The sequence below is a fragment of the Candidatus Rokuibacteriota bacterium genome (genome assembly GCA_030647435.1).
GTDB lineage: Bacteria > Methylomirabilota > Methylomirabilia > Rokubacteriales > CSP1-6 > AR37.
In genome coordinates this window covers 1-56,631 of the sequence record JAUSJX010000078.1, presented here as the reverse complement: position 1 = coordinate 56,631, position 56,631 = coordinate 1, and the positions used below count along the sequence as shown (strand labels likewise).

The window sequence follows — 56,631 nt, the reverse complement described above, 5'->3', positions numbered from 1 at the left end:
TTGGTCGAAGTCGAGCGGCCGGAGCAGCATCGGCGCCGACGGTGTCAAGAGCTGCACGTCCACGTTGGGAGCGCGAAGGCGAGCCAGCTCCGTATCGCGGCGGATCTGGTGGACCATGACCAGTTCGAAGCTCGCCTCGAGCGCCCGGCGCATCGTCGTGGGCTCGGGGCTCCGCTCGGCCTGCGCGTAGCTCAGCACGACGACGACCCGGCCCAGCGTCGGGTCCGCCTCGAGCGCCTCGAGCACGGGCGCGCGGCCGGTCAGCCCACCGTCCACCAGCAGCGCCCCATCCACCTCGACCGGAGGAAATAGGCCGGGCACGGCAGAGGCCGCCATGAGCGCGTCCACCGTCACCGTTCGGTTGTCGAAGATACGCTTCTCGCCACGAGCGAGATCGGTGGCGGTAACGACGAGGCGGATGGGAGAGTCGCGAAGACGGTCGAGATCGACCGAGGCGGCGATCAGATCCCGCAAGGGCGCCGGATCGAAGAGCGCGCTGGTCTCGTTCAGGACGAGCAGGGTGAGCCAGCCGGGCAGAAAGCCCGCGAAGATTACCGGCCCGCGCAGCGTGTAGACCTGCTCCCGCGTCACCGTGCGCCACATCGCCTCGAGCCGATCGGTTTGACCGCTGGCGATCATGGCTGCATTGAGAGCGCCGGCGGAAGAGCCAGCGACGAGCCGGATCGGCAGCCCGCGCTCGACCAGGGCAGCGGCGACGCCGGCCTCGTAGGCGCCCTTGGCGCCGCCGCCCGAGAGCACCAGGGCCATGGGCGCGTCAGGCGGCACGCCGGACGCTCTGCATGACGCGCGGGCCGGCGCGGGCGCCAGCATTATCGCGAGCGCGACGAGGCTGGCGACCGCCCGCGCGCCGTCGTAGAAGAGCACGGCCGTTACGTTCCAGGTCTCGCCGCCGGCCTCGATCCTGTCGCCCGGCGCGACGCGAGCGAGCGCTTTGGGGTCGCCCGCCGGCTTGCGCCCGGGGAAGCGGTCGAGCCAGCCCACTCTATACCCTCCTATGTGATGGAAGCACCGCTGCGCCAAGTATAGACGGCGCGCCGCCTCCTACCAAGAAGCGCGTCTCGCGGCACGGGGTACTCATGACCGTGCACGGCCGCCATTGCCCCAGGGTCTCTCACATGCCATAGTCCGTTGCCGAGGGAGGGTTGTGGCGGGGAGGCTTCGGTGCCCTGGCCGAGGCGAGGGGAGCGGCGGTCGATCGAGCGTCCTGTGATTCCGACGCGCTCGAAGGCCTTGGCTGTCGGGAACGTGGTCAAGGCCCAGCAGAGGCGCTTGGAAGGAGACCCATGCACAAGGGGAATCCAGGAGGGATGTTCCGACGGCTAGCGGGTTGGGCAGTCGTCTGAAGCTCAATCGTACTTGTCGGATGTGGCTCGATGCAGAACACGCCCCAGCAAGATGCAACGATGGACGCCATGCGAGCGTGCGATCACTTTCCCGGAGTGTGGATTGATCGTGTGGAGGCTGATGGCAGGTACTGGGTCAAGCAGAACAACGACGGGAACTACAGATTGTTTCAAGACTGCGTGGCGAAGTACCGGGCGGATAGCTCTAAGGCCCAGTACGCGACCGCTCAGCCGAAGGATCTTGTGGTTCGGGCGTACGTCATTAAAGTGACGCCGCCGACCGGCACTCTCCAGACATTCCCCGAACCCGTGTCCCAATTCAAGGCGGATCAGCCTGCAACGTTCTTCTTGAATCTGTACAAGTCGGGGCGCACCCCGATGGGGAAATTCAAGTGGTACAAGCCTGACGGGACTCTGGCAGCGCAGCAGGATCGCGTGTTGCGTGATTCTACTGCCACCTCGACTCGGACATGGTTCACGCAAGTGCTACCATCCGTCAACGTCCAGGTGCCCGGTGAATGGCCCCTTGAGTTGACTATCGACGATCAGATCATCGCACGGTATCCATTCACAGTGACACCCTGACAAGGGGCAGGGGCGGCTACGCCGTAGTATCGTTGGTTTCGGGCGGGGTCCTCTAAGCTCAGCCGAGCCGACGGCTTACCATTCCCTTCTGCGACCACAGACCAGTAGTTCTTCAGCGTTGTGGCGCTAGCAGGCCCGCTCTGACCGAGAACTTGAGCCGGTCCACCTCAGCCCCGTCGATAGTGAGCCGGATTACATAGCGCCGCCCCGGCGTCCATGGGAGCGCCACGATCGGGACGGCGACAGGCATGTTGAACGAACTGCCGCGAACGCTGCCAGGCGGGCGGCCAAGCTCGAATGCTGAAGCTATCTTGACGGGTTGGTCTCCCGCGGGCGTTGGGACGACCAATGGCGCACCGTCTTCATCCTCCAGCGTGAATTCGATAGAGTGGCGTGCGTTGGTCTCCTCCCAATCAACCTCGACGAGCCCGGCGATCGCGAACGGCTGCGGTGCCGGGCCCGTCTCCGCCCACCCGCCGCCAAGAAGGAAGAGGAGGCCCTCGCGGACCTCAGCGCTATCGGCTAGGAGAATCTTAGCCTTCATGTACGGTGGCGACAGAGCTCCCGATCTGGATCTTCGGGCTTGGGTGAGGGAGAGTGTATGACGGAATTCTCGTGATGCTGCCGATGGACGCAGCCGTGGCCGTGCTCTTGGCGATGAATGGCGACTCCTCGAACGTGATACCGCCTATGAGTGTTTTCCCCTGGCGATACTGCTCGAAATACTTCCCCCGCACACCGCCCCGGATGTCGTACTCAGGACGCATATCCTGCCTGTCGTCACTGCCCTGACTCATATGTCCTCCGCTCATTGGGTGTGGCTAGGCGCGCGCCGAAAATGCGGATCACTTCTTCGCGATTCGTATGCAAAACTCCCACTAGGCGATTTTGGCTCGACAGCCCCGTAGTAAGCTCGCGCTCCTCATCGAAGGAATGGTCCGGATCAGGCACGGTTGTAGCCAGAGGGTCCCCGAATACTGAGCTGGCCTCTTCAAACGAAACCCCGTGCTTTGCGAGGTTTGAGGCTGCCTTCTCGGGATCCCAATCAAACCCCACGCGCCTCGCCGTCTCTGGTGCCCAGCAGATTCACAGCAGATCCGCCTACTTCAGTTCACCTTGAGGCCACACAATACTCCAGCATCTACGGCGCTCAGTCAATGCCCCTGCAGGGTGCACCTCAGACTGGTGGCGAACCCAAGCGGTTGTGACCGTCCTGCTCCTTGATCGCCACGCTATGCTCTCCGCGCGCCGTACCAGAACCGCCCCGCCGGCTGACCGGGGCGGCGCCCGGCGCTGCGCTTGACGACCTTCCGACGAGGCATCCAGGTCTGAGGCGAGGCGAGTCCGGCAGGGGCCCGCGCTACGCCTTCGGCTTCCAGTTCTTGAAGCGCTCGCGCAGGACCTTCTTGTCGAACTTGCCGACGGAGGTCTTGGGCACGGCGTCGATGAAGACGACCTCGTCGGGCAGCCACCACTTGGCGACACGCGGCGTGAGGTGGTCGAGGATCTCCTTCTCGGTCAGCTTGTCCTTGAACTCCGGCTTGGGCACGACGCAGGCGAGCGGCCGCTCCTGCCAGCGCTCGTGGGGCACCGCGATGACGGCCGCCTCGAGGACCTTCGGGTGGTCCATGATCGCGGTCTCCATGTCCACGCTCGAGATCCACTCGCCGCCCGACTTGATCAGGTCCTTGGTCCGGTCGGTGATCTGGACGTAGCCCTCGGAGTCGATGCTGGCCACGTCGCCGGTGCGGAACCAGCCGTCTTCGGTGAACTGCGCGGCGCCGGCCGGGTTGTTGTAGTAGCCACTGGTGATCCAGGGCCCGCGCACCTGGATCTCGCCCACGCTCTTGCCGTCCCATGGCTGGAGTCTGCCGCCCTCGTCGACGATCCGCATGTCCACGCCCGCCACCATCGCGCCCTGCTTGGCGCGGATGTTGTAGCGCTCCTCCTCGGGCAGGCTGTCCGTGTAGGAGCGGGGGCGGCACACGGTCCCGAGCGGCGACATCTCGGTCATGCCCCAGGCGTGGAGCATGTAGGCGCCGTACTTCTTGTCGAACAGCTCGATGAGGCTCTTGGGCGCCGCTGAGCCGCCGATGGGGATGCAGCGGATGGACGAGATGTCCCACTGCGGCTCTTTCTCGAGGATGGCCTGGATGGCGATCCACACCGTGGGGACGGCGCCGACCACGGTGACGCGCTCGTTGTGGACGATCTCGATGATGTCGCGCGGCTGGGGGTTGGGGCCGCCGAAGATCTGCGTGGAGCCGTTCATGACGCCGGCGAAGGGCACGCACCAGGCGTTGGCGTGGAACATCGGCACGATGTGCAGGATGACGTCGCGCTCGCAGATGCCGAGCACGTCCACCGTGGACGAGCCGAAGCAGTGCAGATAGATCCCGCGGTGGGTGTAGAGCACGCCCTTGGGGTGCCCGGTCGTGCCGGACGTGTAGCACATGCCCGCGGCGTCGGTCTCGTCCAGCTTCGGCCAGGCCTCAATCGGGTTCGCGTCAGCCACCAGCGCCTCGTAGTCGAGCGCGCCCGCGGGGATCTCGGCGGTCGGCGAGTCCTTCATGACGATCACGTGCTTGACGCTCTTGAGGTCCTTGCGGATGGGCTCGAGGAGGTGCCAGAGGCTCGCGTCCACGATCAGGACCTGGTCCTCGGCGTGGTTGATGATGTAGGTCAGGTCCTGGGCCGAGAGACGGATGTTGACGGTGTGCAGGACCATGCCCATCAAGGGCGCGGCGAAGTAGATCTCCATGTGCCGGTGCGAGTTCCACGCGAACGTCCCGACCCGGTCGCCCTTCTTGAGCCCGAGGCCCGCGAGCGCCGCCGAGAGCCGGCAGACGCGGTCCGCGTAGTCGCGGTAGGTGTAGCGCTGGAGCCCGAGCCCTGGCACGCGGGTGGCCATCGTCTTCCGGTGGAAGATCTTGCGCGCCCGCTCGAAGAACTGCGTGAGCGTCAGCGGGTAGTCCATGATCAGACCCTTCATTTGGCCATTTCCCCCAAGTCCTCCGACGTGGCACAGCGGAACCCGATGAAGTGGTGGCCGCGGGCGACGCCGCGATGCTCGTGGTAGCGGCGGAACGTCACGCGCAGTGTTTCGAGCGGATCGTCGTGGCTCGCTCCGCGCACCACGCGGCGGGCGAAGCGCCCGGCGGCCTCGCGCCCGTCACCCGCCACGTACGGGTAGGGGCGGTACTCGCTCGCCGTCCACTCTCTCACGTTGCCCAGCATGTCCTGGACGCGGTCGGGGCTCTCGCCTCCGGGCGTCGTCGCGCCCACGGGCGCCGTGGCGTTGTACGCGCGGCCGTAGATCGCGCGAGCGGGCGTCGGCGCCGCGTCGCCCCACGGGTAGCGGCGCTTGTCCGGGCCGCGCGCCGCCTTCTCCCACTCCGCTTCCGTCGGCAGGCGGCGGCCCTTCCAGAGGCAGTAGTCCCGCGCGCCGAACCAGCTCACTTCCACCGCCGGGTGATTCTCGAAGCCCGGATCGACCGCGTAGGGGCCCGCCGGTCCGCGCCCCGGCCCCCCGCGAACCGGCCCGTGGATTCGCACGTCCGCATCGTCCCAGTCGAAGTAGTCCTCGCCTTCGGAGCTCCTGGCGCCCCGGGCGTTGAGGAACCGGACGAATTCGGCGTTGGTCACTTTGTGACGATCGATCCAGAAGTCCCGGACGTACACCCGGTGGAGCGGCACCTCGTTCGGGTCATCGCTGTCGCTGCCCATCCAGAAGGCGCCGGCCTGGATGAGCATGATGCCGTCGGCGGCGGCGGCGCCCGGCAGGAAGGCCAGCGCCACGCCCAGCGCCACTCCCCGCGTCAACGCCGGCCGGCGTCGAACTCCTCGGCGACCTTCGCGTCGTTGTCGAGGAGCGCCTCCGCGTCGATCGTGGCGAAGTCCAGCACGCCCATGTCGGCGTAGGCCTTCTGGACGCGCTGGCCCCAGAGGCCGATGTCCTTCACGGTCGGCACGATGCGGGTGAAGAGGCGCGTCCGGAACTGGCGCATCTGGTCGGACTGCATGGTCGCCTGGACGCACTCTTCCACCGGAAGCCCGAGCGTCTCCCACACCTCGCGCTGGTTGAAGCGGTCGCGCATGTGGTAGCAGGCCTCGACCACGAACTCCTCGCGCTCGTCGCGCTCCCCGTCCGAGAGGTTCGGGTAGTAGTCGCGCAGCGCCAGGCGCCCGAAGGCGACGTGGCGGGCCTCGTCCTGCATGACGTAGGCGTTGACGGCCGCCGCGAGGGGGTTCTTCGCCGTGTCGCGGATGCGCTGGAAGGCCGCGAGCGCCAGGCCCTCGATCAGGATCTGCATGCCGAGGTAGGTCATGTCCCAGCGGCGGTCGCTGATCGTCTGCTCGAGGAGGGTCTTGAGACCGTGCGTGATCGGGTACGCCAGCTCGAACTTCTCGTGGAGGAGGCGCGCGTAGGCTTCGACGTGGCGCGCCTCGTCCATGACCTGGGTCGCTGCGTAGAACTTGGCGTCGACGCCGGGCACCGTCTGGACGATCTTGGCCGTGGCGATGAGCGCGCCCTGCTCGCCGTGCATGAACTGCGAGAGCGTCTGGGCCTGGAGGTTATGGCGGACGCGGACCCGCTCCTTCTCGGTGAGCCGCTCCCAGACTGGCGAGCCCCAGATCGGCACGGCCCGGTCGTCCAGCATCATCGGGTTCTCGGGGTCGAGGTCCTGGGACCAGTCGATGCGCGTGGCGGCGTCCCACTGCTGCTTCTTGCCCTTGTCGTAGAGGGCCAGGAGTTTCGCGTGCCCGTCCTCGTATTCCCAGTTGAGGATGGTCTCGTTCTGCCCCTCGAACTTCCACTGCGTCTGCTCGACCGGGATCTGGTAGCGATAGGTGCTCGACATGTCCTGGGGGAACCTCCGTGCCCTTGAATCCGGACGTTAAGCGGCCCGAGCCCGCGTGTCAACCCGGATTTGAGGTCGGGCGGCGCGCCACGGCGAGCAGGTGCGGGTGGATGCCAAGGAGCGCGGGCTCGCTTTCGACGGCCCAGGCGGCGGAGGGAGGTGGCGCAGGATGATCTCCTGGGTGCGCGCGAGCTCGATCAGCCCGTGGGTCCGGAAGAGACGCCGGGCCTCTCCCCCTCGGGCATAGTAGGCCTGCACCTCGCGCGCAATCGGTTCACTCATTCTGGGATTCCTTTCCTGGTCCCGCCAGTCTAAAGCATAGAGCCCATGCCTCACACGCTGGCCCAGCGCGTCCTCGTGCCTGCCGCATTCATCTTCCTCTGGAGCTCGGCCTATATCGTCGTCAGGCTGAGCCTGCCCGACATGTCGCCCATCGCCTCGCTGGCGCTCCGTTTCACGATCGCGACGGTCGTGCTCCTGGCGCTGGCGCGGGCTGTGGGTCAGCCGCCGGCCGTGCTCGGCCGCCGCTGGCCCCACTTTGTTGTGGCGGGGGCGCTCATGAACGGCATCTATCTCGCCACCGCCTACGTCACCCTCCAGTATCTCGCCGCGGGCACCATGGGGCTCCTCGCGGCGCTCAACCCTATGCTGACGGCCCTGCTCGGCTGGATCATCCTGGGCGAACGCATGCGGCTCGTCCAGTGGCTTGGGCTGACGCTGGGCGTGACGGGTGTCGTCCTCGTCGTGGGGGTCGCGCCGGTGCCCGGCCGGAGCGTCGCCGCGGCGCTCCTGGCCGTCGGCGGCATCGTCTGCTTCGCCGTCGGCAGCATCTACTTCCGCCGCTACTGCGGCGGTGGCGCGCTCGTGCCGGGCAACGCGGTCCAGATGGGCTCAGCCGCCGTCCTCTGCGCTGTCCTCGCGGCGACGGTGGAGTCGTTCCACGTCGCGTGGACCTGGCGGCTCATCGGCAGCACCCTCTACCTCGCGCTGGCCGTTTCGGTTGGGGCCATGGGGCTTTTCGGGCTCATGCTGCGCTCGCGCACCGCGGGCGTAGTGTCGAGCAATTTCTACGTCATCCCGGGGCTCACGGCCGTCCTCGCCTGGGTGGTTCTCGGCGAGACATTGACGGCGACGGCCATGCTGGGATTCCTCGTCTCCTCCGTCGGCGTGTGGCTGGCTCAGCGGGACGTCGCGTCTTGAGGCGCCCCTCCCTTTCAGGTATGGTGTCGCCATGAAGTCGCGCTGGCCATGAAGTCGCGCTGGGATGACGCCGCGGCGAAAAATCTCGACGCCCTCGACCTCCTCGTCTACGCCTCGCGGCTGATCGGCGCCGAGACCTCGCTCGTCGTGTGGGGCGGGGGAAACACGTCGATCAAGCGCGCCGAGCGTGACTATCGGGGGCGGGACGTCCGCGTGCTGCGCGTCAAGGGCTCGGGATCGGACCTCAAGAGCATCGAGAAGAAGCACTTCCCCGGCGTGCGCATGGACGACATCCTGGCGCTCCTCGAGCGCCGAGACATGGGCGACCAGGAGATGGTGGACTACCTGGCGCACGCCCTCCAGGAGCCGGCGAGCCCGCGGCCGTCCATCGAGACGCTGCTGCACGGCTTCCTGCCCGCCGAGGCGGTCATCCACACCCATGCCGACGCCATCGTCTCGCTCACGAACAACGATCGCGCGGCCGATGTCTTGCGCGAGGTCTACGGCGGCGACGTCATCGCGCTCCCGTACCGGCGCCCGGGCTTCCTGATCTCGCGCGAGGTCGCCGAGACGTTCGAGCGCCATCCCAAGGTCAAGGCGCTCCTGCTCGAGAAGCACGGGACGATTTGCTGGGGCGCCACGGTCAAGGAAGCGTATCTCTCGACGATGGAGCTGATCAGCCGGGCCGAGGAGGCCATCGCGCACCGGGCGAAAGGGCGCGCGCGCTTCGGCGGCGCCGCCGTGGCCGCCGCATCGCCCGAGGAGAGGCGGCGCGTCGCGCTGGCCGTGGCTCCCGCGCTGCGGGGGCTCCTCGGCAGAGACCGCCGTGGTGTCATGGCCTTCGACGACGCCCCCGACGTCCTCGAGTTCGCGTGTTCGAAAGAGGCGGCGCCGCTCTCGACGATCGGCCCCGCGACCCCTGACCACACCATTTACACCAAGCGGCTGCCCTGCTTCGCCCCGGTGGACGATCCGCGGGATCCCGCGGCGGTGACCGCCGCCATCAAGGCGTCCGTGGAACGTTTCGTCGCCGACTACACGTCGTACTTCAACGCCCACAACGCGGGCGGCGCGGCGCTGACCGACGCCTTCCCGCGGGTGATCACGGTGGCGGGGCTGGGGATGTTCACCACCGGCAAGGATCGCCGCACCGCCGGCATCGTCAACGACATCTACCACCACACGATCTCCGTCCTGGGCGCGGCGACGTCCTTCGGTAGCTACGTCTCGCTGACCGCCAAAGACGCGTTCGATGTCGAGTACTGGCCGCTCGAGCTCTACAAGCTCAGCCAGGCGCCTCCCGAAAAGGAGCTGGCGCGGCGCATCGCGCTCGTCACCGGCGGAGCCTCGGGCATCGGCCGGGCCGCGGCGCTCCGCCTTGCCGCCGAGGGGGCGCACGTCGTCGTAACCGACCTCGACGCCGCCGGGGCGCGCAAAGTGGCCGACGAAGTCGTCGCGGGCTCGGGAGCGGGACGGGCGATCGGCGTGGGGATGGACGTTTCGAATGAAGCGTCGGTGATTTCGGGCTTCGAGGAAGCCGTGCTGGCCTACGGCGGCCTCGACATCATCGTCTCGAACGCGGGCATCGCGCATTCCTCCCCCGTGGACCAGATGAGCCTCGCGGACTGGGAGCGCTCCTTCGCCGTCAACTCGACGGGCCACTTCCTCGTGGCGCGCGAGGGGATGCGCGTCCTCAAGGCGCAGGGGCTGGGCGGCGCCTTCGTCTTCGTCGCCACCAAGAACGTCATGTCGCCGGGCAAGGACTTCGCCGCGTACTCTGCCGCCAAGGCCGCCGAGGCGCAGCTGGCCAAGGTGCTGGCGTTGGAAGGCGGACCGCACGGCATCCGTTCCAACATCGTCAACCCGGACGCCGTCTTCCGCGACTCCAAGCTCTGGTCGGAGGACGTCCGGCGCGAGCGCGCCCGCGCCCAGGGCATCACGGTCGAGCAGCTCGAGGACTTCTACCGCAAGCGCAACATCCTGGCCGCGCCCATCCTGCCCGAGGATGTGGCGGAGGCCGTGCTCTTCCTCGCCTCCGACCGCTCGGCCAAGACCACGGGCTGCACCATCACGGTGGACGGCGGGGTCAAGGACGCCTTCCCGAGGTAACCCATGCCGCCCATCCGCTTCGGCGCCTTTCTCTCGCTGCACCCGCCCCAGGAGCAGTTCGCCATCGCGCGCCGCGTGGACGCGCTCGGCTTCGATTCGCTGTGGACCGGGGATCACGTCTCCTTTCACACCCCGCTCTACGAGTCGCTGACGCTCCTGGCCTCGTACGCCGGCATCACGAGCCGGGTCAAGCTCGGCGCGGGCGTCTACTTGCTCGCGCTCCGCCAGCCGACGGTGGCAGCCAAGATCACCTCGACCCTCGACGCCCTGTCGGGGGGGCGCCTCATCTTCGGCGTCGGTGTCGGCGGGGAGAACCCGAAGGAGTTCGAGGCCTGCGGCATTCCCCACAAGGAACGCGGCGCGCGCGTCACGGAAGGCATCGACGTCGTGCGCACGCTCTGGCGCGACTCGCCGGCCAGCTTCACGGGGCGCTTCACCCAATTCGAGGGCGTGAGCATAGATCCCAAGCCCGTCCAGAGGCCCGCGCCGCCCATCTGGATCGGTGGCCGCTCGGACGCGGCGCTCGCCCGCGCGGGGCGGCAGGGCGACGGCTGGATCTCCTACGTCGTCCAGGCGGAGCGCTACAAGCAGAGCCTCGCCAAGATCGAGGCGGCCGCGGCGATGGCGGGCCGCTCGCTCGAGGGCTTCACGAAGGCGCACCTGACCTTCATCACCGTCGGCAAGGACTACGAGAGCGCCGAGCGGGCGTGGGTCGAGCGGCTCTCGACGCGCTACGCCCAGGACTTCGCGCCGCTGGCGAAGAGGTACGGCATCATCGGCACGCCGGAGCAGTGCGCGGAGCAGCTCCAGCGCTTCATCGAGGCCGGCTGCTCCTACTTCGTCCTCAACGCGATCTGCGCCGCCGCCGCCGAGGCCGAGCAGATCGAGACGTACGCCGCCGAACTCTTCCCGAAGTTCCGGGGGCGGTAGTTGGCTGCCAAGCCACGGGAGTGCCGGGCGGAGGTTGCCGGCATCCGCTGGCCGCGCCCCGAAGTGATCGAAGTGGATCTCCGCATGGTCGAGCCGGACGCGCTCGACTTCGATGCGGGGCAGTGGATCTCAGTGCCCTTCGGCCCCAAGACCGTGCGCGCCTGGACTATCCTGTCGTCGCCCACGCGCAAGCGGACGATCACGCTGGCCGTGGACGTCGCGCCCGGGGGCATGGGGTCCCAGTGGCTGCGGGCGCTCAAGCCCGGCGATCCGGTGGAGTTCAAGGGGCCGACGGGAGGCTTCACCTTCAACCGCGCCGACCCGCGCCGCGCCGTCTTCGTCGCCGAGGAGATCGGCATCGTGCCGGTGCGGTCGATCCTTGCCAATCTCTACGAGACGGGCTACGGCCGCCAGACCATCCTGATTTACTGGGCGCGCGACCCCTCGTGGCTCCTCTACGACGCCGAGTTCCGCTCCCTCGCGCGGCGCTACCCCGGCTTCACTTACGTGGCGGCGGTGCGCGCGGCGCCCGCGGGCTGGCGCGGCGAGTCGGGCGAGGCCGCCGCCGTCGTGGACCGGCTCGTCCACAGCGTGGACAAGCTCGTGGTCTATGTCTGCGGCGGCGGCGACACGGTCAACGCCGTCCGCGACGCCCTCGTCACGAAAGGCATGGACCGCAAGAGCGTCAAGTGGGAGAAGTTCTGGTAGGAGGCGAGGAATACCCATGGCGGATCTGAACGGCGGGCACTTGGTGGCGCGGACGCTCAAGCAGGCGGGCGTCGGCCACATCTTCACGCTCTGCGGCGGGCACATCCTGCCGATCTATGACGGCTGCATTACCGAGGGTGTCGAGGTGGTGGACGTGCGCCACGAGCAGGCGGCGGCGCACGCGGGCGACGCCTACGCGCGGCTGACGCGCAACATCGGCGTGGCCGCCGTGACGGCGGGGCCCGGCGTGACCGACGCGGTGACGGGAGTCGCCAACGCGTACTCGGCGCGGAGCCCTCTGCTCCTGATCGGCGGCGCGGCGCCGCTCGGGCTGCGCGGGCTCGGCTCGCTCCAGGAAGTCGAGCAGGTTGATCTCCTCAAGCCGATCACCAAGGGCTCGTGGACGGTCTCCGAGACCCGCCAGATACCGGAAGTCTTGACGACGGCCATCCGCACCGCGCTGACCGGCAGGCCGGGTCCGGTCTTCGTCGAGATCCCCGTGGATCTCCTGATGACCATGGTCGAGGATCGTTTTGCGCCCATCCCGACGGGGTATGTCCATCGCCGGCCGCTCGCGCCCGATGCGGAGTCGGTCCAGAAGCTCGCCGATCTCTTGTCGAAGGCCGAGCGGCCCATCGTCATGGCGGGGAGTGGTGTCTACTGGGATGACGCGGCGGCGGATCTCGCGGCTTTCGCGGAGGCCGCCGGCGTACCCGTCTTCATGAACGGCGCCGGACGCGGGTCCCTTCCCGCGGGACATCCGCTCGGCTTCTCACAGGCGCGCGGCTTCGCGCTGGGGCAGGCGGACTTCGTCCTCGTCCTCGGCACACCGCTCGATTTCCGTCTGGGCTATGGCCGGCCGCCGTCCTTCGCTGAACACGTCAAGGTGGTGATGGTGGACTGTGATCCTGTCGAGCTGGGGCGCAACCGGCCTCTCGAGCTTGGGCTCGCGTCTCACATCGGGCTCACGCTGCGAGGAGCGAAGGAGGCGCTTTCGAAGAACGTGGCAGGGCGCTTCGAGGCGTGGCGGCAGGCCGTCAAGAAGAAAGAGACTGAGAGCCAGGAGCGGCTCATGGCGGAGCGGCTCTCCGACAGCGTGCCCATCAGCCACTACCGCCTCGGCCACGAGCTGGCCGCCGTCGTCGATGCGCAGACCACGGTCGTCGGCGACGGGGGCGACGTGGTCGGCTGCGCGTCGAAGATCGTCTCGCTCCAGCGCCCGGGGCAGTGGCTCGACCCGGGGCCGTTCGGGTGCCTGGGTGTGGGGCCGTCCTTCGCCATCGCCGCCAAACTGCTGCGCCCGGCGGAGCGCGTGCTGCTGATCGCGGGCGACGGCGCGTTCGGGCTGAACGGCATGGAGATGGAGACGGCCGTGCGCTTCAAGCTGCCGATGACGGTGGTGATCGGCAACGACGGTGGCTGGGGGCAGATCCGCAACCCGCAGCTCTCCTTCTTCGGCGCCGAACGCCAGGTGGCGACCTCGCTGCCCTTCACGCGCTTCGACCAGATGGTGGAAGCGCTCGGCGGCAAGGGCGTGCAGGTGACCGAGCCGAAGCAGCTCCGCCCCGCGCTCGATCGCGCCATGGGCTCGGGCGAGGTCTTCTGCATCAACGTGGTGCTGGACCCCGGCGCCTACCGCCGCGGCGGCCAGGTCTCGATGGCCATCTGATGCCGCGGACCGCCTCCCCCTCACCCTGGCCCTCTCCCCCCTCGAAGGTGGAGAGGGGACCTGTTTGATTCCCTCTCCCTCTTGGGAGGGAGAGGGAAGGGTGAGGGTGGGGCGTTCTTGAAGATCACCTTTCTCGCGCCGCATATCCGCATCGCCGGCGGCGTGCGCGCCATCCTGACCTACGCGGATCGCCTCACCGGGCGCGGCCACGACGTCACCGTGGTGGTGCCCGCCAAGCAGCCCTGGCTCGTCTGGTGGCGCAATGTCCGCGGGCAGGGGCCGGACTGGATCCCGGGCTTCCGCGCCCGCGTGCGCTGGGTGGCGGAGTGGGATCCCGCGCGTCTACCGCATGCCGACGCGCTCATCGCCACGGCGTGGCAGTCGGCCGATGCCGTCGCGCGGGCGTCCGCGAGCGCCGGCGCCAAGTTCTACTTCGTCCAGCACTACGAAAGCCTCTACCACGGGGACCCCGCTCGGGTGGACGCGACCTACGCGCTGCCGCTCAAGAAGATCGTCATCTCCACGTGGCTCAAGGACATCATGCGGGAGCGCTTCGCGAGCGCGGCCGACGTCCTGGTTACTCCCGTGGACCGCGAGCTCTTCCGTCCGGTCGAAGGCGCACGGTCGGACGACGCCCTCCGCGTGCTCATGCTCCACCACGACTACGCGTGGAAGGGCGTGCGCGAAGGGCTCGAGGCTGTCGCGGCGGTCAAGGTGCGGCACTCTTCCGTCCTGCTGGTGGGCTTCGGTGTCAAGCGCCCGCGCGAGGCGCTGCCGTACGACGAGTTCCACGAGAACCTGCCTCAGGAACGCCTCGCGTGGCTCTACAGCCGGTGTCCCATCTATCTCTGCCCGTCCTGGGACGAGGGGCTCGGCATGCCGCCTATGGAGGCCATGGCCTGCGGCGCCGCGCTCGTCACCTTCGACAACGGCGGCTGCCGCGACTATGCGAAGGACGGCGAGACCGCGCTGGTGGCGCCGCGGTGCGATGTGGCCGCGCTGGCCCAGGTGCTCGAGCGCATGGTGACCGACGCCGCGCTCCGCGAGCGCCTCGCCCGCCAGGGCCGAGCCTTCGTCACGTCACGCTTCGACTGGGACCGCGCCGCGGAGCGGCTCGAGGGCATCCTCCGCTCCAGAGGCAGCCATGAGGCCCCTTGAAAGCCACCCTCGTGCCGAATATCGTCAGCACACGAGCTTACCCAACGACGAGGAGGACGCTGCCATGACCGCCGCCGACCGTTACACGAAAGCCGTGCTTCCCGTCATCGCCTTTGCCTTGATCGCCATCGCCGGCCATCTCTGGATGGGGCAGCTCCGGCCGCGCGATGCCCATGCGCAGACGGCCGCCCCCAAGTACGAGATGAGCGTGCCTAAGGGCTGGGGCAAGCTGGTGTCCTTCTCCAACAACAACTTGCTGGTCGAAGCCCCTGATGGGACCTACCGGCGGCCGGCGGGGTCAGGTCTTGCAATCCGACATCAGGTCCCGGCGAACCATCGCTTACCCCGGTGGCGTCCCGAGGCAAATGTAGGAATGCAAGACCTGACCCCGATCTAAGCTAGCCCTTGAACCAGTCGCGCAGCGGCTTGACGACCGCGCCCGCCTTGACGAGCCCTTCGCGCACCGCCGCAACGATCTTGTCCGCGCCCGGGCTGTCGCCGTGGATGCAGATGGTGTCCACCTTGGCGCTGATGGTCTTGCCCGTGATCGTCTTGACCTTCTGCTCCATCACCATCCGCACCGCCTGTTCGGCGGCCTTTGACGGATCGGAGACGAGCGCGTCCTTACCGAGCTTGCGCGAGACGAGCTGGCCGTCGTCGGCGTAGACGCGGTCCGCGAAGCCCTCGGCGGCGACGCGCACCTTGGTCTTGCGCGCTTCGGCGTCGTACTTGGTCATCGCCATGACCATGAGGATCAGGTTCGGGTCGAGCTCCAGCACCTGCTCGGCCGAGGCGCGGCCCAGCTCCAGGTTCTCCTCGAACATGTGGTACTGGATGCCGTGGGCCTTGACGTGCTGGAGCGTGGTGCCCGCCGCCTTGACGAAGGCGCCGAGCGCGCCGACTTGATACCGGTGGATGTCCTTGATCTCCTGCGGCGACACTTCCATCCGCCTGCGGCCGAAGCCCATGAGGTCGGGCAGGCCGGGGTGGGCGCCGATCGCCACGCCGTGCTTGAGCGCCAGCTCGACCGTCTTCCGCATCACGTGGGGGTCGCCCCCGTGGAAGCCGCAGGCGATGTTGGCGGACGTGATGTGGGGCATGACGCCCTCGTCGTTGCCGAGGGTCCAGCGGCCGTAGCTCTCGCCCATGTCGCAGTTGATGTCGATGTACGTGGTCATAGCTTTGGCAAGACCTCCTTGGCGATTCGCTCCACCTGCTCGGGTTCGTATCGGTACGGGATGAGGATAATCCGGTTCACGCCGGTTTGCACGTGGGCGCGCAGCTGCGCGACGCACTCCTCCGGCGAGCCGTGGATGGCGTGTTCGATGGTGGACTCGCTCCAGGCCGCCGTGTCCCACTCTGTCGAGAGCCAGTGGCGCATGTCCTTCTCGGTCTCGGCGCGATTCTTGCCGATGTAGATCGCGAGCTGGTTGGTCGCCGTGAGCTTCGACGGATCGCGGCCGGCTTCTCTCGCGAAGGCCTGGACCTTCTGCCAGGACTTGGTGAAGCTCTCGGGCGTGTAGAAATAGGTCAGCCAGCCGTCGCCCACCGTGCCCGCGCGCTTGAGCACGGCGTCCACGTAGCCGCCGATGAGGACGGGCGGCCGCGGGCGCTGGGCGGTGCGGGGCACCAGGACCACCTCGCGCAGGTTGAACTCGTCGACCTTGAGCGTGACGCGTTCGTCGGTCCAGAGACGGAGGAGGATGTCCAGGTTGCGCTCGAAGATTCTGCCGCGCTGCTTGAAGGGCACGCCGACCGCGTCGAACTCGCGCGCGTACCAGCCCGCGGCCACGCCCAGGATCAGCCTGCCCCCTGAGATGACGTCGAGGCTGCCGAGCGCCTTCGCGGCGACCACGGGGTTGCGGAGCGGCAGGACCAGCACGCCCGTGCCGAGCTTGATCGTGCTGGTGCGCGCGGCGATGGCGCCGAGCGTGGTGATGGCGTCGATGATGGGGAATGAAGGCTCGACGCCGAGGAGGACGTGGTCCCACGCCCAGAGCGACTCGAAGCCGAGCGCCTCGGCGCGCTCGGCGTAGGCGTAGAGCGCCTTGACGTCCGGCACTTCACCGGGGCCGACGAAGTTCCTGATGGCAAGACCGAATTGGGTCACGTCGCTCCTGTCTTTTCCCACCCTCACCCTAGCCCTCTCCCTCCCAGGAGGGAGAGGGGATCAGAGTTCCCTCTCCCCTCAGGGGAGAGGGCAGGGTGAGGGGTGGTGTGAGGGGTGGGCTCACAGAAACTGCCGCGCGGGGTCGAGCATGCGGAGGATGCCGAACTCTTCGTCGCTCGGCGGCTTGGTCGTGGTGAGCTGATCGGCGACCAGCACCTCGAAGCCGGTGGCGGCCTTGACGTCGTCCACGCTGACGCCGGGGTGCAGCGCCTCGAGCCTCATCCGGCGGCTCTCCGGCTCGAAGCCGAAGAGGCCGAGCGTTGTCACCACGCGCGAGACGCCGCCGAAGAGGAGCCCGCTCGCCCGACGGCTGTCGCCGCCGGTGAGCCAGCCCGGGCTCGTGATGAAGTCCACGGTTTCCGAGAAGCGGCGCTTCTCGTGGACGGTCAGGATGATGACCGCGCGGCAGAGCGAGATGATGTCGTTGGCGCCGCCGGTGCCGGGGAGGCGCACCTTCGGGCGGTCGTAGCTTCCGCCGATGGCGCTGGTGTTCAAGTTGCCGTAGCGGTCGATCTGGGCGCCGCCGATGAAGCCCACGTCGAGGAAGCCGCGCTGGGCCAGCAGGAAAGCATCGGTGATGCCCGGCAGCATCTGGGCGCGGTAGGCCGCGCGCATCTCGTTGGTCGAGATGGGCAGAGAGCCCGGCTTCCACTTGGGCCCGACGATGCCGCCCTCGATGACCATGGTCAGCCCAGGAGCATGCATGCGCTGGGCGAGCCCCGAGGCCATCATGGGCGCGCCGACCCCGGCGAAGACCGTGGTGTTGTCCTTGAGCTCGCGGGCGCCCATCACCGCGAGCAGCTCGTTGGCCGTGACGCCGTTCAGGGCGCTGCTCACGTCACCAGCTCCCTGCCGCGCCGGCTCGCGTCCGCCAGCGCGGCCTCGGCGAAGAGCGCGAGGTAGTCGGCGTGGGTCCGGGGCCGGTAGACGTAGCGCTCGAGGTAGTCCTGGACCCCCGCCGCGCCGCGCTGGTTGATGCCGTCCACGTAAACGCTGAAGTGCTCGGGCTCGGCGTCGTAGAGGCCGTAGCACTCATGCGGGTAGGACCCGTACGGCACGTGGACGAGCGCGTCCACGATGAAGCCGGGGATGACGGTCCGGTCCGGGTGAAGGCGGATCTCTTCCTCGGGCACGATCTCCTCGGCCGTGACGAGCACTGTTGCCGCGGCTTTCGCGATGTCGGCGTCCATGTGCGGATAGCCGTCGATCTGGCAGTTGCCGAAGCGGTCGGCCCGGTGCACGTGGAGCATCGCGACATCCGGGAACAGGGCCGGGACCGCGAGGAGCTTCTGCCCTGTGTACGGGCAGTCGATGGTCTTGGAGCCGCCTACGTCCACGAGCCCGGAGCCGAGCATCGTGAGCGAGGGGAGGAAGGGCACCCCCATCGCCGCCGCGCGGAAGCGGAGCCCCAGCGCCAGGTGGCTCCACTCTTCCATCGGCACGCGCCCCGACTCGACGTACTCGCGGACGATCTTCGAGAGCCCCCACGGCAGCCCGATGCCCATCCACGACGTCACGACCTTGTCCACGGCGCCCGCGACAATGCACCACTCGCCCTCGTAGCACATGAGGTTGCGCGAGATGGTGAGCCCCGTGGGGCGCCGGCGAAGGAGCGCACGGATGAGCGCGAGCGGCGTGCGGGAGAAGAGACAGCCGCCGAACGCCAGGGAGTCGCCGTCCTTCACCCGCGCGACGGCCTCGTCGAGGGTGGTCAGCTTCTCCCCGGCGGACTTGGGCTTCGCTTCAAGGCGCAGGCGGGCCGCCTGGAAGTCGTACTCGCGCCGGGAGATCGTCACCCGATGATCTCCCAGGTCTTCTGGTAGCGGTCGAGCTGCTCCACCGTGTACGGGTCGAGCGGGTGCTCCCGCTCGGGGATGTCCACGTGTTTGTCCTCGCCGCAGAGCGGCGTCGTGAAGTAGCGTTGGCCGGTGTCGTTGATGATGGTCACGATGGACGGAAGCTCTGAGTGCTTGCGCGCGAGCTTAAGCGCTGCGGCCACGTTGCAGCCGCTCGAGATGCCGCAGAAGATGCCTTCTTCCCTGGCGAGGCGGCGGGCGATGGCGACGCTCTCGTCGGTCGTGGTGGTGATGACGCCGGTCAGGAGCGAGACGTCGAGGTTCTTCGGCACGAAGCCGTCGCCGATTCCTTCGATGCCGTGGTGCCCCCACGCGCGCGTCGAGAGCAGCGCGCACTCGGCCGGCTCGACTGCGTACAGACGCACCGCCGGGTCATGCCGGCGCAGATATCGGCCGACGCCCGTGAGGAGCCCGCCGGAGCCCTGCGAATCCACGAAGGCGCCGATCCGGCCGTCCATCTGCTCGCGGATCTCCGGCCCTGTCGTGAGGATGTGCGCTTCGACGTTGTCGGCGTTGTCGAACTGGCCCGGCACCCAGTAGCGCGCGGGGTCTGCGGCGCGGATCTCCTGGAGGCGCCGGAGGGAGAGGTCCACGTCGCTCTCGCCGCCCTTGGTGAAGATCAGCTCGGCGCCGTAGGCGCGCATGATCTTCTTGCGCTCTTCGCTCATGCCCTCGGGCATCACGATGGTGCAGGCGTAGCCCTTGACGGCGGCGACCCAGGAGCAGGCGATGCCCGCGTTCCCCGTCGAGCACTCGAGCACGCTCATGCCGGATCGGAGATCTCCTCGCGCCTCGGCCCGCTCGAACATGTGGAGATAGATCCGGTCCTTGAGGCTGCCCGTCGCGCCGTACCACTCGACCTTGACGTAGATCGCGGGCTTGACGTCCAGGGTGATGCGGTTCAGCCGGACGAGAGGCGTGCGCCCCACGGCGTGCGCGATCGAGGGCAAGGCGCGCGCGTAGCGGGACCACTCTGGCGACGTCATAGGGTCGGGCGACGTCATAGGGGCAGAAGTCTAGCACTTCTCCCGGAAGGCGCGGTATCGTAATCACATGCTGAACCGCAAGTTCGCCGACCTGCGTCACTCGCCCAGGCTCGATCCCCGCGTCCTCAGCTACGACGCGAAGTCCTTCGTCCCTCGGGGTCAGGTCTTGAATTACGACATCGGGCCCCGGCCATCGCCGGCCCGCCGGGTGGAATCGGTGCGGGAATGCATGAATGCAAGACCTGACCCCAGGAGAGAAGGAGGGCGGCGATGAGTAGAGGGCGGCTGAACGGGATCGAGATCGACTTTGCGGTATCCGGGAGCGGGCCGGCCGTGCTGCTGAGCCACGGCTACTCCGCCACGCGCCGCATGTGGGACGGCCAGCACCGCGCTCTCGAGGATGGCTACCAGGTCATCAGCTGGAGCATGCGCGGGCACGGGCAGACCGAGAGCCCTGCCGATCCTTCGAGGTATTCGGCTGACCTGACTATTGCCGACATGGAGGCGCTCCTCCGGCACCTGAACGTCCAACGAGCGGTGATCGGCGGTCTCTCGCTGGGCGGCTACGCCTCGCTCGGCTTCTACCTCGCCCATCCGGAGATGGTCCGCGCGCTCGCCATCTGCGATTCAGGCCCCGGCTACCGGAACGCGGAGGCGCGCGCCGCCTGGAACCAGCGGGCCCATGAGCGCGCGGCCGAGCTCGAGGCGCGCGGGCTGGACGCTCTCAGCGGGTGCAGTCGGGAGATGCGCGAAGCGATGGGCGAGCACCGCTCGGCGCAAGGCCTGGCCCACGCGGCCCGCGGCATGCTGGCCCAGGAGGGCTCACACGTGATCGACGCGCTCGCGGCCATCCGGGTGCCGACGCTGATCATCGTGGGCGACCAGGACCAGCCCTTCCTCACCCCCTGCGAGTACATGGCGAAGAAGATCCCCGGCGCGAGGCTCGAGGTGATCGCCGGCGCGGGACACTCGTCGAATCTCGATCAGCCGGAAGCGTTCAACCGGGTGCTGCGCGACTTCCTCGACAATCTCCCGGCCGCGTAGGTCAGACGCCCGTTCCGAAGCCTCCCGCCGTCCGCACGGTGGCGCCTTCGCCCATGTGCATGGCGGAGTGCATGACGATGATGCCGCTCAGTACGGCGCGGCGCGGGCGGCCGGTGAAGGCCTTGACGAGCGCCTCGGTGCGATCACCGAAGCACCCAAGCGTTCCGGCCCGCTCGACCGCGGCGGCCTCGATATTGCCCTCCCAATCCTTCGGACCGTAGGCGCTCACGATCTCGCGGGTGCGCCGCCCCACGGCGTCGCGGTAGTCCCGCAGCGCGGCGATGTCTACCTTCGCGGTCAGCTCCGACACCTGCGGCTTGGTCATGCCGATGCCGAAATCGCGGTTCGGGATCTTCAGGCGCGGCAGCCACCCCTCGTCGAGCACCTGGCTGCGGCCATTGATCACGATGTTGGCCATGATGTCCTCGGCACGGCTGATATGCCACATGAGCCATGCCAGCGAGTTCAGGTCCTCGCGCGGGCGCACCCGCATCTGGTCGTCGGTCAGGCCGCTGAAGGTCCGCTCGGCCATCGACGTCTTGTTGCCCCCGACGGCGGCCGAATGCACTCCGCTGTGCTCTTCGAGGAGAAGATCGCGCGCATCCATTCTGGTCAGTCCCTCCTGATCGGGTTCTACTGCCTCACGGCGGGATCGCCGAGTGGGGCAGAGCGTACCACCGCGGTCAATGTGGCGCTCTCGTCTTCACGCGGTGGAACGGGCGGCGCGGATCTTGTCGAGGACGGGCAGGATGTATTCGCGGAAACGCGCCGGATCTTCGCTCATCGGGAAATGCCCGAGTCCTTCCATGATCGCCGCCTCGGTGCCCTTGATCTTGGCGGCCGTGCGCAGCGTGTCTTCTGGCGTGCAGGAGAAATCGTAGCTGCCCGTGAGGAGATGGACGGGGCAGGCGCGGGTGTCGATTCCGGCGACCCGATCGCGGAAGTCCGAGTCCACGCGGTAGAAGTAGAGGTCGCCCTTGAAGACGCCGGGGCCGCTCTGCATGTAGCCCCAGAGCGTCTCCCAGCGGTGCTCGTGGGGAGCCGGCGCGCCGACGAGGCCTGAGACCAGCGCGGCGCAGACCTCGCCCCCGTGGACATCGGGGCGGTGGAGCCACTCCGTGTCGTACCAGGGCGTCTGGTGGTCGGCCGCCTCGAGACCGATGACCGCGCCCAGGTCGGCCGCGTGGTCCAGGGCCAGCTGGAGGACGATGCGGCCGCCCATCGAGCAGCCCATGACCACGGGCCGGTCGAGGTCGAGCGCGCGGCTGAACGCCATGACGGCCTCGACGTAGGCCGCCGTCGTCAGCCTGTACTCTTCGTTTTCCCAGCCGACGGGCGGCGTGGACTTGCCGTGCCACGGCAGGTCGAACGCGATGACGCGGAAGTGATCCGTCACCGCCGCATCGTTCATCAGGTGGCGGAATTGCCTGCCGTCCGAGCCGGCGGTGTGGAGACAGAGCAGGGGAATGCCGCCGCCGGCCTCCTCGAAATAGACGCGGCAGTGGCGGCCGCCGAGCGTCAAGTGCACGTACCGTCCGGCTATCGGTTCGATCCGCGCGGCCATCTCAGGCGCTCCTCGCGAGGCGTCGCGGCGTCTCGAGGACTTCCTTCACGTAGCGGAGGTTGGCCATGAGGGGCAGGAGGTCGCCCTCGATGCGCGCGTGGCCGAAGCGCGTCAGGGCGAAGAGGTCGTGGTACCCCGGACGAGGCACGGGCTGCCAGAACTCTCGCCACGCCTCCGCGCTCGCGCGTATGGCGAAGCGCCACGGGCGCGCGGCCGCCGGGCCGCGCGTCACCGAGGCGATGCGGCCGTCCTGCACGGAGATGTGGAAGGGCTCGTCCCCTACCTCGACCAGGAAGTCCGTCGTGAGGAACCGGCCGCGGCGCACGAGCGCCGCGTCGGCGTTCACCAGCTCGAATAGCCGCTCGATCATCGTAGGCTCCTCTCTCGTTGAACCTGTCCCCCGGCGACTGCTATCATACGGCGGCTCACCAAGGAGGGAGTCGCGCTCATGCTCAAGCAGCCCTCACCCGAGTACCGCGGGTTCCGCGCCGGCGGCATCAGGCTCCGCGAAGAGATGCTCCCGCAGCTCGGCAAGCTGGCCGCCGGCCGCTCGCGCCTCATGTTCCACGCGCTCCACGCCTTTGACAAGGCGCAGGCCGTCATGCTGACCGAGGAGGGCCTGCTCCGGCGCGAGCACGGCAAGGCCATCCTCGAAGCGCTCCGCCGCATGGAAAAGGACGGTGTCGAGGAGGCGCGGACGAAGTCGGGCGGCGGGCTTCACTCGGGCGAGCAGTACCTGATCCGCGCGCTCGGCGAGGAGATCGGCGGACGGCTCCACCTCGGGCGCAGCTCGGGCGATCTCTCCTCGGTCGGCATCAACACCCTCCAGCGGGAGAAGGTGCTGCGGATCCTCGAAGGCGTCAACACGCTGCGCCGCGTGCTGATCGGGCTCGCTCGGCAGCACACGGACACGATCCTCCCCGGGTACAGCTTCGGCCAGCACGCCCAGCCCATGACGCTCGCGCATCTCCTCTTGTCCTGGGCGGCCAACCTCGGGCGCGACTTCGAGCGCCTCCACGGCGTGTACGGGCGCGTCAACACGAGCCCGGCCGGCGCCGCCATCATGGTCGGCTCGGACTTCCCGCTCAATCGCGAGCGGACGGCCGAGCTTCTGGGCTTCGACTCGATCCACGAGAACATGGCCGACGCGATCCTGGAGCTGAACGCGGACGACAGCCTGGACGTGCCGATGGCCGTGGCCCTCCTCTATCACACACTGGCGAAGTGGGCCGACGACCTGATTCTCTGGAGCACGAGCGAGTTCGGCTTCGTGGACATTCCCGACCGCTTCTGCAACACGTCCAGCATCATGACGCAGAAGAAAAACGTCATCGGCCCCGCCGAGGTCAAGGGCGCCTCTGCCGAGGCGATAGGCTGCGTCGTCACCGCCTATCACGCGCTCAAGGGGCCGACCGGCCTGCCCATCACGGAGCGCTACTACGCCCTCGAGGCGCTCTGGCGCGTCTCCGACAATTGCGCGAGGGACCTCGACTGGTTCTGCGAGCTGCTGCCGGCGCTCGGGATCCGTACTGAGCACATGCGCGAGCAGGCATGGCGCCACTGGGCGACGGCGACCGATCTCGCCGGCGCGCTCTGCCGCGAGCGGGACCTGCCCTGGCGCACGGCGCACCAGATCGTCGGCATCCTCGTCCGTCTCTGCGAAGACAGGGGAGTCGGGCCCGACGGCGTGACGCCCGCCCTCCTGGACGAGGCGGCCGTCGCCTACCACGGCAAGCCGGCAGGCCTCGACGCCGCGCAGATCAAGACGGCCCTCGACCCGGGCCGCTTCGTCGCCGCGCGCACGATGCGGGGCGGGCCCGCGCCCGCCGAATCGCTGCGCCAGGCGGCCTTCTTCGAGGACGGCCTCAAGGCCGACGAGGCGACCGTGGCCTCTATCAATGCGCGGCTGGCCGCGGCCGCGCGCACGCTCGAGGCCGCCATTGACGCGATCATCGGAGGCTAAGTCCATGCTCAAGCTCGTCTTGTCGTTGCTGCTGGCAGCGCTGCCTGGCGCCGCGCAGGCGCAGACGCCGGTCCGCGGCGGCACGGTCGTGCAGGCTATCGGCGCGGACCCGCCGACGATGAACCCGGGCACCACGACGGACACCCAGGCGTGGGCGCTCATGGGCAAGCTCTTCAATGGGCTGACGCATCTCGACAACGAGTACCGGAACCATCCGGACCTCGCCGAGTCGTGGACGGTCAGCGTCGACGGGCTCACGTATACCTTCAAGCTCCGTCGCGACGTCAAGTGGCACGACGGCAAGCCTTTTACGTCGGAGGACGTCAAGTTCACCTATACCGAGGTGCTGCCGAAATACCATCCGGTCGGCCGCCTGTCCTATTCGCTGGTCGCGGCAGTCGAGACCCCCGACCCGTACACGGCGGTGGTCAAGCTCAAGGCGCCCTTCGGCCCCTTCGTCTTCATGACCGCGCTGAATACCGGGGCCATCGTGCCCAAGCATCTCCTCGCGGGCCAGGACTTCACGACGGCGGAATTCAACCGCAAGCCCGTCGGCACCGGGCCGTTCAAGATCGCGGAGGCGGTCAAGGGCAGCCACTACGTCCTCGAGCGCAACCCCGACTACTTCAAGAAGGGCCAGCCCTATCTCGATCGCGTCGTGCTGCGCGTGATGCCGAACCCGGCCTCCCGTGTGCTCGCCTTCGAGAAGGGCGAGGTGGACGTGCTCTACTCCTTCTGGCTTCCGGTGGAGCAGGCGGGGCGGTTGAAAGCGATGCCTGGCGTGGTCGTGAAGGAGTACATGCTCTTCCCCGAAGTGGTCACACTCTTCTTCAACCAAAAGGAGTCGAAGCCGCTCGAGGACCTCCGCGTGCGCCAGGCCATCGCGCATGCGATCGACAAGAAGTTTCTCGTGGAGAAGGGCTACTTCGGCCAGGGCCGCCCGGCGATCAGCCCGATCCCGTCAACCCTCGCCTGGGCGCACAACCCCAAGGTGCCGATCTACGCCTATGACCCGGCCAAGGCCGCCGCGATCCTCGACGAGGCGGGCTATCCCAAGGGGGCGAACGGTGAGCGCTTGACGCTCCGCTTCGTCTACGACCCCGCCAACTCGGCCGCGAACAAGGCCTCCGAGGTGGTTGCCCAGCAGCTCCGCTCCGTCGGCATCAACGTTAAGCAAATGCCCATGGAGCGCTCCCTGATGCTCGACAGGGTTTATAAGAACTACGACTTCGACATCCACATCCACAACTACACGACGTACGGCGACCCGGGGATCGGCGTCGCGCGCATGTATGTCTGCGACAATATCAGGCCGGCCCCGTTCGCCAATGTCTCGCGGTACTGCAATCCTAAGCTGGACGAGATCTTCCGCCAGGCAGCCTCCGCGACGACCCAGGCGGAGCGCGCGAAATACTACTTTGCGGCGCAGGAGATTCTCATGCGCGACCTGCCCGTCATTCCGCTCTTCGAGTACGGCGATACGAACGTCGCGCGGGGGCGGGTCCAGAGCATCTTCAAGAGCCATTCGGCCCACGAGCGCTGGGACCAGGTGTGGGTGAGTGACGGGAAGTAGCCCGACGTTGCCCACGGTCTCGGAATCGCTGGCTCGCTGGGTCGCCGCGCTCGCATTCGAGCGCCTGCCGGCGGACGTGGTCAGGATGGCGCGCCGCTGCCTGCTCGATACGCTCGGCTGCGCGCTCCAGGGGTCGACCACTCCCGAAGCGGTGTTGCTCCGCCAGGTCCGTGACGACCTCGGCGGCACTGGTCCCTGCACGGTGTGGGGTATGCCGGGCTGCGCGGCGCCGCAGGCCGCGGCGCTTCTGAACGGCACCCACGCCCACCTCCGCGAGCTCGACGATATCGGCGGCGGCGGACACGCGGGCGCCTGCCAGGTGTCGGCGGCCATGGGCGCCGCTGAGCTGACGGGCGCCGACGGGAAAGCCGTGCTGCTCGGCTTGGTCGCCGGCCACGAGATCGCGTCGCGCCTTACGGATGCCGCGAGCTACGACACCATGACGCTCCATGGCTGGCATACCACCGGAGTCTACGGCGCGCTCGGCGCCGCCGCCGCTGCCGCGCGCGTGATGGGACTCGATGCCGCAGGCACGGCGCATGCCCTCGGCCTCGCGGGCTCCTATGTCGGCGGCACGTGGGCCTTCATGGCGGACGGCGCCATGAGCAAGCGCGTGCATCCCGGCAGATCAGCCGAGACGGGACTGACGGCGGCGGTGCTCGCGCGCCGCGGTGTCACGGGCCCGCGCGAGGTTCTCGACGCCGCCTGGGGTGGGCTCTTCGAGACGTATGTGCCGGGACAGGCCGATGCGCAGGCGGCGCTCAAGGACCTGGGGGAAGGCTTCCGCATTCTGAAGAAAGGGATCAAGCCCTATCCGGTCTGCTGGGGCATCAACAGCGCCGCCGATTCCATGCTCAAGCTCCGGGCCGATCATGCGCTCACCGCCGGGAACATTCGCCGCGTGCGGGTCGTCCTCTCCGAGATGAGCCGTCGGATGATCGGCACGAAGCGCGTGGACACCGTGCTCGACGCCCAGATGAGCGTGGCCTACGCGCTCGCCTGGATCATCCTCCGCGGCCGTCTCACCCTCGACGAGTTCACGCCCGAGGCCCTCCGGGACCACGCCGCCCGCTCGCTGATGACCCGCATCGACCTCGAGGTGGACCCGGCTGCGCACGGCGAGCGTCAAACAGTCGAGGTCGAGACCCTGGACGGCCGCCGCTTGTCTTCCCGAGTCGAGATCCCGCGCGGCCACTGGGACGCTCCGCTCACCGACGCCGAACTCCGCGAGAAATTCCTCGCGCTCGCCGGCGCCGTCTTGGGCTCTCGTACCCAGGCGGCCGCGGACCTCGTGGACAGGATCGAGTCGCCGGGAGCCCTCTCGGAGCTCGTGGCGCTGCTCCGCGGCTAGCCGTGCTCCCGTTCATCGGCCGGCGGCTCGTGAGCCTCGGCCCGCTCCTCCTCGGCATGCTGGTGCTGGGCTTCGCCATCATCCAGCTCGCGCCGGGCGATCCTGTGCAGGTCCTCGTCGGCGACTACCCCGCACCTCCCGAGTACGTCAAGCAGGTCCGCGAGCGCTTCGGTCTCGACCAGCCGCGCTGGGTCCAATTCGCCCGCTATGCCGGGCAGGTGCTGCGCGGCAACCTCGGCTACTCCTTCTTCTACAACGAGCCTGTGCTCGACCTGATCGCGGGCCGGCTCGGGGCCACGCTCCTCCTCATGACCGCAGCACTCCTGATCTCGACCGTGGCCGGCATCGGCCTCGGCGTCGCGTGCGGCCGGCGGCCGGGCAGCACGGCCGACCACGCGCTCATGGTCGTCGGCCTCGTGGGCTACTCGCTGCCGGTCTTCTGGCTCGGTCAGCTCCTCCTCATGGGGCTCGCGCTCAAGCTCGATCTCTTCCCGACCCAGGGCATGCGCGGGGTGCTCTTCGGAGTGGGCCCCGCCGGCCGCGCCCTCGACGTGCTCCACCACCTGGCGCTGCCGGCGCTCACGCTGGCGACACGCTATCTCGCGCTCAACGTCCGGCTCATGCGCGCGAGCCTGGTCGAGGTCGGGGCCCAGGACTATCTCCGCACCGCTCGGGCCAAGGGGCTTTCCGAGCGCGTGGTCATCTACAAACACGCGCTCCGGAACGCGCTGGTGCCGGTCGTCACGATGATCGGGCTCAACGTGGGGCACCTCATGGCGGGCGCGGTGCTCACGGAGACGGTCTTCGCCTGGCCGGGGCTCGGGCGCCTCATCTTCGACTCGATCCTTCACCGAGACTACCCGGTGATGCTGGGCGGGCTCCTCGTCGTGTCGGTCTGCGTGGTCGTGGGCAACCTGCTCGCGGACCTGGCCTATGCCGTGATCGATCCGCGCATCAGGCTGGAGCGAATCTAACCGTGGCGGCGCGGGGCACGCTCGGCGACCTTCTCCGGACGTTGCGCGGCCGCCCCCTCGGCCTCGCGGGGCTCGTCGGCGCCGGGCTCTTCATGTGCATCGCGGTCATCGGGCCGTGGGTCGCTCCCGCCGATCCCTTCGCGCTGAGCGCCGGCGCCCTGATGCCGCCGGGGCGGGGGCACTGGCTCGGCACCGACGACCTCGGCCGCGACCTCCTCTCGGGCGTGCTCTATGGCGCGCGCGTCTCGCTTCTCGTCGGGCTCGCCGCCGCGGGAGGCGCCGTGCTGATCGGCGTCACCGTGGGCGCCGCGGCGGGCTACTGGCGCGGACGTCTCGACGAGGTGCTGATGCGCGTGACAGAGTGGGTGCTCGTGGTGCCGCAGTTCCTCATCGTGCTGGTCGTGGCGGCGATCTTCGGCGCCGACCTGCGCCTAGTCGTCATCGTGCTGGCGCTGGTCGGCTGGCCGACGGCCGCGAGGCTCACGCGCGCGCAGTTCCTGACGCTGGGGGACCGCGAGTTCGTCGTGGCGGCGCGCGGCCTCGGGGCCTCGGACGCGCGTATCATCGGCCGCCAGATCCTCCCAAACGCGCTGCCGCCCATCGTGGTAGCGGGGTCGCTCCAGATCCCGGCCGCCATCCTGGCCGAGGCCTCGCTGCGCTTTCTCGGGCTCAGTGACCCGCACGTGCTCTCCTGGGGCGGCATGCTCAACCAGGCGCAGAATTTCCTCCAGCAGGCCTGGTGGATGCCGTTGTTTCCGGGCGCGGCGATCTTCTTCACGGTGCTGTCGTTCAACCTTGCGGGCGAGGCGCTCAACGAGATGCTCGATCCGCGCGCCCGCACGGCGGGGGTTTGAGCTTGGGAAGGCCGGGAGGGGACTCGGTGCTGGCGGCGCTGCGCCGGGTTGCTTACTTTCGCTCCGTCCCGGCGGCTGAGCTCGCGCGGCTCGCTCAGCGCTGCCGCCAGCGCGCTCTCAGGCAGGGCGAGCGGGCTTTCGAAGCGGGGGATGCGTGCCGCGGGCTCCTTGTCGTCGCCGAGGGCGCGGTGGAGATGCGCCAGGTCTCGCCGCGCGGCCGGGAGCAGGTGCTCCACGCCGAGGGCGCGGGCGCCACGCTCGGTGAGGCGCCCCTCTTCGACGGCCAGGGCTATATCGCCTCGGCCGTTGCCGTCGAGCCCACGCGGCTCGTGCTCGTTCCCCGGCAGGCCGTGCTCGACCTCTGCCGGCGCCATCCGGCCGTCGCGCTGTCCATGCTCGAAGCCATGGCGAGACGGGTGCGGCGTTTTGCCGAGCTCGTCGAGGACCTGTCCTTCCGCCAGGTCACCGAGCGCCTGGCGCGCCACCTCGAGGCGAGCGCCGCCGCGTCGGGCGTGCCGGTGTCGCCGGGGACCATCGTCGATCTCAGACTCACGCAGGAACAGCTGTCCGCGCGGCTCGGCACTGTGCGAGAGCTCGTCTCACGTGCCCTCGCCCAGCTCGAGCGCGCCGGCGCGATCAAGCGCAGCCGCTCAGGGATAGTGATCCGCGACCCCGGGCGCCTCGCCGAGGCGGCGCGGGGCGGCGCTCCCGCGTGACCTAGGTCACAGACTTCGCGCGCCCCTGCCGGCATACTGGCTTTGATGACTCGACCCGACAGGAGGAAGCCATGGAAAGATCCCTCGTGATCGCTCTCGGATCTGCGGCGCTCGGGGCCGCCCTCGTCGTCGGCAGCGTCTTGGCCCAGGGGCCGCCGGCGACCCCCCCCGGTGGCCAGATGCCGTCCGGCCAGATGCCCCACGGCCAAATGCCACAGGGCGCCATGCCACACGGCGCCATGCCGCATGGCATGCACCAGCAGCATCACCCGGCAGGCGGCGGGCAGAGCATGCCGGGGCAGGACGCTTTCGGCGCGATGGCCGAGGTCGTGCGGATCCTCGAGGCCGATCCCGCCACCGACTGGTCCAAGGTGGACATGGAGCGCCTGCGCCAGCACCTGATCGACATGAACGAGGTGGTGCTGCGCGCATCGGTCAAGGCGACCCAGGTGCCGGGCGGGCTCGCGATGAATGTCACGGGCGAGGGGAGGACGGCGCGCTCGATTCGCGACATGGTCATCCCGCATTCGGCTGAGCTCGACCTCATGCCCGCGTGGTCGGCCAAGGCCGAGCCCATCCCCGACGGCGTCCGGCTGATCGTGGTCGTCCGTGATCCAAGCGACGCCAAGACGGTGGCCCGGATCCGCGGCCTCGGCTTCGCGGGCCTGCTCGTCCAGGGCGGGCACCACGGCCCGCACCACCTCGCCATGGCCAAGGGAGAGATGCCGGCGTCGCACAAGCACTAGCAGGCCGCCGATAAGAGCCCATCTGCTTCGTTGGCGAGCTCGCGGCACCCCTCAACGTACGTGGCCGTTCGAGCTGAGGGGCGTAGCCCCGAGGCGAGGGCTGAGTGATGACTACGCCTCGGGGTGCCGCGGCGCTCGCCGCCTCGCATCTGGACCCTTCTCGACGGCCTGCGGGAATTCAGCCGACTGCCGCGGTCGCTGGACAGTAGCGCAGGGTGTTGGTATTGTCGAGCGGTTCCATGGGCGCCAAATACTTCGGAGCCTCCGTCCGCAGGAAAGAAGACCAGCGCTATCTCCGCGGCGAAGGCCGCTACGTGGACGACATCAAGCTGCCGGGGCTGCTCCACGCGGCCTTCGTCCGGAGCCCCCACGGCCACGCCAAGGTCCTCTCGGTGAAGACGGAGGCCGCCCGCCGACTGGCAGGCGTCACCCACGTCTTCGCCTTCGCCGACCTCGAGCGCTGGATGAAGCCCCTGCCGCTCTTCGGCGCCATCCCGCCGGGGCTCGGCGCGCGGGTGGACGTCACGATGAAGCAGGTGGGCCAGCTCGCCATGGTGCGGGACCGCGTCCGCTTCGTCGGTGAGATCGTGGCGATGGTCTTGGCCGGCAGTCGCGCGCTTGCCGAGGACGGCTGCGAGCTGGTCGAGGTCGAGTACGAGCCGCTGCCCGTCGTCGCCGACATGATCGCTGGCGCCGAGCCGGGCGCGCAGGTCCTCCATCCGGAGTGGGGCGACAACGTCGCCGTCTTCTTCGAGACCGGTTTCGGTGATCCGGCCGCGGCGTTCGCCCAGGCTGATGTCACAGTCCGCGAGCGCTTCGAGATCCAGCGCTACGTGGGCATGCCCATCGAGACGCGAGGCGTGGTCGCCCAGTGGGACGCCCGCGACGGCTCACTCACGACGTGGAACTCGACCCAGGTCGTCCACTTCGTCCAGCAGGGGCTCGTCGCGGCGCTCGGTCTGCCGCCCCACAAGATCCGCGTCATCGCCCCCGACGTCGGGGGCGGCTTCGGCACCAAGGCGACCGGCTACCCCGAAGACCTGCTGATCCCCGCCGCCGCCATCGCCGCGCGCCGGCCGGTCAAGTGGACCGAGGACCGCCGCGAGCACATGATGGCGGCCGGGCACGCGCGCCACCAGATGCACGACATTGAGATCGCCGCGCGGCGTGACGGCACCATGCTCGGCGTGCGCGACAGGATCTGGCTCGACCTCGGCGCCTACAACTCCTGGGGCATCGTGCTGCCCTACAACACCGTGGCGCATCTGCTCGGACCGCATCGCGTTCCGAGTCTCCACGTCGAGTGCCGTGGCGTCGTGACCAACAAGACGCCGAACGCGCCGTACCGCGGCGCGGGGCGCCCGGAGACCGTCTTCGCCATGGACAGGGTCGTGGACTGCCTGGCTCGCGAGCTGCGCATGGATCCCGCCGACCTGCGCCGGAAGAACTACCTTACCCAGGCCGACATGCCCTACGAGCTTGGCATCCCGTACCGCGACGGCAACCCGCTGGTCTATGACAGCGGCGACTTCAAGGCGGGGCTCGAGGCCGCGCTCTCCGCCGTCGGCTACGACGCGCTGAGGCAGGAGCAGGCTTCACTCCGCGCCCAAGGTGTCCACCGCGGCATCGGCATCTCGGGCTACGTCGAGGGGACGGCGATCGGGCCGTACGAGGGCGCGACGGTGAGGCTCGACGCCTCGGGGCACGCCGTCGTCTCCACCGGCGCGTGCAGCCAGGGGCAGGGGCACGAGACATCGTTCGCCCAGATCGCCGCCGACGCGCTCGGCATCCCGTTCGACTGGGTGACGATCGTCGGCGGGGACACCGCGGCCATCCCCTTCGGCGTCGGCACCTTCGCCTCGCGGAGCGCGGTGAACGCCGGCAGCTCCATCCACGTCGCCGCCGGCAAGGTGCGCGACAAGATCGTCGAGGCCGCCGCCGCGCTGCTCGAGGCCGCGCCGGCCGACATCGAGATCGCCGACGGCGTGGTCTCGGTGCGCGGAGCGCCTACCTCCTCGCTGCCCGTGAGCCGCGTGATCCAGGCGGCGATCCCGACCTTCGCCAAGCCGGGCATCGTCTCGCCTGATTTCGAGGCGACGGTGTACCAGCACCAGCCGACCGTGACCTACGCGAGCGCCGTCCACGTCGCGTACGTGGAAGTGGATGTCGGCACAGGCGCCGTGAGGCTCTTGCGCTATCTCGTCGCCCACGACTGCGGCAAGGTCATCAATCCCGTGATCGTGGAAGGGCAGGTTCACGGCGGAGTCGCCCAGGGAGTCGGCGGCGCGCTCCTCGAGGAGATGGTCTACGACGAGCAGGCGCAGCTCCTGACCGGCACCTTCATGGACTATCTCGTGCCCACGGCCATGGAAGTGCCGCCGATCGAGACCGTCCACCTCGAGTACCCGTCGCCGAGAAACACCCTTGGTATGAAAGGGGTCGGCGAGGGCGGCGCGATCTCGCCGCCCGCCGCCATCGCCAACGCCGTCGAGGACGCACTCGCCCCCTTCGGCGTGCGCGTTACGCGGACTCCCCTCGGGCCTTCCGTGGTCTTGGACCTCCTCGGGTCGGCGGCGGGGAAATGAAGCCCCCGGCCTTCGAGTACGTTGCCGCGTCGAGCGCGGCCGACGCCGTCGAGGCGCTCAGGCGCTACGGTGACGAAGCCAAGATCCTGGCCGGCGGCCAGAGCCTCATGCCCATGCTTGCCCTGCGCCTGGCCCGCCCGTCGGCGCTCGTGGACATCAACCGCTGCGACGACCTCGAAGGCCTCGCCGAGTCTGGAGGAGTCCTGACCGTCGGCGCGCTTGCCCGCCAGCGCGATCTCGAGCGCTGGGCGCGGACGGGCTCGCCGCTCCTCTCGGAGGCGCTCGGCTGGGTCGCTCACGCGCCCATCAGGAACCGCGGCACCGTCGTGGGGAGCCTCGTCCACGCTGACCCCGCTTCCGAACTCCCCGCGTTGCTCCTCTGCCTCGACGGCTCCGTCCTCGTGCGCCGCAAGGGCGGCGAGCGCGTGATCCCGGCCGACAAGCTCTACTTGGCCCCGCTGACCACCTCGCTCGAATCCGACGAGCTGGCGACTTCCGCGCGCTTCCAGCTGCCTCCCGAGGGCGCCGGCTGGGGCTTTGCCGAGGTGGCGCGGCGGCACGGCGACTTCGCGCTGGTCGGCTGCGCGGCGGTGCTGGCCCTGGATAGCGCCGGGGCCGTGTCGCACGCGCGGCTGGGATTCTTCGGCGTGGGCGGGACACCGGTCAGGGGCGCGCCGGGAGAGGCCGCCCTCATGGGCCGGGAGCCGACGCCCGCCCGCGTCGTCGAGGCCGCGAAAGCCGCCGCGGCGGCGCTCTCGCCTGACGGCGACCTGCATGCCTCAGCGGACTACCGGAAGAAGGTCGCCGCCACTCTCGCCGAGCGCGTGCTCGTGGCGGCGCTTTCGCGCTGTGGGAAGTCGCGATGAAGCGGGCCGTCCGCGTGAAGGTGAACGGCACGGACTGCGAGCAAGCCGTGGACGTGCGCTCGACCCTTGCCGACCTCTTACGTGAAAATCTCGACCTGACTGGCACTCACGTCGGCTGTGAGCCCGGCGTCTGCGGCGCCTGCACCGTGCTCTTTGACGGCCTACCCGTGCGCGCCTGCCTCATGCTGGCGGCGCAGGCCGACGGCCACGAGGTGACGACCATCGAGGGAGTCGCGCCGCCCGGCGAAGCGCTTCATCCCATCCAGGAGGCCTTCGCGGCCAAGCACGGGCTCCAGTGCGGCTACTGCACGCCGGGCATCATCATGAGCGCCTGCGCGTTCCTGAAGGAGCATCCCGCGCCGACGGACGGTGAGATCAGGGAGATGCTGGCGGGCCACCTCTGCCGCTGCACCGGGTATCACTTCATCGTCGAGGCCATCGCCGAAGCCGCGCGCGCCCTCGCCGGCGCCGGGCCGCGGCCTTGACGGACAGGGATGAGGTCGGGCAGACTGCGGTTCCCGGGCCCCGGGCCCAGAGCTCTCACCAGGAGGCAATGACATGCGCGCACGCGTCCTCACCGGCACCCTCGTAGCGCTCCTCACCGTCCCGCTGCTGGTCTCCGCGGCCTCGGCGCAGAATGCGCTCGTGGTGAGCATCTGGGGCGGCAACTGGAAGGACACCGTCGAGAAGGTCGTGGCCAAGCCCTTCACCGCCAAGACCGGCATCCCCGTCGAGTTCGAAGTCGGCGGGACCATCGACCGCCTGGCCAAGGCCCGCGTCGCCAAGGGCAGCCCGCTGGTGGACCTGAACTTCACCACCACCCATGTCGCGCGGCTCTACATCTCCGACGGGCTCTACGAGAAGCTCGACATGGCGAAGATCCCCAACTCGAAGGAGATCGCCCGCGAGGCCTTCCGGAGCGAGTACCACCTGGGTTCCTGGGCGTACGTCTACACCGTCGTCTACCGCCCCGACCTCGTGAAGGAAGAGATCACGAAGTGGTCGGATCTCTGGAACCCGGCGCTCAAGGGCAAGATCGCGATGCCGGACTTCGACCCCTCGCACATCATCACGATCGCCGCGCTGATGGAAGGCGGCAACGAGGTGACCTGGCAGAAGGGCGAGGAGAAGCTCAAGCAGCTCAAGCCGAGCATCGCCGCCTTCTACTCGACGGACGCCCAGAGCCAGGACCTGATGAAGACCGGCCAGGCGCCCGTGCAGGTCATGCTCTCGGTCAACGCTTACCACCTCCAGGAGCAGGGCATCGCCGTCAAGATCGTCCAGCCGAGGGACTACCCCGGCATCGTCGGCATCGACACCATGGCCGTGATGGCCGGCACGAAGAAGGCGGATGCCGCGCTCCAGTTCATCAACTTCACCCTCTCCAAGGAGATCCAGTCGGAACTCGTCAAGGCGCTCAGGGCCGGTCCCGTCAACACGGGCGCCTCCGTGTCCCCGAGCCTCGCCGGGCAGCCCGGCATCTTCGTCACGCCGGCCCAGTGGAAGGAGCGCGGCTACATCATGAACGACGAGGTGCGGGCCAAGAACCTGCCGGCCTGGCGCGAGTGGTTCACGGCGAACATCGTCAAGAAGTGAAGCTCCTGCTCGCGCCGGCCGTCGTCGTGCTCGCCGTGTTCGCGGCGGCGCTCGGGGCGCTGTTCCGGTGGAGCTTCCTCGAGTTCATCCCGGGGTCGCTCCGGCCCGGCGGGCTCACGCTCGCCAACTTCCGGAGCGTGCTGGCCCCGCAGTACCTGGACACCGTGTGGGACACGGTGCTCCTGAGCGCGGCGACGACGCTCCTGACCCTCGTGCTGTCCTACCCGGTCGCTTACGCGCTGGCGCGGACGCCGTCGCGCCGGGCTCGCTCGGCGCTGCTCATCCTCACGCTCGCCCCATTCTTCACGGGCGCCATCGTGCGGACGTACGCCTGGGTGCTCGTGCTCGGCAATGCCGTCGTCACCTGGCCGGTGCCGATGCTCTTCACCGAGCGCGGTGTCCTCGTCGGCCTCGTCCACTTCTCCATGCCGTCCATGATCCTCGTCCTGGCCGCCGCGTTGAGCCACATCGACCCGGCGTACGAGCGCGCGGCGGCAAGCCTGGGGGCGGGCCCCGCGCGCGTCTTCTGGCGGGTGACGCTGCCGCTGTCCATGCCCGGCATCGTCTCCGGCGGGCTCATCGTTTTCGCGTGGACGCTCAGCGCTTTCGCCACGCCCGAGCTCTTGGGCGGCGGCAAGGTCAAGATGATCGCCAACGTCGTGAAAGACCTCGGGCTCGACTCCTTCAACTGGCCCGGCGCCGCGGCGTTCGCCATGCTCTCGCTGGCGCTGACGCTGGCGCTGCTGGTCGGGCTGGGCCGGCTGACGGCGGGGCGCGCGGCGTGAGCCTGCGCCTGGTCGTCCTGGCTCTCGCCGCCTTCCTGACCCTGCCCACGGCGGTCGTGATTGCGGTGTCGTTCAACCCGACCGCCATCCTGTCCTTCCCGCCCGCCGGCTTCTCGCTCCGGTGGTACGTGAACGTCCTGACGTACCCGCAGTTTCAGCGTGCCGCGCTCAACACCGTGCTCGTCACAGCCTGGGCGGTGGCGCTCGCGCTGCCGATCGGAACGCTGGCGGCGCTGGCGCTTGAGCGGGCGCGGCTGCGCGGGCGGAACCTCTGGGCGGCGGCGCTGCTCTCGCCACTGGTCGTGCCCGGGGTGGCGGCGGGGCTCGGCTTCCTCATCCTCGCCGCCTCGCTCGGGCTGCTCCGGAGCCGGAGCGTCCTGATCGCCGCCCATGTCGCCCTCGTGCTGCCCTTCGTGGTGCGCTCGGTGTGGGTCAGCGTACGCAACCTCGACCCCGCCCTCGAGCGCGCGGCGGCGAGCCTGGGCGCGACGCCCTGGCGGGTCTTCCGCCGCGTCACCCTGCCGCTGCTCCGCCCCGGCCTCTTCGCCGGTGCGCTCTTCGCCGTCGTCGTCTCGGTGAACGAATTCGTCGTGTCGCTGTTCATCTCGAACCGGGTCACGGAGATCCTGCCCGTCGCGATGTTCACCTACGTCGTCAACTACACCGATCCGACGATCGCGGCCCTCTCGTCCCTCTTCATCCTCGCCACCTTCCTCGCGGTCTGGGTTGCCGATCGCTACCTGGGGCTCGGGCGAGTGTTCCTCCAGCACTGACGGGCATGGCCCGGCCCGTCGTCGAGCTCCAGGGCTGCACCAAGGATTACGGCGGCGTCCGCGCCGTGGACGCGCTGGACCTCGCGATCTTCGAGGGCGAGTTCCTCGCCTTGCTCGGGCCTTCGGGCTGCGGCAAGACCACGACGCTCAGCCTGATCGCGGGTTTCGTCGAGCCGACCGCGGGGCGGATCCTCATCGATGGCGAGGACGTGACGGGCCGGCCGGCTCACCTCCGTGGCCTCGGCGTCGTCTTCCAGTCCTACGCTCTCTTCCCGCACCTGTCCGTGTTCGAGAACGTGGCGTTCGGCCTCCGCGAGCGGCGCGTGCCCGCGGCCGAGATCGGGCGCCGTGTGAACGATGCCCTCGAGCTGGTCCGCCTGGACAGGCTCGGGCGGCAGCGGCCCGCCGAGCTCTCGGGCGGGATGCAGCAGCGCGTGGCTCTCGCCCGGGCCCTCGTGTACCGCCCGCGGGTGGTGCTCCTCGACGAGCCGCTCGCGGCGCTGGACAAGAAGCTGCGCGAGGGGATGCGCGACGAGCTCAGGGCCATCCAGCGCTCGGTCGGGATCACCACGGTCTTCGTCACCCACGACCAGGCCGAGGCCCTCGGGCTCTCGGACCGCATCGCCGTCATGAGCCGCGGGCGGATCGAGCAGCTCGGCGCGCCGCGCGAGATCTACGAGCGGCCGGCGAACCGCTTCGTCGCCGACTTCATCGGCGCCTCCACGGTCCTGCGCGGCCGCGCCGTCGCGCGGGACCTGGTGGCGCTCGCTCCCGGCCTGACCATCCGCGTGGCGGCCGGCGAGGCGCTCCGGGCGGGCGAAGAGGTCGAGCTTGCCATCCGGCCCGAGCGCGTGCGGCTGGCGGGCGGGCCCGGGGAGGGCACGGCCGAGGCGCGGATCGAGGGGCTCGTCTATCAGGGCTCCCTGACCGAGGTGACGGCGCGGCTCGGCGACGGCCAGCGCGTTCTCGTGTTCGTGACCGAGCCCGCCCCGATGCGGCTCGCTCCAGGGCAGATCGTGCATCTGCAGCTGCCGCCCGATGCGTTCATGGTGCTCGCGTGAGCGGGGCGGACCGCATCCGCGCCGGGCTCGAGGCCGCCGGCGTGACGCTGGCCGCATCGGTGCCGGACACGTGGATCGGCAGGCTCATGACCGCCGTGCGGGTGTCGAAGACGATCCGTGCGGTGGACGTGGCGCGGGAGGAAGAGGCGGTGGCCGTGGCGTGCGGGGCTAACCTCGTAGGTGGCCGCGGCGCCGTGCTCATCCAGAACGCCGGGCTTCTCAACTGCGGCGGTGTCCTGGCCGGCCTCGTGGAGCTCTACCGGATCCCGTGTTTCTTCATCGTGTCCCTCCGCGGCGATGTCCGCGATCCCGTCTACTACCACGCCCCGAAGGGGCGGGTGACCGCGGCGACGCTCGGGGCGTGGCGGCTGCCGCACACCATGGCGGATCGCGCCGGAGACCTCGCGGAACAGGTGAGGCGCGGGGTCGAGTTCGCTGCGGAGTCTCGCGGGCCCTTCGTGTTGCTCATCAGCGGCGAGGACCTGGCATGACCGGCCGGAAACCCTATCTCGACGCGCTCGTGGCCGCCCTCGCCCGGGAGGACGTGGTGGTGTCCTGCCTGGGCGCGAACGCGCGGTGGCTGCCGCACATGAACGTGACGGTGCCCGTCTTCGCGCTCTGCGACTCCATGGGCGCGGCCGTGCCGCTCGCGCTCGGCATCGCGCTCTCGCGTCCCGAGCGCCACGTGATCGCGCTCGAGGGCGACGGCTCGCTCCTGATGAGCCCTAACGTGCTCGCAACCGCGGCGGCCGCGCGGCCCGCCAACCTGACCATCGTGCTCTGGGTCAACGGCCACTACGAGTCGTCGGGCGGGCAGGCCCTGCCCGCGGCACCGGTGGACTGGGCTGCGCTGGCGCGCGCCTCGGGCATCGCGAGCGCGGAGACAGTGGGCGAGCCCGCCGGGCTCGCGCCGGCCCTCGACCGCGCCCGCCGGTCAGCCGGTCCCGCAGTGCTGGTGCTGCCCATCGCGTTCGATCCGGCGGAGCGGATCCCGCCCTACTCGGAACGCCCGGAAGAGATCCGGGCGCGGTTCACTCTCTAAATCGGGGTCAGGTCTTGAAATACGACATCAGGACGTGGGGGTCCGCGGCTCCTGTAGCCGGGTAATGCGTCAATTCAAGACCTGACCCCGCTGAAAGGTACTGAGCATGGCTGAGGGCGTGCGGATAGGCGTGGACGTCGGCGGGACGTTCACGGATGTGGTCGCGTGGGATCCGGCCGGGCGGATGGAGTCGTGCAAGGTGCCGACGACGCCCGCCAGCCCGGCCGAGGGCGTGCTCAATGGCATCGCGGCGCTCGCGCCCAGGACGGGGCCCTGGGCCACGCTGGCGCACGGCACCACCATGGTCACCAACGCCATCGTCGAGCATCGCGGCGCCCCGGTCGGCTTCATCACCACACGCGGATTCCGCGACGTGCTGGAGATCGGGCGCATGAGCCGGCTCCACCTCTACCGCCTGGACCTGCCCGCTAAGGCGGAGCCACTCGTGCCGCGCCGCTTGCGCCGCGAGGTGACGGAGCGCGTGGCGCCCGACGGCACGGTGCTGACGCGGCTCCACCTCGAAGAGATCGGCTCCATCGTGGAGGACTTCAAGCGCGAGGGCATCGAGAGCGTCGCCGTGTGCCTGCTCCACGCCTACGCCGCGCCGGCCCACGAGCAGGCGCTCCAGCTGGCTCTCGAGGCGCACTTCCCGCACGTCTCCGTCTCGAGCGAGATCAATGCCGAGTTCCGCGAGTACGAGCGGAGCTGCACCACCGTGCTCAATGCCTCGGTCATGCCGCTCGCGGCGCGCTACCTCGACGACCTCTCCCGCCGCACGGGCGGCAAGCCGCTACACCTTCTCCACTCGGCCGGCGGCATGATGTCCGTCGAGGCGGCCAAGGCCCGGCCGCTCAGCATGGCGATGTCGGGCCCCGCGGGTGGCGTTGCCGCCGCGGCCCACACGGCGCGGTCGCTCGGGCTCGCGCGCGCCCTCGCCTTCGACATGGGCGGGACGACGACGGATGTCTGCCTGATCGCCGATGGAGTCCCCGAGACGGCGGGGCAGCGCAAGCTCGGCGACTATCCGGCGCGGCTGCCCATGATCGCGGTCGAGTCCATCGGCGCGGGCGGGGGCTCCATCGCCAGAGTCGAGGCGACGGGCGCGCTCAAGGTCGGGCCGCGGAGCGCGGGCGCGGTGCCTGGGCCCGCCTGCTATGGGCAGGGCGGGACGGAGCCCACGGTGAGCGATGCCAATCTCCTCCTGGGCTACCTCAATCCCGAGCGGGTCTACGGCGGGTCCATCCGCCTCGACACGGCGCGTGCCGAATCGGTCATCGCGCCGCTCGCCCGGCGCTTCGGGCTCACGCTGATCGAGGCCGCTCACGGCGTGGTCGAGGTGGCCAATGCGAACATGCTGCGCGCGCTGCGCCTCGTGTCCGTCCAGCGCGGCTACGACCTCCGAGAGTTCTCGCTGATCGCCTATGGTGGCGCCGGCCCGCTCCACGCGGGCGCCCTCGCGCTCCAGGCCGGGATCTCGAGCGTCATCGTGCCCGCTCACTCGGGCGCCTTCTCGGCGCTCGGCTGTCTCGTCTCGCCGCTGCGCTACGACACCGTCCAGACCCACCGCGGGCGACTCGATGCCTGGGACGCCAAGGTGGTCGAGGAGCGCTTCCGGGCCCTCGAGGCGCAGTGCCTGCGTCCACTCCTCGACGAAGGCCACGATCCAGCCCGGATGCTGGTGCTGCGGAGCCTGGACTTCCGCTACGTCGGGCAGAACTACGAGCTCGAGGTCGGGTGGGTGCCCGGCGGGCCCGCCGCGCTCAAGGCCGCCTTCGAGGCGTGCCACCGCCGGCTCTACGGCTACGCGACGGGGGAGAACGTCGAGTGCGTCAACCTTCGCGTCACGGCCCGCGCCGTCGAAGAGCCGCTGCCGCTGCCGCCGCCGCCCGCAGGGACATCCGCCGTCTCGACGGGCTCGCACCGCGCCTATTTCAAGGAGACGGGAGCGGTGGATATGGCGCGCTATGACCGGACGAGCCTGCCGCCGGGCCCGGCGGTGGCGGGGCCCGCCATGGTCGAGGACGAGTGGTCCACCACCGTGGTCTACCCGGGTCAGCGCTGTGTCGCCGACCGGCTCGGCAACCTCGTCATCGAGGTAGGAGGCCGCGCATGAGCGCCGCGCTCAGCCCCGTCACGCTCGAGGTCGTTCGGAACGGGCTCTATGCCATCGCCGAGGAGATGAGCGTGATCGTCATGCGCTCGGCCCGCTCGCCTCTGCTCAAGGAGGCGGGCGACCTCTCGTCCGCGCTCACCGATGCGCAGGGGCGGCTCATCGCCCAGGGGCGCGACATCCCGATCCACATGGGGGTCATGGGCTTTACCGTCAAGGAATTCCTCAAGCGCGTGCCGGCGGAGACGCTGCGCGACGGGGATGTCTGGTTCCTCAACCTGCCCGAGGTGGGCGGCAATCACCTGCCGGACGTCAAGGCCGTGCGGCCGGTCTTCTTCGAAGGGCGGCTGGTCGCCTTCGCGATCAACCTCGCTCACTGGGCCGATATCGGCGGGGCCGTGCCCGGCAGCTATGTGCCGTGGGCTACCGAGTGCTACCAGGAGGGGCTCAGGATCGCGCCCATACGGCTCTTTTCGAAGGACGGCCCCGAGAAGCATGTGCTCGACTTCGTGCTGTCGAACCTGCGCGGGCGCGGCGAGCGGGAGGGCGACATCTTCGCCCAGTTCGCCGCCAACGACGTCGCCGGCCGACGCCTCCACGAGCTCTTCGCGCACTATGGCGCCCTGACGGTTGCGGCCTGCTTCGAGCGGCTGCACGACGAGTCCGAAGAGCAGATGCGGGCGGCTCTCCGCGCGCTGCCGGACGGCGCCTGGGAAGGCGAGGACTTCCTGGACGACGACGGCATCGAGGACCGGCGCATCCGCATCAAGGTCCGCGTCGAGAAGCTGGGCGACGAGGCGACCTTCGACTTCACGGGTACCGATCCCCAGGCGCTCGGCCCGGTCAATACCACGTACTACATCGCCTGCTCGGGCGTGTATTACGCCATGAAGGCGCTGGTCGCGCCGGAGGCGCCGCCCAACGAAGGCTGTTACCGGCCCCTTCGCGTGGTCGTGCCGCCGGGCACCGTGCTGAGCGCCGATCCCGATCGCCCCGTGGTCGGGGGCAATCACGAGACCTCCCAGCGTGTGGTGGACGCCATCGTGAAGGCGTTGGCAAAGGTGATTCCCGAGCGCGTGCAGGCCGGCGGCCCGACCACCGCGGGGCTCCTGATCCTGGGCGCGCGCATGGCGGACGGGCGCTGGGCGGTCTACTACGAGGTGCATGGCGGCGGCGAAGGCGCCACGACCGGCAAGGACGGCGCCTCGGCCATTCGCGTGCACATGTCCAACGTGATGAACACGCCCGTGGAGGTCGTCGAGAGCGAGTATCCCCTCATGGTCGAGGAGCTGGCGCTGCGACCCAACTCGGGCGGCGACGGCCGGCACCGCGGAGGCCTCGGCTTCCGCCGCGCCTATCGCGTGCTGGGCCAGGACGTGACGCTCACGACCATGATCGAGCGGCGCATCGTGCCGCCCTACGGGCTCTTCGGGGGCAAGGCGGCGGCGCCCTTCAGGATCACGCTCAACCCGGGCACGCCGCGCGAGCGGGACATTCGCGGCAAGGAGACGATGAAGCTCGCCCAGGGCGATCTGGTTCTGCTCGAGACCTGTGGCGGCGGCGGGTACGGCGATCCGTCCGAGCGCCCCGCGGCATCGCGCGAGGCCGACCGCAGGGAGGGATACGTCACATGAAGCTCGACAATCGCGTCGCGCTCGTCACCGGCGCCGCCAAGGGCATGGGCCATGACATCTGCCTCACTCTCGCGCGTGAAGGCGCGGACCTCGCGCTGGCCGCGCGTGATATCCCGCCGCTCGAGGCGCTCAAGGGCGAGATCGAGAAGCTCGGGCGCCGGGCCTTGGTGGTTCCCTGCGACGTCACCGACGAGGCCGCCGTCCAGCGGATGGTGGCCAAGACGACGGAGACCTTCGGCCGCATCGATATCCTGGTGAATGCCGCGGGGGTGACGGGGCCCATCGAGACGCCCGTGCAGGAGATCCGGGTGGAGGACTTCCGCTTCGTTCTCGAGGCCAATATCGTAGGCACCTTCCTGCCCACCAAGCACGTGCTGCCGGGTATGATCGCGCAGAAGTACGGCAAGGTGGTCAATATCAGCGGGACCTCGGGGCTGCGCGGCTACAAGTACCGCGCGGCCTACTCGTCGTCGAAGTGGGCGCTGCGCGGCTTCACCCGCACGGTGGCGCTCGAGGCCGGGCCCCACAACGTGAACGTCAACGCGCTGCACCCGGGCATCGTCGCGGGCGACCGCATGGACAAGCTCTGCCGCGAGAAGGCGAAGAAGCGCGGCTGGACGCCCGAGCAGGTCCACCAGGAGTATGTCAACGAGATGGCGCTCCGCCGCGTCACCGTTTCGCAGGACATCGCGAATGCCGTGCTCTTCCTGGTGTCGGACGAGTCGAAGAACATGACCGGCCAATCGATGACGGTGGACGGCGGCTGGGACGTCTGATGCAGACACCCCTCAACGCTGATACCCCTCACCCTCCCCTCTCCCCTCAAGGGGAGAGGGGATCTGGCTCCCTCGCCCCCGGAGGGGGAGAGGGTAGGGGTGAGGGGGACCATTGGCTGGCCTGAGCGAGATCTCATGAGCTATCGGGTCGTCGGCGGGTCGCAGGCCCGGGCGGACGCCTGGGAGAAGGTGCGAGGCCGTCCCATCTACGCGGGCGATCTCGCGGTGGTCGGCATGCTCCACGGCCGCATCGTCCGGAGCCCCTACGCCGCCGCGCGCATCGTCCGCATCGACACGAGCGCGGCGCGCGCGCTGCCCGGCGTCATCGCGGTGCTGACGCACCAAGACGTGCCGCAAAACGCTCTCCGCATGGAATTGCCCGGCCGCATGGCCGAGGCGACGGCGGGCGCGGTGCTCGCGACGCAGCCTGTGCTGGCGGAGGGGCGCGTGCGCTTCCAGGGCGAGCCCGTCGTGGCCATCGCCGCCGAGACGCCCGAGATCGCCGCCGAGGCGGCCGAGCGCGTGCGCGTCGAGTACGAGCCGCTGCCCGGTGTCTACGATCCGCTCGAGGCGATCAAGCCCGGCGCGCCCCATGTCCACGAGAGTGGCAATCTCCTGCGCGCCTGGCATATCCGGAAGGGCGATATCGCCGGCGGTTTCAAGCGGGCCGAGGTCGTTGTCGAGGGGACCTACCGGACACCATTCGTGGACCATCTGTACCTGGAGACCGAGTCCGGCATCGGATGGATAGACGCTGAAGGCGTGCTGGTCCTGCGCGTCAGCACGCAGGTGCTCGAGCACTTTCGCGACGTCGCCGAGGTGCTGCGATTGCCCCACGGCCGCGTGCGCATCGAGGGCGCGTATCTTGGCGGCGGCTTCGGCGGCAAGGAGGACGTCACCGTCGAGTGCCTGCTGGGCCTCCTGGTCTGGAAGACGCGCCGGCCCGTCCAGCTGATCTTCTCCCGGGAAGAAAGCTTCATCGGCCACGGCAAGCGCCATCCGTATGTGCTGCGGTACAAGACCGGCGCCACGAAGAGCGGGGAGCTAATGGCCATGGAGGCCGAGCTCATCTCGGACTCCGGCGCCTATGCCGCCCTGTCCCCGTGGGTGCTGCTCTACAGCCTCGTGACGGCGACCGGGCCCTACCGCGTGCCCCACGTCAAGGTGGACGCCTTCACCGTCTACACCAATAACCCGATCGCGAGCGCCTACCGCACCTTCGGCTCCATCCAGAGCTGCGTCGCGTACGAGGGGCAGATGGACGCGCTGGCACACGCGCTCGGCATGGACCCACTCGAGCTCCGCGAGAAGAACTTCCTTCGCAAGGGCGACAGCATCGCCACGGGGCAGGTGCTCGAGAGCGAGCCGATGCTCGGCGAGACCATGAGGCGAGCGTGGGAGGCCCTGGGACCGGTGCGGGCGGGTGAGGGGCCGATAAGGAGAGCGCGCGGGCTCGCCGCCTCCTTCACGCCGTATGGGCGCATGTGCTGGACGCGGGACTCGGCCTCGGCCTGGGTCGGCATGGAGCTCGACGGCACCGCGGTGGTCCGCTGCGCGGCGCCCGACGTGGGCGGCGGGCAGACGGCTTCATTGTGCTCCATCACCGCGGAGGTGCTGGGGCTTGCCGTCGAGCAAGTCACCGCCGTCGGGCGCGACAGCCACTTCACTCCGCGCGCCGGCACCACCACGGCCACGCGCCAGCTCCTCATGTCGGGCAATGCCGTGCTCAAGGCCGCGCGCGAAGTTCGGCGCCATCTGGCGGACCAGGCGGCCGAGATGCTCGAAGCCGCCCCGGACGATATCGAGCTGGCCGACGGACGGGCCATGGTCCGCGGATCGCCGGACCGAGCGGTGGCCTTTCCCGCGCTCGTCAAGGCTGCGACAGCGGCGGGACGCCCCGTCCAGGTCCTCGACAAATACGATGCGCCGTCGGCGCCCACCATCGACCCCGCGACGGGGCAGGGCAAGCCGTTCAACGACTACACCTTCGGCACGCAGGCGGTCGAGGTCGAGGTGGACGAGGAGACGGGACAGACCCGCGTGACGAAGCTCGCCGCCTGCTATGACATCGGCCAGGCCATCAATCGCCAGAGCGTCGAGGGCCAGATCGAGGGCGGGGCCATCCAGGGGCTTGGGCACGCGCTTCTCGAGGAGGTGGTCCTGGAGGAGGGCATCTCCAAGAACCCGCATCTCCTCGACTACAAGATCCCGACTACGCTCGACGCGCCGCCCATCGTGACCATCCTGCTCGAATCCGGGCAGGGGCTCGGCCCCTTCGGCGCCAAGGGCATCGGCGAGCCCGCGATGACGCCGACGCCTGCCGCCGTGATGAACGCGGTCTCCCGCGCCGCCGGCGCGCCGCTCACTCAGTTCCCGATCACCGCCGAACGAGTCCTCGCCGCCGTGAAGAATTCCTTTCGCGCGAATCCCTTTCTCCTGGTGGGGGGCGTCAAGAATCCCTCTCCCCCATCGGGGGAGAGGGCAGGGTGAGGGGGCAGCCTTGCCCCGCTTCGAAGAGCGCTTTACGGTCAATGCCCCGCCCGAGGCCGTCTGGGCCTTCCTCCTCGACCCGAAGCGCCTCGCGCCCTGCATCCCGGGCTGTGACGATCTCGAGGTCGTGGACGAGCGTACCTATCGCCTGCGGTTCACCGTCAAGGTCGGCTTCCTCTCGACGCGTCAAGACGTGCGCATGGAAATCGTCGAGGCGGAGCCGCCGCGCCGCCTCGTCTCCGAAGGGCGAGGTGAAGACAGCCGCCTGGGCAGCCGGGTCGAAGTCCGCACGTCGCTGGAGTTGTCGCCCGCTGGTGACGGCGCCACGGCAGTCGCCTATGCGAGCGACGTCACGGTCCTGGGCCGGCTGGGCTCCATCGGCGATGCCGTCATGAAGGTCAAGGCCAAGGAGCTCGCGGGAGTCTTCGCCCAGAACGTGAAGACCGCCCTCGAACAGAATCCCTCTCCCTCCAACCCCTCTCCCCCACCGGGGGAGAGGGCAGGGTGAGGGGGCGGAGGGTGAGGGGGCGATGATCTCCATCGACTTCACGCTCAATGGCCGGCCCTGCCGGATCGACGTGCCCGCCCACTGGACCACGCTCGATCTGCTGCGCGACGGGCTCGCGCTCAACGGAACCAAGTACGGCTGCGGCGAGGGCGTATGCGGTACCTGCACCGTGCTGCTCGACGGGGAGCCGGTTCGCTCCTGCCTGGTCCTCGCCTCTCGCCTCCGCGGCAGGGCCGTCCTCACGGTGGAAGGGCTCGATCGCGATGGCGAGCCCGATCATCTCCAGACGGCATTTGCCCGCGCGGGGGCCGTCCAGTGCGGCTTCTGCACACCCGGCATGCTGCTCTCGGCGCGCGCGCTCCTTGCGTCGAACCCGTCGCCCACCGAGCACGACGTGCGCGAGGCGCTCGCCGGGAATCTCTGCCGCTGCACCGGCTACACGAAGATCATCGAGGCCGTGCTGGCCGCATCGGCGGGCCGCTGATGCGCCTCCGCCCATTCGCCTTGGCCGAGCCGGAAAGCGTGCCCGAGGCCGTCGAGATCCTGGCGCGGCTCGACGGCGAAGCGCGCCTCATCGCGGGCGGCACGGCGCTCGTGCCGACCATGCGACTGGGTCTCGTCACGCCGGACCGGCTGGTGTCGCTGCACCGCATACCCGGGCTCTCCGGGATCCGTGTGGACAAGGGCATGCTCGAGATCGGCGCCATGACGAGCCTCGCGGCGCTCGCCCGCCATGGCGCCCTGCGCTCGGGCTGGCCATTGCTGGCCCAGGCCGCGGGGCGCGTGGCCACGCCTGCCATCCGCAGCACGGCCACGCTGGGCGGCAATCTCTGCTATGCCGAGGCGGCCTCGGACCCTGCGCCCGCGCTTCTCTGCCTCGATGCCCAGGTGCGCGTGGCCGACTCGGTCGGCGAGCGCGTGGTGCCCATCGGCGAGTTCTTCACCGGCTTCTACGAGACGGCGGTCGCGCCGGGCGAGATCCTGACGGGGGTGCGCGTGCCCGCGGGGCCGACCGGCGCCCGCAGCGGCTATCTGAAGTTTTGCCCGCGCTCCGCCGAGGACAAGCCGCTGATCGGGGTGGCGGCGCTGCTCGTCCTCGATGCTGCGAAGCGGGTTGACGAGATCAGGGTCGCTCTCGCGGGCGCGGCGCCCACGCCCATGCGCGCGCGCCGGGCTGAAACTATGGTGAAGGGGCAGGAGCTCACCGATCGTGCGATACGCGGAGCGGCCGATGCCGCGGCTGGAGAAGCCGAGCCGCTGTCGGACCTGATGGGCTCAGCCGACTACCGGAGGGAGATGATTCGCGTCTGGGTGCGCCGGCTGCTCACGGCGCTGCGGGACGGCCAGACTAGCCCTTGACGCTCCCGGCGGTCAGCCCCTCGACCATGTACTTCTGGAGATAGATGTAGGCCACGATCACCGGCAGCGTCGTCAGCACCGCTCCCGCCATGAGATAGCCCCAGCCGTAGACGTCGCCCGTGATGAAGCTGGAGAGTCCCACGGGAAGGGTCCGCAGCTTCACGTTGGTGATGAAGACGAGCGCGTAGAGGAACTCGTTCCACGACTGGGTGAACGCGTAGAGCCCGGCGGCGAGCAGGCCCGGGGCGGCAAGCGGCAGCACGATCCGGTAGAACGCGCCGAAGCGGGTGGCGCCGTCGATCATCGCCGACTCTTCCAGCTCCTCCGGGATGGACTCGAAGTAGCCCATCAGGAGCCAGGTCACGAAGGGCACGGTGAAGCTCGGGTAGGCGACGATGAGGCCGGTGAGGCTATCGGCGAGGCCGAGGTTCCTGATCTGGGCGTAGAGCGGGATGAACAGGATGGAGGGCGGCACCAGGTACGTGATGAGCACCGCGCTGGCCATGAACGCCCGCCCGAGAAAGCGCAGGCGCGCCAGCGCATAGGCCCCGATGGTGCCGATGGCGGTGGCTAGGAAGGTGCTGGTGAAGGCGACGATGATGCTGTTCTTGTACCAGGCGACGAAGTCGGTCTTGCCCAGGAGCTGCCGGTAGTTCTCGTCAACGACCGGCGAGGGCCAGAACATGGAGACCAGGCTCCGCATCTGATCCTCGTTCTTGAAGGACGTGATCGTCATCCAGTAGAAGGGGAAGATGACGATCAGGAGCAGCGTCAGCAGCACGGCGTAGGACACTGCCGACTGCAGCCGGCCAGTGGCAGCCTGTCTCCGCCGTCCCCCGCCCCGCACCATCCCGCTACTTTGCACGGCCACGTCTCATGTGCCGCGCCAGCACGATGATCACGAAGGCGAGCGGGGGCAGCATGTAGAGTGCGGCGGCGATGGCCTCGCCCAGCCGCTGCGCGCCGAAGGCCATCTCGTAGGTGAAGACGGGCAGCACCATGGTGGTCCCGCCCGGCCCGCCCTTGGTCAGGATGTACACGATCGCAAAGTCGTTGAATGTCCAGATGGTCGATAGCAGCATCACGATGATCAAGATGTTCCGGATGCCCGGCAGGGTGACGTGCCGGAAGCGCTTAAGCGGGCTCGCGCCGTCCACGGCGGCCGCTTCGTACAGCTCGCCGGGGATGCCCTTCATGCCGGCCAGGAAGCTGATGCCGAAGAACGGGAAGCCGCGCCAGACGTTCACGGCGATCACCGACGCCATTGCGGTGCCCGCCTCGCTGAGCCAGCCCACGCCCTGGGGCAGGATGCGGAACACCTTCACCAGCAGGTAGTTCAGCACACCGAAGCTGGCGTCGTAGATCCACAGGAAGTTGAGGGCGCTGACGACGGTGGGCGCCACCCACGGGATCAGCAGCACGCCGGTCCAGAAGCTCCTGAAGCGGATCTGCGACGTCAAGACGAGCGCCATGCCCATGCCGAGCAGGAGCTTGACGCCGACGGAGCCGAAGGTGAACACGAAGCTGTTGACGACGGCCCGCTGGAAGAAGCCGTCGAAGGTGAGCTTGACGTAGTTCTCGAACCCCACGAAGACGGGTGGCAGCCCGACGTACTTCCGCGTCATGCTCAGGTACACGGCATAGCCGAAGGGATAGGCGACCAGAGCGAGGACGAGCACGACGATGGGCAGCACGAAGAGGAAACCGAGGCGGTAATCGGGCCCAAGCCAGCGCTTGAGCCCGACCCGTCCCGTCCGGACCTTCCGCTCGAGGGCGGCGCTCTTGGTGCTGAGCTGCGCGGCCGTCGTTGGCATGCGACTCTCCTCGAAGGCTCCCGGTTACGCCTTGCCGCCGCGGATCTTGTAGATCTCCTCCACCCGGGCGTGGGCTTCCTTGAGCGCGGCCTCGGGGGAGAGCCCACCGACCACAACGCGCCCCGCCATGTCGCAGAGGATGTACTGCGCCTGCACCTCGACGGCGGCGGCGCTGAACGGGCCCGGATAGCCGACCCACACACCTCGGAGAAGGTTCTGCAACATGCCCTCGAAGTTGGGATCCGTCTTCCAGTAGGGATTGTCGGCCCTCGACTTGTATACGGCTCCTGCTTGGCCGATGGACGCCTTCGTGTACTCGTCAAAGCGCTTCTCGTCCTCCACCCAGCGGACCAGATCCTCGCAGAGCTCGACGTGCTTGGTCTTCTGGAAGATGCCCCAGTTGTAGGGGGTGGAGCCGACGAAGCTACCGGCGGGCCCGCCGGGGGTCAAGATCACCTGGGTCTTCTCGGCCAGCGGGTTCTTCTTGGCTACCATGGCGTAGTAGAGGCTCGCGCCGTTATTGGTGCTGACGAGCTTGCCGGCCATGTAGGCTTCGTTGTTGTGGACGTCGGTCCAGCCCATGACACCCGGGGGCTGGATCTTGTGCTTCTGGATCGTGTCCACCGCGAACTTGATCGCCTCGAGGTTCTGCTTCTGGAACGTCGTGTTCAGCGCCGGCTTGCCGTCCTTGTCCCATGCGCTCCCGCCGTAATCCCAGAGGATGTTCTGCATGAATCCGTTGCCATCGTCGGACCGGTTCAGCGTCTGGCCGAAGCCCCAGAGATCCTTGGAGGGGTCCTGGGTCTTCTTGGCCATCTCGACCACGTCGGGATCGTACACCTTGGGCAGCTTGACGCCCTTGGCGTCGAGGAGGTCCTTCCGGACGAAGAAGCCGCCGCCGAAGGCCAGCCGGCCGACACCGAAGTATTGCCCGTTGTTATTGAGGATCCGCTCGGCGTAGGGCAGCAGGCCGCCGCGGGCGCCCGCGATGTCCTTGGCGAGCTTGGTCACGTCCCGGAGCGCGGGTTTGTAGCGCGTCGGCCCCTGGTAGTTCATCTCGGCCATATCAGGCGGGTTGCCGGCCTCGATGGCGGCCACGAACTTCTGCTCACGGTCGCCGAAGGTGGCCCAGTCCATCTCCACCTGCACCTTCCGCTCCGCCGCCCAGCCCTCGACTTGCTTGGCCAGGATGTCATTGCCGGCGGTGACAAAGCTCTTGAAGAGCCACACTCTGAGCTTGGTCTGGCTCTGCGCTCCCGCCATGCCCTCCAGCGCCTTGAGCCCCACCGCGGTGCCGCCCGTGACGACGGCGGCCCTGCGGAGGAATTCGCGCCGGGCGATGAGGCCCGCATCCAGCTTCTCTGCCAGATCCTTCAGTCGGCTGTCCATCTCGTCCTCCTTTGGATGAGCATGGCATCGGGGCGTAGGTGCCCCTGTGGGGTCGAGGGCGGCTTGTGGGTGAATGCTACCTCACCGCGGCGGCGGCGCACAATAGCTCAATCGCCGGGTTCGAGCTCGCTCTCGTGCCAGCGGCGGAGCGCCAGCCGGCTGAGCCCGGTCAGGAGCGCGAAGATCAGCACCCCGGCGGCGGAGATCAGGAAGAGCGCGGCGAACATCCGCGGGATCTGGAGCGTGTAGCCCGCCTCGAGGATGCGAAAGGCGAGCCCCGACTGCGCCCCGCCCGTCCCCGCAACGAACTCGGCCACGACGGCGCCGATCAGCGCGAGCCCACCGCTGATCTTGAGGCCGCCGAAGAAGTAGGGCAGAGCGGCCGGCAGGCGGAGGTAGCGGAAGGCCTGCCACCGCGTGGCGCCGTACAGGCGGAAGAGATCCACCAGGTTCTTGTCCGTGCTGGTGAGACCCAGGACCGTGTTGGACAGCACGGGAAAGAACGCGACGAGCCAGGCGCAGATCAAGAGCGCCAGCGGGATCCACTTGACCCACAGAATGATGAGCGGGGCGATGGCGACGATGGGCGTCACCTGGAGGATCACGGCGTACGGGAAGAAGGCGCGCTCGATGAACGTAGACTGGGTGAAGACGACGGCCAGCGCGAGCCCGAGCACGGCCGCGACCAGGAAGGCCGCGCCCGTGATGGCGAGCGTGACGAGCAGCGAGGGGAAGAGCGTGCCCCAGTCGGCGACCACGGTGCGCGCGACCAGGATGGGCCCCGGCAGGATATAGGGCGGGATGCCTTCCAGGCGCACCACCGCTTCCCAGGCCGCCAGGGCTGCGAGCCCGACGAGCGCCGGAGCGAGCACGCGGTCCCTACGTCGCATTGTGCGCGAAACCACGCTCCACCCTCACCCCTGCCCTCTCCCTCCAGAGGGAGAGGGAGTCGGGTTGATCCCCTCGCCCCCGGAGGGGGAGAGGGTCAGGGTGAGGGGGCTCTCCATGGCGGAAGCGAGGAGCGCCGAGACTTGGCGGCAGGCCTCGAGGTAGGCGGAGGAAGTCCTGAAGGCCTCGCCGCGCGGCGTGGGAGCTTCCACCCGGAACTCGGCCGCGACGCGCCCCGGCCGGGGCGACAGGACGACCACGCGGCTGCCGAGATACACGGACTCGAAGACGCTGTGGGTGACGAAGAGCACGGTCAGCCGTTGCCGGTGCGCCAGGGACGAGAGGTCGTTCTCGAGCTTGAAGCGCGTGATCTCGTCGAGAGCCGCGAAGGGCTCGTCCATCAATAGGATTTGCGGCTGGGTCACCAGCGCCCGCGCGATGGACACGCGCATCTTCATCCCGCCGGAGAGCTCGCGCGGGTACGCGCGCTCGAAGCCCTCGAGGCCGACGTGCGCCGTGGCCTCGCGGACCCGGGCCGCCGACTCGGCCGGGCTCACGGCGGCCAGCATGAGCGGCAGCCGGATGTTGTCCTCCACGCGCGCCCACGGCATGAGCGTCGGCTCCTGGAAGACGAAGCCGAGCCGGCGCGCGCCGCCGTCCGGCGACCACTCGACGCGCCCGTCCGAGGGCTCGGCCAGTCCGGCGATCAGCCGGAGGAGCGTGGTCTTGCCGCAGCCCGAGGGGCCGAGGAGCGTCAGGAATTCTCCCTCCGCGACACTCAACGACAGCCGGTCGAGGGCCTGCGTGCCGCTCGGATAGAGGCGGCTCACCCCCCGGAGCGTGACTATGGGAGTGACGGGGGGCGCGGCGCCCGTCACTTCATCCCGACCTTCTTGTTGACGAACTGGAGCGTGTAGGCGCGGCGGTACTCGAGGGTGGGAGGGAAGACGCCCGCGGACGACATGATATCGAAGAAGTCCTTCCAGCGCGCGTCGGTCATGGCGCCGATGCCGAGCGTGAGCGCATCCCCCGAGACCACGATGCCGTGGCGCTTCATGGCGGCGATCGCGTAGGCGATCAGCGGGTCGGTCATGTCCGGGTTGTCGCGCTTGATGAGGCGATTGGCCGGCCCGGGATCGCCGTCGAGGTAGCCGTACCAGCCCTCGATCGAGGCGTCCACGAAGCGCTGGACCAGGTCGGGCTTGTCCCGGACGACGTCGGCGCGGGTCTCGATGGTGGTCGTGTAGCTCGCGTAGCCGCCGTCGACCAGCAGCAGGACGACCGGCTTCACGCCCGCCTGCTCGGCCTTGAAGGGCTCGCTCGTGAGATACCCCTGCTGGATCGCCTTCTTGTCCGCGAGGAAAGGCGCCAGCTGAAAGGTGTAGGGGCGGATCTGGGTGTCGGTGTAGCCGAAGCGGTGTTTGAGGAACTGCCAGTACGTCGACTGCGCCCCCGCCGAGATCATGATCGGCTTGCCCTTGAGCGCGGGGAGAGAGTCGTGGCCCTGGCCCGGGTGCGCCATCAGGATCTGCGGGTCCTTCTGGAAGATGGCGGCGAGGGTGACGATGGGCACGCCGCTCTGGAGATAGTTGAGCGCGCCGAAGAGGCTCGCGCCCATGTTGAAGTCGAGACGCCCGGCTGCCAGGAGCTGGGCGCTGTTGATCTGCGGCCCGCCCTGGCGGATCGTGACGTCGAGGCCGCGGCGGCGGTACAGGCCCATCGCGACGGCCTGGTAGAAGCCGCCGTGCTCGGCCTGTGCGCGCCAGTTGGTGCCGAAGACGACCCGGTCGGGCTTCTGCGCCCAACCTGGGGCGGGCGCCGCAAGGACGGACGCAGCGCCGGCGAGTAGCGCGCGCCTGCCAATGTCGGTCTGCTCCGCGCTCGCCTTGGAGGCGGTCATAGGTCGCCGTCCATGGTGCCACATTGACAGCCCGGGAGGATCGTAGAACAATCCGCTCCTGTCACCGCCGCGGGCCCGAGGGCCCGGGAAAGGGCTCTCCCATGCGCACCACCACGCGTCTCCGCCAGATGATGAAGGAGCCCGGGATCATCGTCGCCCCGGGCGCCTACGACGGCTTCTCCGCGCGTCTCATCGAGGCCGCCGGCTTCCGCTGCGTCTACATGACGGGCGCGGGCACGGCGGCCTCGCACCTGGGCCAGCCAGACCTGGGGCTCGCCACGCTCACCGAGATGGCGAACCACGCGTCGCACTTGGCCTCCTGCGTGTCGCTGCCGGTCATCGCCGACGCGGACACGGGCTACGGCAACGTCCTGAACGTCGTGCGCACCGTGCGGGAGTACGAGCGCGCCGGCGTCGCGGGGCTGCACATGGAGGACCAGGTTGCGCCCAAGAAGTGCGGCCACATCGCCGGCAAGCAGGTCATCCCGACGCAGGAGTTCTGCGACAAGATCCGCGCCGCCAGCGAGCACCGCACCGATCCCGATTTCGTCATCATCGCGCGGACGGACGCGCGCGCGGTCACGTCGCTCGATGATGCCATCGACCGAGGCAACCGCGCCGCCGAGGCGGGCGCCGACGTCGTCTTCGTCGAGGCGCCGGAGACCGAGGACGAGATCCACCGCGTGGCCCGCGAGGTCAAGGCGCCGCTCCTGGCCAACATGGTCCAGGGCGGGAAGACGCCGGCGGTCAAAGTCGCGGAGCTCGAGCGGATCGGCTTCAAGATCGTGATCTTCCCCGCGGTGTGCATGGCGGCGGCCGTCCCGGCCATGGAGCGGGCGCTTCAGTCGCTGAAGGAGACGGGGACGGACTGGCACGACGGGCCCGTGCTCTCGCCCATGGACATCTTCCGCAAGGTCGGCTTCGACTGGTGGCACGAGATCGAAGAGAAATTCGCGCCGCGGTCATGACCCCCTGCGCGGACGCGGGATAGCAGGAGACGCTGCCATGCCCACCATGTTCGAGAAGATCTGGGACCGCCACGTGGTCGCCGAAGGGCCCGGCGGGCAGTCGCTCCTGTACATCGACCGGCACCTGCTCCACGAGGGCGCGACCCACGCGTTCGCGCGTCTCCGCAAGGCGGGGCGGTCGGTGCGGCGGCCCGGGGGCCTCGTCGCCACGGCGGACCACTATGTCCCGACGGGGCCGGGGTCGGAGGCGCTGGCCAACGACGAGATCCGCGGCATGGTAGAAGGTCTGACCCGCTCCACGCGGGAAGAGGGCGTCACGCTCTTCGGGCCGGGCGATGCGCGCCAGGGGATTGTCCACGTGATAGGCCCCGAGCAGGGGCTGACGCAGCCGGGCATCGTCCTCGTCTGCGGCGACTCTCACACGGCGACCCACGGGGCCTTCGGGGCGCTCGCCTTCGGCATCGGCTCGACCGAGGTCGAGCACGTGCTCGCGACGCAGTGCCTATGGCAGAAGAAGCCCAAGGTCATGCGGATCACGGTGACGGGCGCGCGTCCCGCGGGCATCACGGCCAAGGACGTGATCCTCGCCATCATCGCCAAGATCGGCGCCGCCGGCGGGGTGGGGCACGCCATCGAGTACGCCGGGCCGGCCATCGCCGCCATGTCCATGGAGGAGCGGATGACCGTCTGCAACATGTCCATCGAGGCGGGCGCGCGCGCCGGCATGATCGCGCCCGATTCGACGACGTTCGCCTACGTCGAGGGCCGGCCCTATGCGCCGAAGGGCGAGCATTGGACGAAGGCGCTCGCGTACTGGAAGACCCTCCCGTCGGATCCCGACGCCGTGTTCGACAGGGAGGTCGAGCTGGACGCCGGCGGCATCGCGCCCACCGTTACCTGGGGCACGAGCCCGCAGGACGCGCTGCCCATCACGGGGAGCGTGCCCGATCCCGCGCGGGAGGGCGATCCGGCCCGGCGCCAGGCCATGGGGCGCGCGCTCGACTACATGGGCCTCCGGCCAGGGCTGCCGCTGACCGAGATCGCCGTGGACCGCGTCTTCATCGGCTCCTGCACGAACGGCCGCATCGAGGACCTGCGCGCCGCGGCGGCGGTCGCCAAAGGGCGCCGCGCCGTGGTGACGGCCTGGGTGGTCCCGGGCTCCGGGCTCATCAAGCGCGCCGCCGAGGCCGAGGGTCTCCACGAGATCTTCACCGCGGCCGGCTTCGAGTGGCGCGAGCCCGGCTGCTCGATGTGCCTCGGGATGAACGGCGACACGGCGCGCGAGGGTGAGCGCGTTGCCTCGACCTCCAACCGCAATTTCGAGGGGCGCCAGGGCAAGGGCGCCCGCACGCATCTCATGAGCCCGGCCATGGCGGTGGCCGCCGCCGTCACCGGGCGGCTCACCGACGTCCGCACATTACATCCCACTCCCCCATCGGGGGAGAGGGGATCAGAGTTCCCTCCCCCCGCAGGGGAGAGGGCCGCAGTTCGAGGTGAGCGGCACAGCCGCGAGGCGAGGGCTGAGTAGGTGAGGGGTGGTGTGAGGGGGCGGCCATGATCCCCTTCACGACGCTCACGGCGGCCGCCGTCCCGATGGACCTGCCGAACATCGACACCGACCGCGTCATCCCGGCGCGCTTCCTGCGCAAGCCGCGGGAGGCCGGCTACCAGCAGTTCTTCTTCCACGATGTGCGCTTCAACGCCG

Annotated in this window: 54 protein-coding genes (1 of these 54 only partly in view); 34 read left to right on the top strand and 20 right to left on the bottom strand. The window is 69.2% G+C overall.

Annotated elements, in window-relative coordinates; translation table 11 throughout:
- On the bottom strand, positions 1-1,002 hold the 5' portion of the coding sequence (locus Q7W02_14215) for a patatin-like phospholipase family protein (GenBank protein ID MDO8477321.1). Its footprint begins 75 nt before the window's first position; 1,002 of the gene's 1,077 nt are visible here — the first part of the coding sequence; it begins with the start codon at positions 1,000-1,002; its stop codon lies beyond the left edge, outside the window.
- A gap of 392 nt (positions 1,003-1,394) precedes the next feature.
- Between Q7W02_14215 and Q7W02_14210 the strand changes: the two genes are divergently transcribed.
- Positions 1,395-1,949: a hypothetical protein gene (locus tag Q7W02_14210; protein MDO8477320.1), complete on the top strand. Its 555-nt coding sequence runs from the start codon at positions 1,395-1,397 to the stop codon at positions 1,947-1,949.
- A 112-nt stretch (positions 1,950-2,061) separates the two neighbouring features.
- On the opposite strand, the gene Q7W02_14205 is transcribed toward Q7W02_14210, so the two are convergent.
- The 5 genes from Q7W02_14205 to Q7W02_14185 form a co-directional block, all read right to left on the bottom strand.
- Positions 2,062-2,493 (bottom strand): hypothetical protein, encoded by a 432-nt coding sequence (locus Q7W02_14205; protein MDO8477319.1) that lies wholly within the window; start codon positions 2,491-2,493, stop codon positions 2,062-2,064.
- Between the two features lie 236 nt (positions 2,494-2,729).
- Positions 2,730-3,005 carry a BrnT family toxin gene (locus Q7W02_14200; protein ID MDO8477318.1) on the bottom strand — a complete coding sequence of 92 codons (276 nt, stop codon included), beginning with the start codon at positions 3,003-3,005 and terminating at the stop codon, positions 2,730-2,732.
- 304 nt (positions 3,006-3,309) lie between these two features.
- Positions 3,310-4,941: a long-chain fatty acid--CoA ligase gene (locus Q7W02_14195; GenBank protein MDO8477317.1), complete on the bottom strand. Its 1,632-nt coding sequence runs from the start codon at positions 4,939-4,941 to the stop codon at positions 3,310-3,312.
- The gene (locus tag Q7W02_14190; protein MDO8477316.1) at positions 4,938-5,759 is read right to left on the bottom strand and encodes an SUMF1/EgtB/PvdO family nonheme iron enzyme; all 822 of its coding nucleotides are present in this window, start codon (positions 5,757-5,759) and stop codon (positions 4,938-4,940) included. The genes Q7W02_14195 and Q7W02_14190 overlap by 4 nt, the downstream gene beginning before the upstream one ends.
- Positions 5,760-5,767: 8 nt before the next feature.
- Complete coding sequence (locus Q7W02_14185; GenBank protein MDO8477315.1) at positions 5,768-6,811, bottom strand: diiron oxygenase; 1,044 nt, start codon at positions 6,809-6,811, stop codon at positions 5,768-5,770.
- 327 nt (positions 6,812-7,138) lie between these two features.
- On the opposite strand from Q7W02_14185, the gene Q7W02_14180 reads away from it, so the two are divergent.
- The 7 genes from Q7W02_14180 (at position 7,139) to Q7W02_14150 (ending at position 14,982) form a co-directional block, all read left to right on the top strand.
- Positions 7,139-8,011 (top strand): DMT family transporter, encoded by an 873-nt coding sequence (locus Q7W02_14180; protein ID MDO8477314.1) that lies wholly within the window; start codon positions 7,139-7,141, stop codon positions 8,009-8,011.
- Between the two features lie 48 nt (positions 8,012-8,059).
- Positions 8,060-10,120: a bifunctional rhamnulose-1-phosphate aldolase/short-chain dehydrogenase gene (gene rhaD, locus Q7W02_14175; protein MDO8477313.1), complete on the top strand. Its 2,061-nt coding sequence runs from the start codon at positions 8,060-8,062 to the stop codon at positions 10,118-10,120.
- A gap of 3 nt (positions 10,121-10,123) precedes the next feature.
- Complete coding sequence (locus Q7W02_14170; protein ID MDO8477312.1) at positions 10,124-11,050, top strand: LLM class flavin-dependent oxidoreductase; 927 nt, start codon at positions 10,124-10,126, stop codon at positions 11,048-11,050.
- Positions 11,051-11,758, top strand: a complete 708-nt coding sequence (locus Q7W02_14165; GenBank protein ID MDO8477311.1) for an FAD-dependent oxidoreductase — start codon at positions 11,051-11,053, stop codon at positions 11,756-11,758.
- A 16-nt stretch (positions 11,759-11,774) separates the two neighbouring features.
- A complete protein-coding gene (locus tag Q7W02_14160) occupies positions 11,775-13,427 on the top strand; it encodes a thiamine pyrophosphate-binding protein (protein ID MDO8477310.1) in 1,653 nt (550 codons plus the stop codon).
- 117 nt (positions 13,428-13,544) lie between these two features.
- The gene (locus Q7W02_14155; GenBank protein ID MDO8477309.1) at positions 13,545-14,585 is read left to right on the top strand and encodes a glycosyltransferase family 4 protein; all 1,041 of its coding nucleotides are present in this window, start codon (positions 13,545-13,547) and stop codon (positions 14,583-14,585) included.
- A 64-nt stretch (positions 14,586-14,649) separates the two neighbouring features.
- On the top strand, positions 14,650-14,982 hold the full coding sequence (locus tag Q7W02_14150; GenBank protein MDO8477308.1) for a hypothetical protein: 333 nt from the start codon (positions 14,650-14,652) through the stop codon (positions 14,980-14,982).
- 1 nt (position 14,983) lies between these two features.
- Here Q7W02_14150 and Q7W02_14145 read toward each other — a convergent pair whose 3' ends face one another.
- From Q7W02_14145 to Q7W02_14125, 5 genes are all read right to left on the bottom strand, one after another.
- Positions 14,984-15,763, bottom strand: a complete 780-nt coding sequence (locus Q7W02_14145) for a 5-oxoprolinase subunit PxpA (GenBank protein ID MDO8477307.1) — start codon at positions 15,761-15,763, stop codon at positions 14,984-14,986.
- A complete protein-coding gene (locus tag Q7W02_14140) occupies positions 15,760-16,695 on the bottom strand; it encodes a TIGR03619 family F420-dependent LLM class oxidoreductase (protein ID MDO8477306.1) in 936 nt (311 codons plus the stop codon). Before Q7W02_14140 ends, Q7W02_14145 begins: the two co-directional genes overlap by 4 nt.
- A gap of 120 nt (positions 16,696-16,815) precedes the next feature.
- Positions 16,816-17,544, bottom strand: a complete 729-nt coding sequence (locus Q7W02_14135; GenBank protein ID MDO8477305.1) for a CoA-transferase — start codon at positions 17,542-17,544, stop codon at positions 16,816-16,818.
- 44 nt (positions 17,545-17,588) lie between these two features.
- The gene (locus Q7W02_14130) at positions 17,589-18,551 is read right to left on the bottom strand and encodes a CoA-transferase (GenBank protein ID MDO8477304.1); all 963 of its coding nucleotides are present in this window, start codon (positions 18,549-18,551) and stop codon (positions 17,589-17,591) included.
- A complete protein-coding gene (locus Q7W02_14125; GenBank protein ID MDO8477303.1) occupies positions 18,548-19,597 on the bottom strand; it encodes a PLP-dependent cysteine synthase family protein in 1,050 nt (349 codons plus the stop codon). The genes Q7W02_14130 and Q7W02_14125 overlap by 4 nt, the downstream gene beginning before the upstream one ends.
- Positions 19,598-19,867: 270 nt before the next feature.
- Here Q7W02_14125 and Q7W02_14120 point away from each other — a divergent pair, with 270 nt between their 5' ends.
- Positions 19,868-20,641: an alpha/beta fold hydrolase gene (locus Q7W02_14120; GenBank protein MDO8477302.1), complete on the top strand. Its 774-nt coding sequence runs from the start codon at positions 19,868-19,870 to the stop codon at positions 20,639-20,641.
- 1 nt (position 20,642) lies between these two features.
- Here the strand turns inward: Q7W02_14120 and Q7W02_14115 are convergent, their stop codons facing one another.
- From Q7W02_14115 to Q7W02_14105, 3 genes are all read right to left on the bottom strand, one after another.
- Positions 20,643-21,248, bottom strand: a complete 606-nt coding sequence (locus Q7W02_14115; GenBank protein ID MDO8477301.1) for a DinB family protein — start codon at positions 21,246-21,248, stop codon at positions 20,643-20,645.
- 96 nt (positions 21,249-21,344) lie between these two features.
- The gene (locus Q7W02_14110; GenBank protein ID MDO8477300.1) at positions 21,345-22,205 is read right to left on the bottom strand and encodes an alpha/beta hydrolase; all 861 of its coding nucleotides are present in this window, start codon (positions 22,203-22,205) and stop codon (positions 21,345-21,347) included.
- Between the two features lies 1 nt (position 22,206).
- On the bottom strand, positions 22,207-22,575 hold the full coding sequence (locus Q7W02_14105) for a hypothetical protein (protein MDO8477299.1): 369 nt from the start codon (positions 22,573-22,575) through the stop codon (positions 22,207-22,209).
- Positions 22,576-22,653: 78 nt separating this feature from the next.
- Between Q7W02_14105 and argH the strand changes: the two genes are divergently transcribed.
- The 23 genes from argH to Q7W02_13990 all read left to right on the top strand — a co-directional run bounded on the left by argH (position 22,654) and on the right by Q7W02_13990 (position 47,967).
- Entirely contained in the window at positions 22,654-24,168 is a 1,515-nt protein-coding gene (gene argH, locus Q7W02_14100; protein MDO8477298.1) for an argininosuccinate lyase, read from the top strand.
- A 4-nt stretch (positions 24,169-24,172) separates the two neighbouring features.
- The gene (locus tag Q7W02_14095) at positions 24,173-25,741 is read left to right on the top strand and encodes an ABC transporter substrate-binding protein (protein ID MDO8477297.1); all 1,569 of its coding nucleotides are present in this window, start codon (positions 24,173-24,175) and stop codon (positions 25,739-25,741) included.
- A gap of 7 nt (positions 25,742-25,748) precedes the next feature.
- Positions 25,749-27,092 (top strand): MmgE/PrpD family protein, encoded by a 1,344-nt coding sequence (locus tag Q7W02_14090; protein ID MDO8477296.1) that lies wholly within the window; start codon positions 25,749-25,751, stop codon positions 27,090-27,092.
- Positions 27,093-27,094: 2 nt separating this feature from the next.
- Positions 27,095-28,066, top strand: a complete 972-nt coding sequence (locus Q7W02_14085; GenBank protein MDO8477295.1) for an ABC transporter permease — start codon at positions 27,095-27,097, stop codon at positions 28,064-28,066.
- A gap of 2 nt (positions 28,067-28,068) precedes the next feature.
- Positions 28,069-28,920: an ABC transporter permease gene (locus tag Q7W02_14080; GenBank protein MDO8477294.1), complete on the top strand. Its 852-nt coding sequence runs from the start codon at positions 28,069-28,071 to the stop codon at positions 28,918-28,920.
- Between the two features lie 26 nt (positions 28,921-28,946).
- The gene (locus Q7W02_14075; GenBank protein ID MDO8477293.1) at positions 28,947-29,636 is read left to right on the top strand and encodes a Crp/Fnr family transcriptional regulator; all 690 of its coding nucleotides are present in this window, start codon (positions 28,947-28,949) and stop codon (positions 29,634-29,636) included.
- Positions 29,637-29,707: 71 nt separating this feature from the next.
- Positions 29,708-30,382, top strand: a complete 675-nt coding sequence (locus tag Q7W02_14070) for a hypothetical protein (protein ID MDO8477292.1) — start codon at positions 29,708-29,710, stop codon at positions 30,380-30,382.
- A 239-nt stretch (positions 30,383-30,621) separates the two neighbouring features.
- Positions 30,622-32,967 carry a xanthine dehydrogenase family protein molybdopterin-binding subunit gene (locus Q7W02_14065; protein ID MDO8477291.1) on the top strand — a complete coding sequence of 782 codons (2,346 nt, stop codon included), beginning with the start codon at positions 30,622-30,624 and terminating at the stop codon, positions 32,965-32,967.
- Positions 32,964-33,833 (top strand): FAD binding domain-containing protein, encoded by an 870-nt coding sequence (locus Q7W02_14060; GenBank protein ID MDO8477290.1) that lies wholly within the window; start codon positions 32,964-32,966, stop codon positions 33,831-33,833. The genes Q7W02_14065 and Q7W02_14060 overlap by 4 nt, the downstream gene beginning before the upstream one ends.
- Positions 33,830-34,318: a (2Fe-2S)-binding protein gene (locus Q7W02_14055; GenBank protein ID MDO8477289.1), complete on the top strand. Its 489-nt coding sequence runs from the start codon at positions 33,830-33,832 to the stop codon at positions 34,316-34,318. Before Q7W02_14060 ends, Q7W02_14055 begins: the two co-directional genes overlap by 4 nt.
- Before the next feature lie 73 nt (positions 34,319-34,391).
- Entirely contained in the window at positions 34,392-35,429 is a 1,038-nt protein-coding gene (locus Q7W02_14050; GenBank protein MDO8477288.1) for an ABC transporter substrate-binding protein, read from the top strand.
- Positions 35,426-36,214 carry an ABC transporter permease gene (locus tag Q7W02_14045; GenBank protein MDO8477287.1) on the top strand — a complete coding sequence of 263 codons (789 nt, stop codon included), beginning with the start codon at positions 35,426-35,428 and terminating at the stop codon, positions 36,212-36,214. Before Q7W02_14050 ends, Q7W02_14045 begins: the two co-directional genes overlap by 4 nt.
- Positions 36,211-36,987 carry an ABC transporter permease gene (locus Q7W02_14040; protein ID MDO8477286.1) on the top strand — a complete coding sequence of 259 codons (777 nt, stop codon included), beginning with the start codon at positions 36,211-36,213 and terminating at the stop codon, positions 36,985-36,987. Before Q7W02_14045 ends, Q7W02_14040 begins: the two co-directional genes overlap by 4 nt.
- Positions 36,988-36,992: 5 nt before the next feature.
- Complete coding sequence (locus Q7W02_14035; protein MDO8477285.1) at positions 36,993-38,048, top strand: ABC transporter ATP-binding protein; 1,056 nt, start codon at positions 36,993-36,995, stop codon at positions 38,046-38,048.
- A complete protein-coding gene (locus Q7W02_14030; GenBank protein ID MDO8477284.1) occupies positions 38,045-38,539 on the top strand; it encodes a thiamine pyrophosphate-binding protein in 495 nt (164 codons plus the stop codon). The genes Q7W02_14035 and Q7W02_14030 overlap by 4 nt, the downstream gene beginning before the upstream one ends.
- Positions 38,536-39,090, top strand: coding sequence for a thiamine pyrophosphate-dependent enzyme (locus Q7W02_14025; protein MDO8477283.1), 555 nt, complete (start codon positions 38,536-38,538; stop codon positions 39,088-39,090). The genes Q7W02_14030 and Q7W02_14025 overlap by 4 nt, the downstream gene beginning before the upstream one ends.
- A 106-nt stretch (positions 39,091-39,196) precedes the next feature.
- Complete coding sequence (locus Q7W02_14020; protein MDO8477282.1) at positions 39,197-41,203, top strand: hydantoinase/oxoprolinase family protein; 2,007 nt, start codon at positions 39,197-39,199, stop codon at positions 41,201-41,203.
- Positions 41,200-42,834, top strand: coding sequence for a hydantoinase B/oxoprolinase family protein (locus Q7W02_14015; GenBank protein MDO8477281.1), 1,635 nt, complete (start codon positions 41,200-41,202; stop codon positions 42,832-42,834). Before Q7W02_14020 ends, Q7W02_14015 begins: the two co-directional genes overlap by 4 nt.
- A complete protein-coding gene (locus Q7W02_14010) occupies positions 42,831-43,610 on the top strand; it encodes an SDR family NAD(P)-dependent oxidoreductase (GenBank protein ID MDO8477280.1) in 780 nt (259 codons plus the stop codon). The genes Q7W02_14015 and Q7W02_14010 overlap by 4 nt, the downstream gene beginning before the upstream one ends.
- 135 nt (positions 43,611-43,745) lie before the next feature.
- Complete coding sequence (locus tag Q7W02_14005) at positions 43,746-46,100, top strand: xanthine dehydrogenase family protein molybdopterin-binding subunit (GenBank protein ID MDO8477279.1); 2,355 nt, start codon at positions 43,746-43,748, stop codon at positions 46,098-46,100.
- 10 nt (positions 46,101-46,110) lie between these two features.
- On the top strand, positions 46,111-46,608 hold the full coding sequence (locus Q7W02_14000) for a carbon monoxide dehydrogenase subunit G (GenBank protein ID MDO8477278.1): 498 nt from the start codon (positions 46,111-46,113) through the stop codon (positions 46,606-46,608).
- A 22-nt stretch (positions 46,609-46,630) separates the two neighbouring features.
- Positions 46,631-47,092: a (2Fe-2S)-binding protein gene (locus Q7W02_13995; GenBank protein MDO8477277.1), complete on the top strand. Its 462-nt coding sequence runs from the start codon at positions 46,631-46,633 to the stop codon at positions 47,090-47,092.
- Positions 47,092-47,967 carry a xanthine dehydrogenase family protein subunit M gene (locus Q7W02_13990; GenBank protein ID MDO8477276.1) on the top strand — a complete coding sequence of 292 codons (876 nt, stop codon included), beginning with the start codon at positions 47,092-47,094 and terminating at the stop codon, positions 47,965-47,967. The genes Q7W02_13995 and Q7W02_13990 overlap by 1 nt, the downstream gene beginning before the upstream one ends.
- On the opposite strand, the gene Q7W02_13985 is transcribed toward Q7W02_13990, so the two are convergent.
- The 6 genes from Q7W02_13985 to Q7W02_13960 all read right to left on the bottom strand — a co-directional run bounded on the left by Q7W02_13985 (position 47,957) and on the right by Q7W02_13960 (position 53,958).
- Positions 47,957-48,832, bottom strand: a complete 876-nt coding sequence (locus Q7W02_13985; protein ID MDO8477275.1) for a carbohydrate ABC transporter permease — start codon at positions 48,830-48,832, stop codon at positions 47,957-47,959. The genes Q7W02_13990 and Q7W02_13985 overlap by 11 nt on opposite strands.
- Positions 48,822-49,781, bottom strand: a complete 960-nt coding sequence (locus Q7W02_13980) for a sugar ABC transporter permease (GenBank protein MDO8477274.1) — start codon at positions 49,779-49,781, stop codon at positions 48,822-48,824. The genes Q7W02_13985 and Q7W02_13980 overlap by 11 nt, the downstream gene beginning before the upstream one ends.
- A 24-nt stretch (positions 49,782-49,805) precedes the next feature.
- Positions 49,806-51,170: an extracellular solute-binding protein gene (locus tag Q7W02_13975; GenBank protein MDO8477273.1), complete on the bottom strand. Its 1,365-nt coding sequence runs from the start codon at positions 51,168-51,170 to the stop codon at positions 49,806-49,808.
- Between the two features lie 107 nt (positions 51,171-51,277).
- Positions 51,278-52,060 carry an ABC transporter permease gene (locus tag Q7W02_13970; protein MDO8477272.1) on the bottom strand — a complete coding sequence of 261 codons (783 nt, stop codon included), beginning with the start codon at positions 52,058-52,060 and terminating at the stop codon, positions 51,278-51,280.
- A 24-nt stretch (positions 52,061-52,084) separates the two neighbouring features.
- A complete protein-coding gene (locus Q7W02_13965) occupies positions 52,085-52,888 on the bottom strand; it encodes an ABC transporter ATP-binding protein (GenBank protein MDO8477271.1) in 804 nt (267 codons plus the stop codon).
- A 44-nt stretch (positions 52,889-52,932) separates the two neighbouring features.
- The gene (locus tag Q7W02_13960; GenBank protein MDO8477270.1) at positions 52,933-53,958 is read right to left on the bottom strand and encodes an ABC transporter substrate-binding protein; all 1,026 of its coding nucleotides are present in this window, start codon (positions 53,956-53,958) and stop codon (positions 52,933-52,935) included.
- A 101-nt stretch (positions 53,959-54,059) separates the two neighbouring features.
- Here Q7W02_13960 and Q7W02_13955 point away from each other — a divergent pair, with 101 nt between their 5' ends.
- Complete coding sequence (locus Q7W02_13955; GenBank protein MDO8477269.1) at positions 54,060-54,926, top strand: isocitrate lyase/PEP mutase family protein; 867 nt, start codon at positions 54,060-54,062, stop codon at positions 54,924-54,926.
- Between the two features lie 37 nt (positions 54,927-54,963).
- Positions 54,964-56,454: a 3-isopropylmalate dehydratase large subunit gene (leuC, locus tag Q7W02_13950; GenBank protein MDO8477268.1), complete on the top strand. Its 1,491-nt coding sequence runs from the start codon at positions 54,964-54,966 to the stop codon at positions 56,452-56,454.
- Positions 56,455-56,631 lie beyond the last annotated feature (177 nt).

Excerpts from the sequence above, each read along its gene's own strand:
- Q7W02_14125 (MDO8477303.1), bottom strand. The coding sequence starts at position 19,597 with ATGACGTCGCCAGAGTGGTCCCGCTACGCGCGCGCCTTGCCCTCGATC.
- Q7W02_14020 (MDO8477282.1), top strand. The coding sequence starts at position 39,197 with ATGGCTGAGGGCGTGCGGATAGGCGTGGACGTCGGCGGGACGTTCACG.
- Q7W02_14145 (MDO8477307.1), bottom strand. The coding sequence starts at position 15,763 with ATGACCACGTACATCGACATCAACTGCGACATGGGCGAGAGCTACGGC.
- Q7W02_14010 (MDO8477280.1), top strand. The coding sequence starts at position 42,831 with ATGAAGCTCGACAATCGCGTCGCGCTCGTCACCGGCGCCGCCAAGGGC.
- Q7W02_14035 (MDO8477285.1), top strand. The coding sequence starts at position 36,993 with ATGGCCCGGCCCGTCGTCGAGCTCCAGGGCTGCACCAAGGATTACGGC.
- leuC (MDO8477268.1), top strand. The coding sequence starts at position 54,964 with ATGCCCACCATGTTCGAGAAGATCTGGGACCGCCACGTGGTCGCCGAA.
- Q7W02_14070 (MDO8477292.1), top strand. The coding sequence starts at position 29,708 with ATGGAAAGATCCCTCGTGATCGCTCTCGGATCTGCGGCGCTCGGGGCC.
- Q7W02_14015 (MDO8477281.1), top strand. The coding sequence starts at position 41,200 with ATGAGCGCCGCGCTCAGCCCCGTCACGCTCGAGGTCGTTCGGAACGGG.
- Q7W02_13955 (MDO8477269.1), top strand. The coding sequence starts at position 54,060 with ATGCGCACCACCACGCGTCTCCGCCAGATGATGAAGGAGCCCGGGATC.
- Q7W02_14005 (MDO8477279.1), top strand. The coding sequence starts at position 43,746 with ATGAGCTATCGGGTCGTCGGCGGGTCGCAGGCCCGGGCGGACGCCTGG.
- argH (MDO8477298.1), top strand. The coding sequence starts at position 22,654 with ATGCTCAAGCAGCCCTCACCCGAGTACCGCGGGTTCCGCGCCGGCGGC.
- Q7W02_14120 (MDO8477302.1), top strand. The coding sequence starts at position 19,868 with ATGAGTAGAGGGCGGCTGAACGGGATCGAGATCGACTTTGCGGTATCC.
- Q7W02_13990 (MDO8477276.1), top strand. The coding sequence starts at position 47,092 with ATGCGCCTCCGCCCATTCGCCTTGGCCGAGCCGGAAAGCGTGCCCGAG.
- Q7W02_14195 (MDO8477317.1), bottom strand. The coding sequence starts at position 4,941 with ATGAAGGGTCTGATCATGGACTACCCGCTGACGCTCACGCAGTTCTTC.
- Q7W02_14115 (MDO8477301.1), bottom strand. The coding sequence starts at position 21,248 with ATGGATGCGCGCGATCTTCTCCTCGAAGAGCACAGCGGAGTGCATTCG.
- Q7W02_14170 (MDO8477312.1), top strand. The coding sequence starts at position 10,124 with ATGCCGCCCATCCGCTTCGGCGCCTTTCTCTCGCTGCACCCGCCCCAG.
- Q7W02_13980 (MDO8477274.1), bottom strand. The coding sequence starts at position 49,781 with ATGCCAACGACGGCCGCGCAGCTCAGCACCAAGAGCGCCGCCCTCGAG.
- Q7W02_13960 (MDO8477270.1), bottom strand. The coding sequence starts at position 53,958 with ATGACCGCCTCCAAGGCGAGCGCGGAGCAGACCGACATTGGCAGGCGC.
- rhaD (MDO8477313.1), top strand. The coding sequence starts at position 8,060 with ATGAAGTCGCGCTGGGATGACGCCGCGGCGAAAAATCTCGACGCCCTC.
- Q7W02_14185 (MDO8477315.1), bottom strand. The coding sequence starts at position 6,811 with ATGTCGAGCACCTATCGCTACCAGATCCCGGTCGAGCAGACGCAGTGG.
- Q7W02_14210 (MDO8477320.1), top strand. The coding sequence starts at position 1,395 with ATGCAGAACACGCCCCAGCAAGATGCAACGATGGACGCCATGCGAGCG.
- Q7W02_14150 (MDO8477308.1), top strand. The coding sequence starts at position 14,650 with ATGACCGCCGCCGACCGTTACACGAAAGCCGTGCTTCCCGTCATCGCC.
- Q7W02_14095 (MDO8477297.1), top strand. The coding sequence starts at position 24,173 with ATGCTCAAGCTCGTCTTGTCGTTGCTGCTGGCAGCGCTGCCTGGCGCC.
- Q7W02_14110 (MDO8477300.1), bottom strand. The coding sequence starts at position 22,205 with ATGGCCGCGCGGATCGAACCGATAGCCGGACGGTACGTGCACTTGACG.
- Q7W02_14135 (MDO8477305.1), bottom strand. The coding sequence starts at position 17,544 with ATGGGCGCCCGCGAGCTCAAGGACAACACCACGGTCTTCGCCGGGGTC.
- Q7W02_13975 (MDO8477273.1), bottom strand. The coding sequence starts at position 51,170 with ATGGACAGCCGACTGAAGGATCTGGCAGAGAAGCTGGATGCGGGCCTC.
- Q7W02_14050 (MDO8477288.1), top strand. The coding sequence starts at position 34,392 with ATGCGCGCACGCGTCCTCACCGGCACCCTCGTAGCGCTCCTCACCGTC.
- Q7W02_14025 (MDO8477283.1), top strand. The coding sequence starts at position 38,536 with ATGACCGGCCGGAAACCCTATCTCGACGCGCTCGTGGCCGCCCTCGCC.
- Q7W02_13970 (MDO8477272.1), bottom strand. The coding sequence starts at position 52,060 with ATGCGACGTAGGGACCGCGTGCTCGCTCCGGCGCTCGTCGGGCTCGCA.
- Q7W02_14180 (MDO8477314.1), top strand. The coding sequence starts at position 7,139 with ATGCCTCACACGCTGGCCCAGCGCGTCCTCGTGCCTGCCGCATTCATC.
- Q7W02_14065 (MDO8477291.1), top strand. The coding sequence starts at position 30,622 with ATGGGCGCCAAATACTTCGGAGCCTCCGTCCGCAGGAAAGAAGACCAG.
- Q7W02_13995 (MDO8477277.1), top strand. The coding sequence starts at position 46,631 with ATGATCTCCATCGACTTCACGCTCAATGGCCGGCCCTGCCGGATCGAC.
- Q7W02_14160 (MDO8477310.1), top strand. The coding sequence starts at position 11,775 with ATGGCGGATCTGAACGGCGGGCACTTGGTGGCGCGGACGCTCAAGCAG.
- Q7W02_14060 (MDO8477290.1), top strand. The coding sequence starts at position 32,964 with ATGAAGCCCCCGGCCTTCGAGTACGTTGCCGCGTCGAGCGCGGCCGAC.
- Q7W02_14055 (MDO8477289.1), top strand. The coding sequence starts at position 33,830 with ATGAAGCGGGCCGTCCGCGTGAAGGTGAACGGCACGGACTGCGAGCAA.
- Q7W02_14105 (MDO8477299.1), bottom strand. The coding sequence starts at position 22,575 with ATGATCGAGCGGCTATTCGAGCTGGTGAACGCCGACGCGGCGCTCGTG.
- Q7W02_14205 (MDO8477319.1), bottom strand. The coding sequence starts at position 2,493 with ATGAAGGCTAAGATTCTCCTAGCCGATAGCGCTGAGGTCCGCGAGGGC.